At 47.4% G+C, this 57,671-nt stretch carries 59 protein-coding genes, 4 tRNA genes and 2 pseudogenes (1 of these 65 running past the window's edge); 25 read left to right on the top strand and 40 right to left on the bottom strand.

What is annotated here, in order from left to right; all coding sequences use genetic code 11:
* Positions 1–516: the 5' end (the start) of a FliC/FljB family flagellin gene (locus tag DDT52_RS02555; protein WP_136154977.1), read on the bottom strand. It extends 753 nt beyond the left edge of the window; only the first 516 of its 1,269 coding nucleotides appear in the window; it begins with the start codon at positions 514–516; the stop codon falls past the left edge of the window.
* Between the two features lie 464 nt (positions 517–980).
* Here DDT52_RS02555 and fliD point away from each other — a divergent pair, with 464 nt between their 5' ends.
* From fliD to fliT, 3 genes are all read left to right on the top strand, one after another.
* Positions 981–2,387: a flagellar filament capping protein FliD gene (fliD, locus tag DDT52_RS02550; RefSeq protein WP_136154976.1), complete on the top strand. Its 1,407-nt coding sequence runs from the start codon at positions 981–983 to the stop codon at positions 2,385–2,387.
* A 13-nt stretch (positions 2,388–2,400) separates the two neighbouring features.
* A complete protein-coding gene (gene fliS, locus DDT52_RS02545) occupies positions 2,401–2,811 on the top strand; it encodes a flagellar export chaperone FliS (protein WP_136154975.1) in 411 nt (136 codons plus the stop codon).
* A 103-nt stretch (positions 2,812–2,914) separates the two neighbouring features.
* Positions 2,915–3,286 (top strand): flagellar protein FliT, encoded by a 372-nt coding sequence (gene fliT / locus DDT52_RS02540; RefSeq protein ID WP_109053262.1) that lies wholly within the window; start codon positions 2,915–2,917, stop codon positions 3,284–3,286.
* Between the two features lie 239 nt (positions 3,287–3,525).
* Here the strand turns inward: fliT and fliE are convergent, their stop codons facing one another.
* Positions 3,526–3,843: a flagellar hook-basal body complex protein FliE gene (fliE, locus tag DDT52_RS02535; protein ID WP_136154974.1), complete on the bottom strand. Its 318-nt coding sequence runs from the start codon at positions 3,841–3,843 to the stop codon at positions 3,526–3,528.
* A 241-nt stretch (positions 3,844–4,084) separates the two neighbouring features.
* Here fliE and fliF point away from each other — a divergent pair, with 241 nt between their 5' ends.
* The 13 genes from fliF (at position 4,085) to fliR (ending at position 15,027) form a co-directional block, all read left to right on the top strand.
* Positions 4,085–5,782, top strand: a complete 1,698-nt coding sequence (gene fliF, locus DDT52_RS02530) for a flagellar basal-body MS-ring/collar protein FliF (protein ID WP_136154973.1) — start codon at positions 4,085–4,087, stop codon at positions 5,780–5,782.
* Entirely contained in the window at positions 5,779–6,771 is a 993-nt protein-coding gene (gene fliG, locus DDT52_RS02525; protein WP_136154972.1) for a flagellar motor switch protein FliG, read from the top strand. Before fliF ends, fliG begins: the two co-directional genes overlap by 4 nt.
* Positions 6,764–7,471, top strand: a complete 708-nt coding sequence (fliH, locus tag DDT52_RS02520; protein WP_136154971.1) for a flagellar assembly protein FliH — start codon at positions 6,764–6,766, stop codon at positions 7,469–7,471. The genes fliG and fliH overlap by 8 nt, the downstream gene beginning before the upstream one ends.
* On the top strand, positions 7,471–8,850 hold the full coding sequence (fliI, locus tag DDT52_RS02515; RefSeq protein WP_136155263.1) for a flagellar protein export ATPase FliI: 1,380 nt from the start codon (positions 7,471–7,473) through the stop codon (positions 8,848–8,850). Before fliH ends, fliI begins: the two co-directional genes overlap by 1 nt.
* Positions 8,847–9,284: a flagellar export protein FliJ gene (gene fliJ, locus DDT52_RS02510; protein ID WP_136154970.1), complete on the top strand. Its 438-nt coding sequence runs from the start codon at positions 8,847–8,849 to the stop codon at positions 9,282–9,284. Before fliI ends, fliJ begins: the two co-directional genes overlap by 4 nt.
* 4 nt (positions 9,285–9,288) lie before the next feature.
* Positions 9,289–10,701, top strand: a complete 1,413-nt coding sequence (locus DDT52_RS02505) for a flagellar hook-length control protein FliK (protein ID WP_136154969.1) — start codon at positions 9,289–9,291, stop codon at positions 10,699–10,701.
* 154 nt (positions 10,702–10,855) lie between these two features.
* The gene (gene fliL, locus DDT52_RS02500; protein ID WP_136154968.1) at positions 10,856–11,335 is read left to right on the top strand and encodes a flagellar basal body-associated protein FliL; all 480 of its coding nucleotides are present in this window, start codon (positions 10,856–10,858) and stop codon (positions 11,333–11,335) included.
* Between the two features lie 5 nt (positions 11,336–11,340).
* Positions 11,341–12,351 carry a flagellar motor switch protein FliM gene (gene fliM / locus DDT52_RS02495; RefSeq protein ID WP_136154967.1) on the top strand — a complete coding sequence of 337 codons (1,011 nt, stop codon included), beginning with the start codon at positions 11,341–11,343 and terminating at the stop codon, positions 12,349–12,351.
* Entirely contained in the window at positions 12,344–12,760 is a 417-nt protein-coding gene (gene fliN, locus DDT52_RS02490; protein ID WP_136154966.1) for a flagellar motor switch protein FliN, read from the top strand. Before fliM ends, fliN begins: the two co-directional genes overlap by 8 nt.
* The gene (fliO, locus tag DDT52_RS02485; RefSeq protein ID WP_247595464.1) at positions 12,760–13,170 is read left to right on the top strand and encodes a flagellar biosynthetic protein FliO; all 411 of its coding nucleotides are present in this window, start codon (positions 12,760–12,762) and stop codon (positions 13,168–13,170) included. Before fliN ends, fliO begins: the two co-directional genes overlap by 1 nt.
* Before the next feature lie 50 nt (positions 13,171–13,220).
* Positions 13,221–13,946 carry a flagellar type III secretion system pore protein FliP gene (fliP, locus tag DDT52_RS02480; RefSeq protein WP_247595482.1) on the top strand — a complete coding sequence of 242 codons (726 nt, stop codon included), beginning with the start codon at positions 13,221–13,223 and terminating at the stop codon, positions 13,944–13,946.
* Between the two features lie 26 nt (positions 13,947–13,972).
* Positions 13,973–14,242: a flagellar biosynthesis protein FliQ gene (gene fliQ / locus DDT52_RS02475; RefSeq protein ID WP_136154964.1), complete on the top strand. Its 270-nt coding sequence runs from the start codon at positions 13,973–13,975 to the stop codon at positions 14,240–14,242.
* Between the two features lie 2 nt (positions 14,243–14,244).
* Positions 14,245–15,027: a flagellar biosynthetic protein FliR gene (gene fliR, locus DDT52_RS02470; protein ID WP_136154963.1), complete on the top strand. Its 783-nt coding sequence runs from the start codon at positions 14,245–14,247 to the stop codon at positions 15,025–15,027.
* 94 nt (positions 15,028–15,121) lie between these two features.
* On the opposite strand, the gene flgL is transcribed toward fliR, so the two are convergent.
* The 11 genes from flgL to flgB form a co-directional block, all read right to left on the bottom strand.
* Positions 15,122–16,087, bottom strand: a complete 966-nt coding sequence (gene flgL / locus DDT52_RS02465) for a flagellar hook-associated protein FlgL (RefSeq protein ID WP_136154962.1) — start codon at positions 16,085–16,087, stop codon at positions 15,122–15,124.
* Between the two features lie 44 nt (positions 16,088–16,131).
* A complete protein-coding gene (flgK, locus tag DDT52_RS02460) occupies positions 16,132–17,778 on the bottom strand; it encodes a flagellar hook-associated protein FlgK (protein WP_136154961.1) in 1,647 nt (548 codons plus the stop codon).
* A 113-nt stretch (positions 17,779–17,891) separates the two neighbouring features.
* Entirely contained in the window at positions 17,892–18,860 is a 969-nt protein-coding gene (gene flgJ / locus DDT52_RS02455) for a flagellar assembly peptidoglycan hydrolase FlgJ (protein ID WP_136154960.1), read from the bottom strand.
* Positions 18,860–19,969 (bottom strand): flagellar basal body P-ring protein FlgI, encoded by a 1,110-nt coding sequence (locus tag DDT52_RS02450; protein WP_425591531.1) that lies wholly within the window; start codon positions 19,967–19,969, stop codon positions 18,860–18,862. Before DDT52_RS02450 ends, flgJ begins: the two co-directional genes overlap by 1 nt.
* 10 nt (positions 19,970–19,979) lie before the next feature.
* Positions 19,980–20,630 (bottom strand): flagellar basal body L-ring protein FlgH, encoded by a 651-nt coding sequence (locus DDT52_RS02445; RefSeq protein ID WP_425591530.1) that lies wholly within the window; start codon positions 20,628–20,630, stop codon positions 19,980–19,982.
* Between the two features lie 105 nt (positions 20,631–20,735).
* On the bottom strand, positions 20,736–21,518 hold the full coding sequence (gene flgG, locus DDT52_RS02440; protein WP_136154958.1) for a flagellar basal-body rod protein FlgG: 783 nt from the start codon (positions 21,516–21,518) through the stop codon (positions 20,736–20,738).
* Positions 21,519–21,537: 19 nt separating this feature from the next.
* Complete coding sequence (locus tag DDT52_RS02435; protein ID WP_136154957.1) at positions 21,538–22,293, bottom strand: flagellar basal body rod protein FlgF; 756 nt, start codon at positions 22,291–22,293, stop codon at positions 21,538–21,540.
* A gap of 21 nt (positions 22,294–22,314) precedes the next feature.
* The gene (gene flgE, locus DDT52_RS02430) at positions 22,315–23,550 is read right to left on the bottom strand and encodes a flagellar hook protein FlgE (protein ID WP_136154956.1); all 1,236 of its coding nucleotides are present in this window, start codon (positions 23,548–23,550) and stop codon (positions 22,315–22,317) included.
* 75 nt (positions 23,551–23,625) lie between these two features.
* A complete protein-coding gene (gene flgD / locus DDT52_RS02425) occupies positions 23,626–24,300 on the bottom strand; it encodes a flagellar hook assembly protein FlgD (protein ID WP_136154955.1) in 675 nt (224 codons plus the stop codon).
* Between the two features lie 11 nt (positions 24,301–24,311).
* On the bottom strand, positions 24,312–24,716 hold the full coding sequence (flgC, locus tag DDT52_RS02420; RefSeq protein WP_109053284.1) for a flagellar basal body rod protein FlgC: 405 nt from the start codon (positions 24,714–24,716) through the stop codon (positions 24,312–24,314).
* Positions 24,717–24,722: 6 nt separating this feature from the next.
* Positions 24,723–25,136: a flagellar basal body rod protein FlgB gene (gene flgB, locus DDT52_RS02415; protein ID WP_136154954.1), complete on the bottom strand. Its 414-nt coding sequence runs from the start codon at positions 25,134–25,136 to the stop codon at positions 24,723–24,725.
* A gap of 216 nt (positions 25,137–25,352) precedes the next feature.
* Between flgB and flgA the strand changes: the two genes are divergently transcribed.
* The 3 genes from flgA to DDT52_RS02400 all read left to right on the top strand — a co-directional run bounded on the left by flgA (position 25,353) and on the right by DDT52_RS02400 (position 26,876).
* The gene (gene flgA, locus DDT52_RS02410; RefSeq protein ID WP_136154953.1) at positions 25,353–26,036 is read left to right on the top strand and encodes a flagellar basal body P-ring formation chaperone FlgA; all 684 of its coding nucleotides are present in this window, start codon (positions 25,353–25,355) and stop codon (positions 26,034–26,036) included.
* An 82-nt stretch (positions 26,037–26,118) separates the two neighbouring features.
* Positions 26,119–26,424: a flagellar biosynthesis anti-sigma factor FlgM gene (gene flgM / locus DDT52_RS02405; RefSeq protein WP_136154952.1), complete on the top strand. Its 306-nt coding sequence runs from the start codon at positions 26,119–26,121 to the stop codon at positions 26,422–26,424.
* Positions 26,421–26,876: a flagella synthesis protein FlgN gene (locus DDT52_RS02400; protein WP_136154951.1), complete on the top strand. Its 456-nt coding sequence runs from the start codon at positions 26,421–26,423 to the stop codon at positions 26,874–26,876. Before flgM ends, DDT52_RS02400 begins: the two co-directional genes overlap by 4 nt.
* Before the next feature lie 43 nt (positions 26,877–26,919).
* On the opposite strand, the gene DDT52_RS02395 is transcribed toward DDT52_RS02400, so the two are convergent.
* From DDT52_RS02395 to flhD, 14 genes are all read right to left on the bottom strand, one after another.
* Entirely contained in the window at positions 26,920–27,333 is a 414-nt protein-coding gene (locus DDT52_RS02395) for a flagellar protein FlhE (protein ID WP_136154950.1), read from the bottom strand.
* The gene (gene flhA / locus DDT52_RS02390; RefSeq protein ID WP_136154949.1) at positions 27,330–29,420 is read right to left on the bottom strand and encodes a flagellar biosynthesis protein FlhA; all 2,091 of its coding nucleotides are present in this window, start codon (positions 29,418–29,420) and stop codon (positions 27,330–27,332) included. The genes DDT52_RS02395 and flhA overlap by 4 nt, the downstream gene beginning before the upstream one ends.
* Positions 29,413–30,564 (bottom strand): flagellar biosynthesis protein FlhB, encoded by a 1,152-nt coding sequence (flhB, locus tag DDT52_RS02385; protein WP_136154948.1) that lies wholly within the window; start codon positions 30,562–30,564, stop codon positions 29,413–29,415. Before flhB ends, flhA begins: the two co-directional genes overlap by 8 nt.
* 250 nt (positions 30,565–30,814) lie before the next feature.
* The gene (gene cheZ / locus DDT52_RS02380; protein ID WP_136154947.1) at positions 30,815–31,465 is read right to left on the bottom strand and encodes a protein phosphatase CheZ; all 651 of its coding nucleotides are present in this window, start codon (positions 31,463–31,465) and stop codon (positions 30,815–30,817) included.
* A 9-nt stretch (positions 31,466–31,474) separates the two neighbouring features.
* Complete coding sequence (cheY, locus tag DDT52_RS02375; RefSeq protein WP_109053293.1) at positions 31,475–31,864, bottom strand: chemotaxis response regulator CheY; 390 nt, start codon at positions 31,862–31,864, stop codon at positions 31,475–31,477.
* Between the two features lie 38 nt (positions 31,865–31,902).
* Complete coding sequence (locus tag DDT52_RS02370) at positions 31,903–32,958, bottom strand: protein-glutamate methylesterase/protein-glutamine glutaminase (RefSeq protein ID WP_136154946.1); 1,056 nt, start codon at positions 32,956–32,958, stop codon at positions 31,903–31,905.
* Positions 32,958–33,830: a protein-glutamate O-methyltransferase CheR gene (gene cheR, locus DDT52_RS02365; protein WP_109053295.1), complete on the bottom strand. Its 873-nt coding sequence runs from the start codon at positions 33,828–33,830 to the stop codon at positions 32,958–32,960. The genes DDT52_RS02370 and cheR overlap by 1 nt, the downstream gene beginning before the upstream one ends.
* A gap of 507 nt (positions 33,831–34,337) precedes the next feature.
* Positions 34,338–36,026, bottom strand: coding sequence for a methyl-accepting chemotaxis protein (locus DDT52_RS02360; RefSeq protein ID WP_136154945.1), 1,689 nt, complete (start codon positions 36,024–36,026; stop codon positions 34,338–34,340).
* 137 nt (positions 36,027–36,163) lie between these two features.
* The gene (cheW, locus tag DDT52_RS02355) at positions 36,164–36,661 is read right to left on the bottom strand and encodes a chemotaxis protein CheW (RefSeq protein WP_109053297.1); all 498 of its coding nucleotides are present in this window, start codon (positions 36,659–36,661) and stop codon (positions 36,164–36,166) included.
* 40 nt (positions 36,662–36,701) lie between these two features.
* The gene (gene cheA, locus DDT52_RS02350) at positions 36,702–38,723 is read right to left on the bottom strand and encodes a chemotaxis protein CheA (RefSeq protein ID WP_210732669.1); all 2,022 of its coding nucleotides are present in this window, start codon (positions 38,721–38,723) and stop codon (positions 36,702–36,704) included.
* Positions 38,724–38,762: 39 nt separating this feature from the next.
* Positions 38,763–39,815: a flagellar motor protein MotB gene (gene motB / locus DDT52_RS02345; RefSeq protein WP_136154944.1), complete on the bottom strand. Its 1,053-nt coding sequence runs from the start codon at positions 39,813–39,815 to the stop codon at positions 38,763–38,765.
* Positions 39,812–40,699, bottom strand: a complete 888-nt coding sequence (gene motA / locus DDT52_RS02340; protein ID WP_136154943.1) for a flagellar motor stator protein MotA — start codon at positions 40,697–40,699, stop codon at positions 39,812–39,814. Before motA ends, motB begins: the two co-directional genes overlap by 4 nt.
* Before the next feature lie 135 nt (positions 40,700–40,834).
* Positions 40,835–41,413, bottom strand: coding sequence for a flagellar transcriptional regulator FlhC (gene flhC, locus DDT52_RS02335; RefSeq protein WP_109053301.1), 579 nt, complete (start codon positions 41,411–41,413; stop codon positions 40,835–40,837).
* A gap of 2 nt (positions 41,414–41,415) precedes the next feature.
* Positions 41,416–41,766, bottom strand: coding sequence for a flagellar transcriptional regulator FlhD (gene flhD, locus DDT52_RS02330; protein WP_109053302.1), 351 nt, complete (start codon positions 41,764–41,766; stop codon positions 41,416–41,418).
* A 643-nt stretch (positions 41,767–42,409) separates the two neighbouring features.
* Between flhD and DDT52_RS02325 the strand changes: the two genes are divergently transcribed.
* Positions 42,410–43,561: an iron-containing alcohol dehydrogenase gene (locus DDT52_RS02325; RefSeq protein ID WP_136154942.1), complete on the top strand. Its 1,152-nt coding sequence runs from the start codon at positions 42,410–42,412 to the stop codon at positions 43,559–43,561.
* A 671-nt stretch (positions 43,562–44,232) separates the two neighbouring features.
* Entirely contained in the window at positions 44,233–45,960 is a 1,728-nt protein-coding gene (locus tag DDT52_RS02320; protein ID WP_136154941.1) for a methyl-accepting chemotaxis protein, read from the top strand.
* A gap of 70 nt (positions 45,961–46,030) precedes the next feature.
* On the opposite strand, the gene dsrB is transcribed toward DDT52_RS02320, so the two are convergent.
* Positions 46,031–46,231 (bottom strand): protein DsrB, encoded by a 201-nt coding sequence (gene dsrB / locus DDT52_RS02315; RefSeq protein WP_136154940.1) that lies wholly within the window; start codon positions 46,229–46,231, stop codon positions 46,031–46,033.
* 248 nt (positions 46,232–46,479) lie between these two features.
* On the opposite strand from dsrB, the gene DDT52_RS02310 reads away from it, so the two are divergent.
* Positions 46,480–47,880 carry a diguanylate cyclase gene (locus DDT52_RS02310; protein WP_247595463.1) on the top strand — a complete coding sequence of 467 codons (1,401 nt, stop codon included), beginning with the start codon at positions 46,480–46,482 and terminating at the stop codon, positions 47,878–47,880.
* 203 nt (positions 47,881–48,083) lie between these two features.
* Positions 48,084–48,302 carry a KTSC domain-containing protein gene (locus tag DDT52_RS02305; RefSeq protein WP_109053307.1) on the top strand — a complete coding sequence of 73 codons (219 nt, stop codon included), beginning with the start codon at positions 48,084–48,086 and terminating at the stop codon, positions 48,300–48,302.
* Between the two features lie 219 nt (positions 48,303–48,521).
* On the opposite strand, the gene DDT52_RS21105 is transcribed toward DDT52_RS02305, so the two are convergent.
* The 8 genes and pseudogenes from DDT52_RS21105 to uvrY form a co-directional block, all read right to left on the bottom strand.
* Positions 48,522–48,683, bottom strand: a complete 162-nt coding sequence (locus DDT52_RS21105) for a MerR family DNA-binding protein (protein WP_281728898.1) — start codon at positions 48,681–48,683, stop codon at positions 48,522–48,524.
* Positions 48,681–48,812 (bottom strand): annotated as a pseudogene (locus tag DDT52_RS21100) (transposase); the annotation flags it as partial. The pseudogene DDT52_RS21100 and the gene DDT52_RS21105, both read right to left, overlap by 3 nt.
* A 181-nt stretch (positions 48,813–48,993) precedes the next feature.
* A tRNA-Leu gene (locus DDT52_RS02295) sits at positions 48,994–49,080 on the bottom strand.
* Between the two features lie 8 nt (positions 49,081–49,088).
* Positions 49,089–49,162 (bottom strand) — tRNA-Cys (locus DDT52_RS02290).
* A gap of 35 nt (positions 49,163–49,197) precedes the next feature.
* Positions 49,198–49,273, bottom strand: a tRNA-Gly gene (locus DDT52_RS02285).
* A gap of 144 nt (positions 49,274–49,417) precedes the next feature.
* Entirely contained in the window at positions 49,418–49,966 is a 549-nt protein-coding gene (gene pgsA, locus DDT52_RS02280) for a CDP-diacylglycerol--glycerol-3-phosphate 3-phosphatidyltransferase (protein ID WP_136154937.1), read from the bottom strand.
* A gap of 58 nt (positions 49,967–50,024) precedes the next feature.
* A complete protein-coding gene (gene uvrC / locus DDT52_RS02275; RefSeq protein ID WP_136154936.1) occupies positions 50,025–51,857 on the bottom strand; it encodes an excinuclease ABC subunit UvrC in 1,833 nt (610 codons plus the stop codon).
* Complete coding sequence (gene uvrY / locus DDT52_RS02270; RefSeq protein ID WP_109053441.1) at positions 51,850–52,506, bottom strand: UvrY/SirA/GacA family response regulator transcription factor; 657 nt, start codon at positions 52,504–52,506, stop codon at positions 51,850–51,852. Before uvrY ends, uvrC begins: the two co-directional genes overlap by 8 nt.
* 665 nt (positions 52,507–53,171) lie before the next feature.
* Here uvrY and DDT52_RS02265 point away from each other — a divergent pair.
* On the top strand, positions 53,172–53,396 hold the full coding sequence (locus tag DDT52_RS02265; protein ID WP_109053343.1) for a DUF2594 family protein: 225 nt from the start codon (positions 53,172–53,174) through the stop codon (positions 53,394–53,396).
* Positions 53,397–53,518: 122 nt separating this feature from the next.
* Here DDT52_RS02265 and DDT52_RS02260 read toward each other — a convergent pair whose 3' ends face one another.
* Entirely contained in the window at positions 53,519–53,809 is a 291-nt protein-coding gene (locus DDT52_RS02260; protein ID WP_136154935.1) for a hypothetical protein, read from the bottom strand.
* Positions 53,810–54,453: 644 nt separating this feature from the next.
* Positions 54,454–54,529: transfer RNA gene (locus tag DDT52_RS02255), tRNA-Lys, on the bottom strand.
* Positions 54,530–54,863: 334 nt separating this feature from the next.
* Between DDT52_RS02255 and cycA the strand changes: the two genes are divergently transcribed.
* Positions 54,864–56,270: a D-serine/D-alanine/glycine transporter gene (gene cycA, locus DDT52_RS02250; protein ID WP_136154934.1), complete on the top strand. Its 1,407-nt coding sequence runs from the start codon at positions 54,864–54,866 to the stop codon at positions 56,268–56,270.
* Between the two features lie 174 nt (positions 56,271–56,444).
* Here the strand turns inward: cycA and DDT52_RS02245 are convergent, their stop codons facing one another.
* Both DDT52_RS02245 and DDT52_RS02240 read right to left on the bottom strand, forming a co-directional pair.
* Positions 56,445–56,711 carry a sigma-S stabilization anti-adapter protein IraP gene (locus tag DDT52_RS02245; protein WP_136154933.1) on the bottom strand — a complete coding sequence of 89 codons (267 nt, stop codon included), beginning with the start codon at positions 56,709–56,711 and terminating at the stop codon, positions 56,445–56,447.
* A 275-nt stretch (positions 56,712–56,986) separates the two neighbouring features.
* Positions 56,987–57,253 (bottom strand): annotated as a pseudogene (locus DDT52_RS02240) (LysR family transcriptional regulator); the annotation flags it as partial.
* Positions 57,254–57,671: the final 418 nt, after the last annotated feature.

Below are 57,671 nucleotides of genomic sequence, written 5' to 3'. Positions count from 1 at the left end.
GCTCAGACCCAGCGTATCTCTGTTAATTTTGGACAGGCTAATTGAGATAGTCTGACCATCCTGCGCACCGACCTGGATGGAAACGGAAGTCTTGCTGCCGTCCAGTACTTTAACGCCGTTAAAGTCGGTTTGGGTGGAAATACGGTCGATTTCATCCAGACGCTGGTTGATTTCGTCCTGGATGGACGTCAAGTCAGAAGAAGAGTTGGTGCCGTTCTGCGCCTGTACGGTCAGGGTACGGATGGCCTGCAGGTTATCGTTGATTTCGTTCAACGCGCCTTCAGTGGTCTGCGCCAGAGAGATACCGTCGCTGGCGTTGCTGGAAGCCTGAGTCAGACCGTTGATCGCGGAAGTGAAACGGTTGGAGATGGCCTGACCGGCGGCGTTATCGGCCGCGCTGTTGATTTTCAGACCGGAAGACAGACGTTCGATCGCCGTACTCAGTGCAGACTGAGACTTGTTCAGGTTATTCTGCGCAATCAGCGAAATGCTGTTGGTGTTGATTACTTGTGCCATATAAGGAGTTCCTTTTAACGCATCCAGTGGATGTTTTAGCAATAAAGGTTCAGGCTTAACTGCCTACGGCGTCTACCACCGTCCTCTCTGATATCGGCGTACCCTTTCTAACCTTTAGCATTTAATTTAAAAATTTTTTTACGCCGAGCCTATTCCATCACTTTCGTACTCTTATACTCCGTCATCCCGATCTGCACAGGAATGACGGTATATGGTAGAGATGACAACGCTATTCAAGATAGTGAATTGCGCCACAGATGCGGTATTAACCTGGCGCGGATAGGTGCTTTCTCATACCATTCACTTCACGTTTGCGATGTACATATCAATTAATAGCAAGATAAAGCCGTAATCAGTTTGCTTATTAACGGCAACGATATTTTTTCTTTCAGGTAAATTTTTATTCTATGCTGCCGATAACCAGAAAACTGGATTTAAACATCACTCATCAGGAGTAAGGATTTATGGCAACCACCATCACATCCGCTACATCTACTGTCGGCGCGCTGACTTCAACGTTAGGACTAGGTACGGGTTCCAGTCTGGATCTGTCTACGGTACTGGAGTCATTACAAACCGTGGAAGAGCAAAAGTTGACGGTCATCACCAATAAACAGACCGCCTATCAGGATAAATCCGATGCGTATGATGCGCTGCAAACCGCACTGGAAACCTATTCCACCGCCACGGCAAAGCTGACCGACAGCGATCTGTTTAATGCTAAAAAAACCTCCACCAATACCGCGTTTACCACCGAAGTCAGCTCTTCCGCCGCCACCGGCAGCTATAGCGTTAACGTAACGCAGTTGGCTACCGCGCAAACGCTGGTCACAGAAACTCAAGACAGCAAAACCACCCAACTGGGCACCAGCGGGCTAAGCGATCGCACATTGAGCATTACCGTCGGCAGCGGCAGCGCGGTGAGCATCAGCCTGACCGATGAGCAAACCACATTGTCCGGTATCGCCAGCGCGATTAACGCATCCAACGCCGGCGTGACCGCCAGTATTGTGCAATCCGGCGACAACAGCTACCAGTTGACCATCACCTCGAACGAAACCGGTGAAACCAACACCATCGCCATCAGCAGCAACGACAGCGCACTGGAAAGCATTCTTGGCGACACCAGCTCCACTCGCTTTGAATCCGTTGCTGCACAAAACGCCAAGCTGACTGTCAACGGCGTGGATATTGAGCGCAGCAGCAATACCGTTACCGACGTGCCGGCGGAAGGCGTGACGCTGACGCTGACTTCCGTATCCACATCAGCGGAAACGCTGACTATCAGCAAAAGTATTACCGACGCCACCAGCGCGATTAAAGCCTGGGCGACAGCCTACAATACCTTGCAGACCGCCTTTACCACTCTTTCCGATCCTGAGCAGGACACCGGTGTGCTTTCGTCGGATTCGGTACTTCGTTCGGTGAAAAATCAGCTTAAATCGTTATTAAGCACCGCACAGAGCAGCGATACTTATAAGGTGGTCAATGAGCTGGGCATTACGCTGAAAAGTGACGGTACTCTTTCCGTTAACGATACTGACCTGATCAATGCGCTGACAGAGAATGCGTCTGCGGTGAGTGACTTCTTCGTCGGCGACGGCAAAACCACCGGGCTCGCAACCCAGATGGTGGCTAAGGTGAGTACCTTTACCGATACCAAGGGAACGATCGCACTGGCTAAAGAAGACGTGACTGATATGCTCAGCAGCCTGAGTAAACAGTACACCAAGGTGCAGACCAGTATAGAAGCCACCATGGCCCGTTACAAAACCCAGTTTGTTAAGCTGGATGTACTGATGTCGGAAATGAGTACGCTCAGTACCTATCTGACCAACCAGTTTGAAGCGCTGACATCCAGCAACAGTTAATTTCGGAGTTCACATGTCGACAATGTACGGTTCTCAGGCTTATGCCAAAGTCGGGTTGGAAAGCAGCGTAATGAGCGCCAGCCCGCATAAACTGATTACGCTGCTGTTTGATGGCGCGCTGAGTGCGTTGATGCGCGCTGATATTTTTATCCAGCAAGGCGATACCGTTGCCAAAGGCAATGCCATTACCAAAGCAATCAGAATTATCAACAGCGGGCTACAGGCTTCTCTGGATATGCAAAAAGGCGGGGAAGTCAGCCAGAATCTGGCCCAATTATACGATTATATGGTCAGAAAGCTGTTGCACGTTAATTTATATAATGACCGTGAGACGCTAGCTCAGATTACCGAGTTACTACGCGGCATCGCCGACTCATGGAAACAAATTGGCGAGGATGCGCCGGATCAGGCAAAGGCAGGCTAATATCTGGCCGGGTTTAGTCATCCCTTGCCGCGGCCAAAATTGATCCATCAGTCATCTTATTCGTTCCTGTAACTTTTATTGCGTTTTGCACAAGGAAAATGTAATGCACGTCAGTCAATCCATGCTGAGCGGCTATCAACGTATACTAAATCTTAGCACCGACATGCTTCAACTGGCGCAGCAGGCTGACTGGGAGAAGTTGATCGAACTAGAACAGCAGTACGTTAGTACAATCAATGAACTGCCCATCGACACCAAAGAACAGCCCTATTCTTTGACGTTATCAGAACAACAGCAGATTCAGGATTGCCTGCAACAAATACTGCATAATGAGAGTGAAATCAGTCGGTTACTTAAAGCACGAATGGAAGAGTTAAAAACGTTGATTGGAACTTCATCACGGCAAAAATCCGTGAATCAGGCTTATCATAAATTTGCCGATGATGAGTCCATGTTGCCGGGGGATGTTAGCTAAGAGAACCAATACGTTAATGGTAAAAGGATCCTCGGTTAATCATCCAATCCATGGGGCTTGCCCCCAGGTTGTGTTCAAAAACACCCCACGTGTTTTTGTGTGCAAGAACAGCGGAGTTGGCAGCTAAGATGGTTCGCGTAAAAACGACAGCGTCAGACTAATCGTAAGATTAGCGACACCTGAAACATTGATTGCTATATTTTGGCAACACGGTGTAGTCGGATAATACAGATGCTGTATTACACCGTCATATTCATGATTTCCTGATAAGCCGAAACCAGTTTATTTCTTACCTGAATGCCCATTTGTAACGAAAGAGAAGATTTTTGCAAATCAACCATCACATCGTTGAGCGCTATCCCCGGTTTGCCCAGTTCAAAATCCTGCGCCTGAGTGCGAGCCGTCTGTTGCTGTGTGCTGATTTTATCAAGGGCAGATTTCAGCTCGGCGGCAAATCCGCCACTGCTTACATTGGATGATACGCCGCCCCCCGCCTGTGCCTGTACTGCTGTTGCCTGCAACTGCTGCAGAACGGACTCTATACCCTGAATTGACATGTTATTACCACGACAGAATAAATGATGATGGAACCATATCAGATTCCCGCTTCTTCTAACGCGCTAAATAGCTATAAAAAACACAGCTAATTCAGCCATCGAATGTGTACCTCCAAGGAAATAATGTCATTCCTCCCTATTGGAGGCAGCCATTGTTGATGCGAGTAACGTCATTGCTCATCAGGGAGTCTGTTTTGTTGTTACTAATAATTATCAAGATGTTTACCATCAGGAATATTGCATGAGCACCGTGAAAAGCAACCCACTCTCAAAAGGTAGTGATGGATTGACAGCGCTGCTCAGCCGTTTACGGGCTAACCCTAAAATACCGTTATTGATAGCATCCGCTGCGGCTATCGCCATTATTACCGCGCTGGCCTTATGGGCAAAAAGTCCAGACTATCGGGTATTGTACAGCAATCTGAACGATCGCGATGGTGGCGCCATTGTGCAGCAACTGACGCAGATGAATATCCCTTATCAATTTGCTGACGGCGGCGGCGCGTTATTAATCCCCGCCGACAAAGTGCATGAAACTCGTCTGCGTCTGGCACAAGCAGGGTTACCCAAAGGGGGAGCGGTTGGATTTGAACTGCTCGATCAGGAAAAATTCGGCATCAGCCAATTCAGTGAACAGATTAACTACCAGCGTGCGCTGGAAGGCGAACTATCCCGAACGATTGAAACACTGGGGCCGGTACAAAACGCCAGAGTCCATCTGGCCATGCCAAAGCCATCGCTGTTCGTGCGTGAACAAAAGGCGCCTTCAGCATCCGTCACATTGAATCTGCATCCGGGACGGGCGCTGGACGAAGGGCAAATCAATGCCATCGCCTATATGGTATCCGGTAGTGTTGCCGGCCTGCCGCCTGATAATGTCACCGTGGTGGACCAGAATGGCCGTTTGCTGACGCAGTCCGATGGAACCGGTCGCGACCTGAACGCTGCCCAGTTGAAATACACCAATGAAGTGGAAGGTCGTTATCAGCGCCGTATTGAAGCCATTCTGTCCCCGATGGTCGGAGCAGGGAATGTTCACGCGCAGGTAACCGCTCAGCTTGATTTTGCCAGTCGTGAACAAACTGACGAGCAGTATCAACCTAATCAGACGCCGGAAAAGGCTGCAATCCGCTCACAGCAACTCAGTCAGAGTGAACAACGCGGCGGACCGAACTCAGGAGGCGTGCCTGGAGCGCTGTCCAACCAACCGGCCCCTGCCCCCGTCGCGCCGATTACTGCGCCCGCCGCCAATGCAAACAACAATGCCGGCAATCAGGCCGGGCAAAATAACGCAGCAACCGCACAAACCGGCGCCAACATCTTGCCTGGCAGTACCCGCCGAGACGAAACCACCAACTATGAAGTGGATCGTACTATCCGGCATACGAAACAGAGTGCGGGAACCGTACAGCGCCTGTCGGTAGCTGTCGTCGTCAATTATCTGCCCGCGGGCGAAGATGGCCAGCCAGTAGCCTTAACCGAAGCTCAGTTGAGACAAATCGAGGATCTGACTCGTGAAGCCATGGGGTACAGCAGTGAACGCGGCGACTCCATTAATGTGGTCAATACCCCCTTCACTCAGTCAACCGAAGGCGGCAGCGAACTTCCGTTCTGGCAGCAGCAGGCGTTCTTCGATCTGCTGATTAACGCCGGCCGCTGGCTACTGGTATTGATTGTCGCCTGGATATTATGGCGCAAACTGGTTCGTCCTCAATTGCAGAAAAGAACCGTATCAGCAGAGATGGCGGCGGCAGCGACCGCGGCAGGAATTAACGATGACGTGGTTGTTAAACTGGGCAGAGATGAACTGGAACAACAGAAGAAATCGCAACAACGTGTTAGTGCTGAATTGCAAAGTCAGCGCATCCGTGAGCTGGCCGAAAACGACCCTCGCGTTGTCGCTTTGGTAATCCGTCAATGGATGGGTAGTGAACTATGAGTCTGACCGGAACAGAAAAAAGCGCCATCTTATTGATGACGATTGGCGAAGATCGCGCTGCGGAAGTGTTTACTCACCTCTCTACGCGTGAAGTTCAGCATCTCAGCGCATCCATGGCAAGTATGCGTCAGGTTTCTCATCAACAGTTGACAGAAGTGCTGAAAGAGTTTGAAGCGGATGCCGAACAATATGCCGCGCTGAGCGTAAATGCGGGCGATTACCTGCGCTCCGTGCTGGTCAAAGCCTTAGGTGAAGAACGCGCCTCCAGCTTACTGGAAGACATTCTGGAAAGCCGTGAAACCACATCGGGTATGGAAACCCTTAACTTTATGGAGCCGCAAAGCGCTGCCGATCTTATCCGTGATGAACACCCGCAGATTATCGCCACCATTCTGGTGCATCTGAAACGCGCTCAGGCAGCCGATATTCTGGCTTTGTTTGATGAGCGTCTGCGCAACGATGTCATGTTGCGTATTGCCACCTTTGGCGGGGTACAGCCTGCCGCATTGGCCGAACTGACCGAAGTGCTTAACGGTTTGCTTGACGGACAAAATCTCAAACGCAGCAAGATGGGGGGTATTCGCACCGCCGCGGAGATTATCAACCTGATGAAAGCGCAGCAAGAAGAAGCGGTTATTGAAGCAGTGCGAGAATTCGACAACGAGCTGGCACAGAAAATTATCGATGAAATGTTCCTGTTCGAGAACCTGGTCGATGTGGACGATCGCAGTATTCAGCGTTTGCTGCAAGAAGTGGAGTCCGAATCGTTGCTGTTGGCTCTGAAAGGTGCCGAAGAACCACTGCGCGAAAAATTCCTGCGCAATATGTCTCAGCGTGCCGCCGAAATTTTACGCGACGATCTGGCCACTCGTGGACCGGTGCGTATGTCGCAGGTGGAAACCGAACAGAAAGCCATCCTGCTTATCGTTCGTCGCCTGGCCGACAGTGGCGAGATAATTATTGGCGGCGGTGAGGATACCTATGTCTGACGCCCTGAACGATCAGCCATGGCAACGCTGGACACTGGACGACTTCGCCGTGTCGCCAGCCTCGCTGGCGCCAGAACCGCCATCCAGCGAATCGGACGAGCAAACTGATGCCGCAGATATTGTCGCCCAACCGGTTGATGAGTTACAACTATTGCGCGAACGAGTCCAGCAGGAAGCGCATCAGGCAGGGTTTAAGCAAGGACAAAAACAAGGGTACGATGCTGGTTATCAAGCCGGGTTAGAAGCCGGCCGGCAGCAGGGGGTGATCGATGCCCAACAGCAGCAGCAACCGCTGACCGATCAGTTGCAACAGATGGTTACGGAGTTTCAGCAAACGCTGGATGCACTGGACAGCGTTATCGCGGCCCGGCTGATGCAGTTGGCATTGACGGCAGCCAAACAAATTCTAGGACAACCGCCGGTCTGTGACGGCACCGCCCTGCTCAATCAGATTCAGCAATTAATTCAACAGGAACCGATGCTTAGCGGTAAGCCTCAGTTACGCGTTAATCCGGCCGATCTCGAACGTGTCGAGCAGGTTCTTGGCCCAACACTGAGTCTGCATGGCTGGCGACTGCTGGCGGATAGCCAGCTTCACCCCGGCGGATGTAAAGTCAGTGCTGAAGAGGGCGATCTCGATGCCAGTCTGGCGACCAGATGGCATGAACTATGCCGTCTGGCGGCTCCGGGAGAATTATGATGACGCTGCGCCTCTCTCGCTGGCTCTCTTCACTGGATGTGTTTGAAAAACGCATAGCCAGTACCCCGACGATACGCCGCTATGGCCGGTTAACGCGTGCGACAGGGTTAGTTCTCGAAGCAACAGGTCTGCATCTGCCATTAGGTACAACCTGTTTGATTGAGAGACAAAATGGTCATAAGACTGAAGAAGTTGAAAGCGAAGTGGTTGGCTTTAATGGTCAGAAACTGTTCTTGATGCCACTGGAAGAAGTCGAAGGTATTACCCCAGGCGCACGTGTTTATGCCCGGCAAACGCCAGAAGGCAGCCCGCAGGGGAAACAACTTCCGTTAGGACCAGAACTCCTCGGGAGAGTGCTGGACGGCGGCGCTAAACCCCTGGACGGTTTCCCCGCCCCGGAAACAGGCTATCGCGCCCCGTTGCTCACCGCCCCCTTCAACCCATTACAGCGCACACCGATTGAACATGTGCTGGACGTGGGCGTACGCGCCATCAACGCGCTGCTGACCGTTGGCCGCGGCCAGCGCATGGGACTATTTGCCGGATCCGGCGTGGGTAAAAGCGTACTGTTGGGGATGATGGCTCGTTACACTCAGGCCGATGTGATCGTCGTTGGTCTGATCGGTGAACGTGGACGGGAAGTTAAAGATTTTATTGAAAATATCCTCGGCGCTGAAGGACTGGCTCGTTCGGTGGTCATTGCCGCTCCGGCGGATGTTTCTCCTTTGCTGAGGATGCAAGGCGCAGCCTATGCAACACGCATTGCTGAAGATTTCCGCGATCGGGGGCAGCATGTATTGCTGATTATGGACTCCCTAACCCGCTATGCCATGGCCCAGCGTGAAATTGCTTTGGCAATTGGAGAACCTCCGGCAACCAAAGGCTATCCCCCTTCCGTTTTTGCCAAGCTCCCCGCGCTGGTCGAGCGTGCAGGTAATGGTATACATGGCGGCGGTTCCATCACGGCATTTTATACCGTGCTGACCGAAGGGGACGATCAGCAGGATCCCATAGCCGATTCAGCGCGCGCGATTCTCGACGGACATATTGTTCTATCGCGCCATTTGGCCGAATCCGGACATTATCCAGCCATTGACATTGAAGCATCGATCAGTCGTGCCATGACAGCCCTGATCGATGAACCCCACTACGCAATGGTTCGTCAGTTTAAACAATTGTTATCCAGCTATCAGCGTAATCGCGATCTCATTAGCGTGGGGGCTTATGCCAGCGGCAGCGATCCCATGCTGGACCGGGCAATTCAACTGTACCCGCAAATGGAAGCCTTTCTGCAACAAGGTATGTTTGAGCGTTGCGATTATGAAACGGCCCGGCAGCATCTGGCCATACTTTTCCAGACAGATAAGGGCGCGCAATGAAAAGTGAATCGCCAATGGAAACATTACGAGATCTGGCACAAAAAGATGCGGATGAAGCAGCTGTTTTACTGGGAAAAGTTCGTCAGTCGCATCTTCAGGCGCAAAAACAGCTCGACATGTTGCTACAATATGAGGACGATTATAGGCAACAGTTGCAGAATAATCTGGGAAAAGGCATTAACTCTGGCAACTGGCATAATTATCAACAATTTATACAAACGCTTGAAAAAGCGATTGAACAACATCGACAACAGCTGGCATTGTGGAATCAGCGCTTACAGCAGGCAATCCAGGCCTGGCAAGCTAAACAGCAGCGTCTGAATGCTTTTGTCACATTGCATGAACGAGCCACACAGAAACTTTTGCGACAGGAAAACCGTCTCGAACAAAAACTAATGGATGAGTTTGCACAACGTACTTCGTTGAGGAAATAATGCTATGAATCTGTCTACTGTCACAATGATTACTACAAATGACAATCAGCGTATCGAAAAAAGCGTTGTGAATGGTGGTATTCCCGATCTTCCTGCACAAGAGCAAAATTTCGATCAGGTTCTTGCCTCTACGCTGACCAATAGTCAGAAAACGGCATTGAAAGAAGAAAGAACCCCGGATAAAAACCAGTCGGACAACGCAACGCCGCAGAATCTGGATACGGCTCAGGCCATCGACGACGCCGATCAGGCATTACAGGAGGTCGCGTCGGAAAATATATCCTTCCATAAAACGAAAAAATCATCATCGGATGAGACGTCTGATGTTAACAATGCAAACGGCGTGATTTCTTTTGTCGCTGCCGATCTGCCGACTGAACAACAGATAATTTTACCCCCTGACGTAAACCCAACCGTATCAGCGGACGTCCAGAATCTATCAGCAGCGGATGAAGCGACCCAACTGTTAGTCTCGATGATTCAAGCCAGTCAGTCTACTGGGAATACGCCAGTGTCTGCTGCCAGTGGTACAGTCGCCAATGAAACCACCGTGAAAAATGAGTTGGCTACGTCGTCACCAATACTGACAGCGCTGACGCAGGCAACAACCGCATCGACCGCGTCAACAGATGAGAGCGATCTGCTATCAGATGATAATACGCAAAATACGCTATCATCGGCTGCCACGACATCCCAGTCTAAATCTTCGTTCTCAAGCCGCAGTCTGTCTGAACAGAATGAAACCGTCGCTGATTTAAAAACTCGTGCACAGAGCATTCACCAAGAGACTTCACTCCGGGACGAATCCGGCGCTTCGTCATTCACACCAGCTAATCAGCGCGATGGGTTATCTGCCAGCGCTCAGTCATTATCAGCGATAAACGTTGCCGTACAACAGCCCGTATCCGTTAGTGCGCAGACACCGGTAATTCAAACCAGCGCATCAATTGCCCCAATGGTAACCGCACAAATCAACGCTCAATTGGGCAGTGGCGAATGGCAGCAGGCTATCAGCCAGCAGGTGATTATGTTCACGCGTAACGGTCAGCAAAATGCAGAACTCCGTCTTCACCCGCAGGAACTGGGAGCGCTGCAAATCAGTCTTAAGCTGGATGACAATCAGGCCCATCTGCATCTGGTCTCGGCAAACAGCCAGGTGAGAGCGGCGATGGAAGCGGCGCTTCCTCATTTGCGAACCTCGATGGCGGAAAATGGTATAAATTTGGGGCAAGCCAGTGTGGGTAGCGATACCTCACCCGGGTGGCAGCAACAGACACAGCAGCAATCCCAGAATAGCCATACCGCTGAGCAAAATATACTGAATGATGCCAATGGGACACAGTCAGGTTCGATCGCCCCAGCTTCGGTAATAGCCAGCGCGGGGCCTCTTTCTGGCAGAGTGGATATTTTTGCCTGATCTGTGTGAGTAAACGCACAAGTTAACGTGATTTTCTTCGTCTATTCATCCTATTGATAGCTGGAATTGACGGGATAATCAATGATATTACGCATTAATTCAGGGCAATATATTCTGCACTGGATATCAATAGTAACAGGAATCATCTTTAGCTATGTCTGAAAATGCACTCCCGTCAGGACGCAAGCGCACTGTCTGGCTTATAGTTGTGCTTACTATTATATTCGCTGGCGGCACAGCAGCAGGCGTGAGTTGGTGGTTTCTGCATCAGCAAAAATCAGCCGCTGCCGTGCAGGAAGCGCCACCTCCACCAGAACCGGTTTTCATGCCGTTGGATACCTTTACCGTTAATCTGGTCAACCCCGACAACGATCCTGACCGGGTGTTGTATGTCGGCTTTACTTTGCGCTTGCCGGATGAAGAGACGCGCAAACAGTTAAATAATTATTTGCCAGAGGTGCGCAGCAGGCTACTGTTGCTGCTTTCCCGCCAGAGTGCGATCGAGTTGGCTCAACAGCAGGGGAAACAGAAACTGGTGGAGGACATTAAACAGGTTCTGAGTACACCACTGGTTCCTGGTCAACCGAACCTGATCGTTACTGATGTCCTGTTCACTGCTTTTATACTGCGATAAATATTATGGGCGATAGCATTCTTTCTCAGGCAGAAATTGACGCACTACTGAATGGTGACAGCGACGGAAGTGAAACACCCGACGTAGCGGTTGGCGCCGACGGTGAGGTCAAACCCTACGATCCCAATACACAACGCCGCGTCGTTCGGGAACGTTTACAGGCGTTGGAAATTATTAACGAACGTTTTGCCCGCCAGTTTCGCATGGGGTTGTTTAATCTGTTAAGGCGGAGCCCAGATATTACCGTTGGTGCGATAAAAATACTCCCGTATCATGAATTTGCCCGCAATTTGCCGGTACCGACCAATCTGAATTTAATTCATTTAAAACCGCTTCGCGGCACGGCATTGTTTGTATTTTCGCCAAGCCTGGTATTTATTGCGGTCGATAACCTGTTTGGCGGTGACGGGCGTTTTCCAACCAAAGTTGAAGGACGTGAATTTACCCATACAGAACAGCGGGTCGTAAAGCGTATGTTGCGTCTGGCGCTGGAGGCTTATGGTGATGCATGGAATGCAATCTACAAACTCGATATCGAATACGTCCGCTCCGAGATGCAGGTGAAATTCACCAATATCACCACCTCACCTAACGATATTGTAGTGACAACGCCTTTTCATGTTGAAATTGGTTCTCTGACTGGGGAATTTAACATCTGCATTCCTTTCGCGATGATTGAACCTCTACGCGAACTGCTGGTTAATCCCCCACTGGAAAACTCACAGCAGGAAGATAAAAGCTGGCGTGAGACGCTGACCAAACAGGTACAGCATTCAGAGCTGGAGTTGATAGCCAATTTTGTTGATATTCCTTTACGCCTGTCGCGCATACTTAAATTGCAGCCCGGCGATGTATTGCCAATTGATAAACCAGAAAGATTAATTGCCCATGTGGATGGTGTTCCTGTTCTGACTGGTCAGTACGGAACCCTGAACGGGCAATATGCTTTGCGTATTGAACATTTAATTAACCCCATATTGAATTCTCTGAATGATGAGGAACAGCCCCATGAGTGACAACAAGAACCCGTCCGAAGGAAAAGAATCAGTGGACGATCTGTGGGCTGATGCATTTAACGAGCAACAGGCGGCAGAGAAAAGCGAATCCAGTAGTACCGATGGTGTTTTCAATGCTCTGGATGCACAAGAAGGTATCGGTTCGTTGCATGACATCGATCTTATCCTGGATATCCCAGTTAAATTAACGGTTGAACTGGGCCGCACCAAGATGACCATTAAGGAGCTGCTGCATTTATCACAGGGTTCTGTTGTAGCCCTGGATGGGCTGGCCGGCGAGCCTCTGGACATTCTCATTAACGGGTATTTAATTGCTCAGGGAGAAGTCGTCGTCGTGGCTGATAAATATGGTGTCCGCATCACGGATATTATTACTCCAACTGAACGTATGCGTCGCCTGAGCCGTTAATGTTAACCTCGCTTTCATCATCTTCTCAGACCACGCTGTCGAGTGTAACGACTGAACCTCCCTTGACTGGCGGTATGCTGCTGACACAAGTCAGCAGCGTGCTTGGCGGGATCCTGCTGTTTATTCTTTTGATTGCCTGGTTCATGCGTAAACTTGGCTTTGCCCCGCAAGCAAAATCAAACAAATTACTCAAGGTGATTTCTGCATGCCAGGTTGGTCAGCGGGAAAGAGTTGTCATTGTTGAAGTTGATGATAGTTGGCTAGTACTAGGAGTAACCACTCAAAACGTTACTCTGCTGCACACGCTGCCTGCTCAGCCACATGATATGCCCGAATCCGGACAGACAAAGCCAACGGAGTTTTCCCGTTTGTTGCAAAAAGTATTAAAACGTCCGGGAAAGCCGGAATGAATAGGCTCCAACGCGTATCATCCTGTTTATTAAAAACGTCCCGCTTGTTGATGTATCCGATCGTGGGTAGCCTACTGCTTCTGACCCCCTCTGTTTTTGCGCAGTTACCAGGGTTAGTCAGTCAGCCACTGCCAAATGGCGGACAGAGCTGGACGTTACCCGTTCAGACACTGGTTCTACTGACATCGCTGACATTTATTCCGGCAGCGCTGCTGATGATGACCAGTTTCACCCGAATTATTATTGTACTCAGCCTATTACGTAATGCGATGGGTACCCCCTCAGCCCCTCCTAATCAGATATTACTGGGGCTTAGCCTTTTCCTGACATTTTTTATTATGTCACCGGTACTGACTAAGGTTTACCAGGATGCCTACCTTCCTTTCAGTCAGGATGAAATCAGTATGGAAGTGGCTCTTGAACGTGGCTCCCAACCTTTGCGCGAATTTATGCTACGCCAAACGCGCGAAGCCGATTTGGCCCTTTTTACGCGGCTGGCCAATATCCCGGCTCCGGAAGGTCCGGAAGCCGTTCCTATGCGGGTATTATTACCCTCTTTTGTAACCAGTGAATTGAAAACCGCTTTTCAGATCGGCTTTACCGTATTTATTCCTTTTCTTATTATTGATTTAGTAGTTGCCAGTGTTCTGATGGCACTGGGGATGATGATGGTGCCACCGGCTACGGTATCGCTTCCGTTTAAACTGATGCTATTTGTTCTTATTGACGGTTGGCAGCTCCTCTTAGGTTCCCTGGCACAGAGTTTTTATAGTTGATGTAAAAAACAGTTTGGGGAAAAACCATGACACCTGAATCAGTAATGGCTCTCGGTTACGAAGCAATGAAAATCGCGTTGTTACTGGCTGCGCCACTTTTGCTTGCGGCGCTGTTTAGCGGATTAGTGGTTAGTCTGCTACAGGCTGCAACGCAAATTAATGAAATGACACTCTCTTTTATTCCCAAAATATTGTCCGTATTTGTCACCATTCTCATCGCCGGCCCCTGGATGCTTAGCGTGATCCTTGACTATATGAGAACACTTTTCAGTAACCTGCCAACCCTTATCGGTTAGCCATGATTGAATTTGACAGCCAGTCTTATAGTGAATGGATGGTGCAATATTTCTGGCCTTTTGTCAGGCTGCTGGCACTAGTGGCAACAGCGCCCATACTTAGCGAGCGGGAAATTAACTTTCGGGTAAAAATTGGTCTGTCTCTGCTGATAACTTTTCTAATCGCCCCGCATATCGAGCTGAATTCAACACCCATTTTTTCCGCGGCAGGAATCTGGTTACTCCTTCAGCAATTGATCATTGGCATTACCTTAGGTCTAACCATGCAGCTGGCTTTTGCTGTTTTTCGGATCGCCGGTGAAGTCATTGGTCTGCAAATGGGATTATCTTTCGCTACTTTTTTCGATCCGTCAGGCGGCCCGAATATGCCTGTGTTAGCCAGATTTCTGAATCTACTGGCGATGTTGTTGTTTCTTACCTTTGATGGGCATCTGTGGCTTATTTCCTTACTATCCGATAGTTTTCATACTCTGCCCATTAGCGGCGGGCTGTTAGATACCAATGTTTTTCTGTCAATAGCCAGAGCCGGGAGCATAATCTTTATTAATGGGTTAATGCTGGCCCTGCCCATCATAACGTTATTACTGATGATTAGCCTGGCGCTCGGTATACTAAACCGAGTGTCTCCACAGCTATCCGTCTTTGTTATTGGTTTTCCCGTCACGCTGACTATAGGGATATTTACCATCGGGTTATTGATTCCCTTGATTGCCCCTTTCGCCGAACATATATTTGGTGAAGTCTTCGATTTATTGGCAAATATATTGTCAGACTTGTCGTCTTGATGGTCATTAGCGTAAAAAAAATGTGTGTCATCTTAACGATGGCACACATAAAAAATGTGTCCGGTTTTCAACACATTTAAATCACGTAGATGTTCTATCCATTAATCTGGAACAGTGATAAATCTTTCATGCCAGAGAAGGCTTGCAGCGCAGCCTGTAAGGTGGCCTGTTGCAAAATATAGTCGGAATAGGTTGAGATCAGATCAGCGCCAACTAATGAAGACATCCGGTCCGAATATAAAATATCCCGCGAACTACCAATGGTACTCAGCGTAGTCAATTCGTTAATTTTACTCCCCACCTCGGCCTGCACGGTGAGTATATTATCCAACGAATTACTGAGCCCGCGATTAGCTTTGTCTATCAGCGCGGTATAGGCCTCGGTATCGGCATCCGTGCTTTCATTCAAAGGCATATTCAGGGCTTCCAACGCATAATCAATGGTATTAAATATATTGCTTTCGCTGGTTGAACCATCAGGCTCAGTGGTAAAACCTGCTGCCAGCGTCATAAATACGCTATTGCCCGTATTCCCTGTAGTCAGCGTGCGGCTTGAATCCACTTTCAGGCTTATCGCCGTATCGCCGCCGACATAGCTGACTTTACCATCGTCATCGACGGAAAAAGGCGCGCTATCCGTTGCATAACCGGCAAAAATGTAATTACCATTACTGTCCGTCGTGTTGGCCAAAGACACCAGTTGATCTTTTAATCCCTGTAATTCCGTCGCCATTGACTGGCGATCCGCATCACTGTAGGTGGTATTACCCGCTTTCACCACCAGGGTCTGAATGCTTTGTATCACGTCAACAGCCTGTTCCAGCACCGTGCTTTCCAGATTTAAACTATTTGTTGCACTCGAACGAGCCGCAGTATATTGACTGCTGGCAGCCTGGGCCTGCGCTAAAATAACTGCCTGGGAAGCGGCTATCGGATCGTCCGATGGTGCATTAACACGCTTCTCCGATGCCATCTGTAGAGCCGTATTCTGGAATTTACTATTTACCTCATTGATATTTTTAATCAACGTTTGGTAACTGTTTATGGTGCTAAGACGCATAGGATCGTCCTCTTGCTAAATTTATGCCATACATGGGCGGATAATCAGTTCACTGCCGACAGTAATGAATCAAAAATAGTGTTTGCTGTAGACAGTACCTTCGCATTGGCAAGGTAATACTGTTGATAACGTGTCAAATCAATGTATTCTTCATTCAGTTCAACGCCTGAAATAGACTGCTGCTTCGTGGTAAGCTGATCAACAATATTGGATTGAACCGTACTATTGGTTTTCGCGCTTTGGGCCTTGACGCCAATATCACTGACTAAAGACGCGTAGGCATCATTAAAGGTGGCATTGCCGGCAATCAGGTTTTGATTTTGCAAATCCAATAACTTCAATGCGTTGCTATTATCGCTTTCACCACCGCCGCTACCCGCAGCAATCAGAGCGACATCCGTTATGCGGACAGATAAACTGTTAATAACATCGCTCACAGTATTGACGAGGAAACTGTCATTTGCCGACGCATCGCCATCCACAGTAACGATTAGCCCATCAAAACTTAATGTTGTATTGCCGTCATCGTCGATATCGACAGTAGCCGTTACACTGGCATTATCGGACACACGAGTCACCTTCCACGCAGAGCCATCATAGCTCAATGAATAATCACTGGCCTTCACCTCGCTGGTATCTGTATAGGCTGCAGACAAGATGGCAGTGCCGTCGTTCTTCGTGTTGCTTATTACACCAGGTGAAGAAAAACTGAAGAAATCGGTTCCTGCCTCACCGTTTAAATCCACCCCAGCACTGTGCTGAGCATTAAAACTATCCGCCAGAGTCAGCGCAATCAGCCCTAGTTGATTACGTGCACTGTCCAATACGTCACTACGAAATGATAATAATCCACTAATACTGCCGCCAGTCAGCGTATCTTCATTTATCTCAATCGGATCGCCAATACCGTTATCATAGGCAATCGTAATTCGGGATGAATCAGCACTGGAACTCACCGCAACTAACTGATAAGCCGTATTACCCTGAACCAGAGTTTGACCATTTGAAAGACTGACATTAATGACATTACTGTCCTGAGTGCTGACCGTTACGCCAACCAGTTTATTCAAGTTATCAATTAATAGATCGCGTTGATCCAGCAGGTCATTTGCCGAAGTCCCGCTGCTGCCCAGACGGGTTATTTGCTGGTTGATATTGGCAATTTGGGTGGCGTAGTTGTTAACCAAATCAATATTTGTCGACAGTTGCTGGTTAATCGCGCTATCCATATCGCGAAGGTAGGTATCCGCGCTGACATACTGGTTTACCAGACTTTGCGCGCTGCTGATTATTGTCTGACGAGCTGAAGTATCACTGGCATTTTCCGTCAACGACTGTAAACCGGCGAAGAAAGAAGACATCATAGTAGAAAGGCTGCTTTCACTATCGGAAAGCAGGTTATCCACCTGAGAAATTTGCTCATAATAGGCATTAATCGACTCGTAGCTGGCCGTCGCTGAACGCAGCTGTGCAACAACCAGAGCGTCGTATGCACGATCAACCGTCAAAATCGACACACCAGTACCTGCTGAGCCATAGCTGGTCATCGTCCCCGCGCTTTCCGCCAGTTTGACGCTCTGCCGGTTATAGCCATCGGTATTAGCATTGGCGATATTATTTGATGTGGTGCTCAACGCAAGATTTGCCGCCTTCAGGCCTGAAGATGCAATATTAATCAAAGAACTGGCCATTATATTTCCTTCTTCTGCCATCGGGGAGACCCGATAACGTTTCGTCTACTCTATTTATCGGCGTCCAGGAATGAAACTTGAGGGGAAGCTCAGGTAAAGATTGTGATAAAAAATTAAAATAAAGTGTTTAAATCGTGCGTATAAACCCGCGCCGCTTTCTGGGCAGAACTACGAATTTGTTCAATAATTTGAACCAGTTTCTCGCCATATTTCGGATCTGTCGCATAGCCTGCTTTCTGTAAAGCATAGGCCGCCTGTTCCGCACTATTTGCATCCAACACGTCTTTGTAGCGAGCGTTTTTTGTCAGTAGAGTGATATAGTCATTCAATGCGTGCAGATAGGAATCGTATACTCTGAAATCTTGCATTAGCTTATAAGGTTGACCATTCTTATATTCGGTGGTCATGACAGACGTAACTTCGCCGTCCCAGTTACCGCCGGCTTTTACACCAAAAATATTGTGGCTGGTTTTGCCATCATTGGTCATGATTTCTCGTTTTCCCCATCCTGACTCCAACATCGCCTGAGCCATAATGAGTTGATGCGGTATACCACTCTGCAAGCTGGCTATCATGGCCGGGACAGACAGACGATCAGCAAAAGACCCATTGGTCGCCGAATAACCGGCGACCGCATTTTGCTTCGCAGCAGTTTCCGACTGTGTACGGCGTAGGAATTCACCAATAAGGACCGGCGGCATGGCGGCACTCGCCAGTCGTTCCTGCCCCAGCGGCATGGGGGTTTTGCCAACCTGTTCGTCTGGCTCCGTCGCTGCGTGCTGGCTCAATTGTTTGACCATCATATCTGCCAGCCCCAAGCCTTTTGCCGACAAATTTTGAGCTATTTGCTGATCATACAAACTGGTATACATACGCGTTTGATCACTGCTCAGGAGACCATCCTGAGGTAGCGTATTACGCATACTCTTCAACATCATATTGACGAATAGTCCCTCAACCTGCTGAGCCACTTTGTGCAATGATCCCGGCGTATTCTGTACCGCCTCACGGCGCAATCCATTCAAGGATTGCACATCGTAGGCCGCAGAGGCCTGATCCATCAGGTTGCCAGACGGTAACATCAGATAATCTCCACTTCCGCTTTCAAACAGCCCGCACTGTGCATTGCCTGTAGAATCGACATCAAATCCATTGGCGTTGCTCCCAGGGCGTTCATTGCCCGCACCACATTATTTAAATTCGCGCTGGCATTAACACGTTGCAGGGATCCCCCTTCCTGCCGAACAGATATTTCCGTCTGCTGCGTTACAACCGTCTGCCCCCCCGCCAAAGGCGTATTAGGTTGGCTAACAGCCTGTTGATTATCGACGACAACAGACAGGTTACCCTGAGCCACAGCGCAGGAATCCAGCATAACATTCCGGTTCATGACAACAGATCCGGTACGGGAATTGATAATAACTTTGGCATCAATTTCCCCCACGTCTACATGGATATCCTGTATTTGTGCCAGGAATCGAACCTGCTGGGCATTATTTTGCGGCAATACGACTTCTACCGTACGACCATCCAGCGCCTGAGCGCTACCAACGCTATTCTGACGGTTAATGGCGTCACTGATACGTTGCGCGAGACTAAAATTTTCCTGCTTCAGTTGCAGGCTAATCCGGTTCGAATTACCAAATGTGTTGGGAAGCTCTCTTTCGATAATCGCACCGTTATTTATTCTGGCACCGGAAAGCTGGTTAACCTTAACCTGGCTTCCACCTGATGAAGCCCCGGCCCCTCCTACCAGCAAGTTACCCTGGGCCAGAGCATAAACCTGGTTGTCTACTCCCTTCAGTGGCGTCATCAACAGCGTTCCGCCTCGCAGGCTTTTAGCCGATCCCAGAGAAGAAACGACTACGTCAATTTTTTGTCCTGCGCGGGCAAAAGGCGGGTAGTTAGCGGTTACCATGACTGCGGCAACATTCTTCAGCTGCATATTTGTTCCACTGGGAACGGTAATACCTAGCTGAGAGAGCATATTGATCAGACTTTGCGTGGTAAAAGGGGTTTGGGTTGTCTGATCGCCCGTTCCATCCAGACCGACCACCAGACCATAACCAATAAGCGGATTATCTCGCACGCCTTGAATGTCAACCAAATCTCGCAACCGCTCTGCCGTTGCAGATGAAATCAACGTCAGAGTAAAAAGTGCGCACATCACCAGTTGACGATACATTGACATAATTAACCTCTTAGAACGGTGCAATGTTAAGGAAGAATCGTTGCAGCCATCCCATGTTCTGCGCTTCGTTAATATAGCCTTTACCAACATATTCAATTCGGGCATCGGCTACCTGGGTTGATACAACAGAATTACTTCCGGTGATTGTCCTTGGATTTACTATGCCGGAAAACCGAATATATTCAGCACCCTGGTTAATAGCTATCTGCTTTTCTCCTATCACTTTCAGATTACCGTTGGTCAGAACATCACTGACTGTCACGGTGATCGTTCCTGAGAACGTATTCTGCGCACTGGCCCCGCCGGCCCCTTCAAAATCACTCGTGCCCGATGCTGTCAGGTCGGCTTTGCCATTGCCAAGCAGCCCGTTTAATGAACGCGGTACCGTCGTCAACCCAACGGATGAGGAACCATCGCGGCTGGCATTCGCCGATGAGCTTTTACTTGCGCTGACATTTTCCTGCAAGGTAATGGTCAGGATATCCCCAACGTTCCGGGGCCGACGATCTTCAAATAATGGCTGATAACCATAGTTCATGGGCTGCACGGACTGGAAAATAGAACCATTGGTCGCATACAACTGAGCTGGCGCAGGCAATGCGCTGGTTTCGCCATCCACCAGAGACTTATGCGGGATGTATGCACACCCGGTCAAAATCATCGTCGCCAGTAACGGCCAGCTTAGTCGCCTTTGCCATAATAAAGGCTTTGAAGTCCAACAACACAACATGCTTAACCTTATGTTCTCTTTATGTCAGTGATTAATTCAGAGCTGTGTTAAGCGTTGCAACATAGCATCGGAGGTCGACACGGCTTTACTGTTAATTTCATACGCACGCTGAACCTGAATCATATCAACCAATTCCTCAGCGACATTGACGTTTGAGGTTTCAACGTAGCCTTGATACAGAAGCCCTGCGCCATTTTGTCCTGGCGTGGATTCGGTTGGCGCACCGGAACTTTCCGTTTCCTGATACAGATTCTCGCCCAGACTTTGCAGCCCGGTAGGGTTAATAAATGTACTGAGCGTTAGCTGCCCAACCTGGCTGGCCGCCGTTTGTCCCTGTAGCGTTACGCTGACAATACCATCACGAGCCACCGTCATGGTTAAAGCGGTGTCCGGTATGGTAATTGCGGGCTGTACCGCATAGCCGCTGGATGTTACTAATTGACCGTTGGCGTCAAGTTGAAAAGAACCATCGCGCGAGTAAGCCGTGGTGCCGTCCGGTAACTGAATCTGAAAAAAACCCTGGCCGTTAATAGCAACGTCCTTGCTATTTTCGGTTTGCTCCAGGTTGCCCTGACTGTGTAAACGTTCAGTCGTCACAGGACGCACGCCTGTACCCAATTGTAAACCGGAAGGTAACGTGGTTTGTTCCGATGACTGAGCCCCCGGCTGACGAACGGTCTGATAGAGCAGATCCTCAAATACCGCCCGCTGCCTTTTAAACCCATTAGTGCTCACGTTCGCCAGGTTGTTAGAAATAACATCCATATTGGTTTGCTGAGCATCAAGCCCGGTTTTGGCAATCCAGAGAGAGCGGATCATAGTATTTCCTTAATAAAAATTAGCTGACGGATAGCAACTGGTTAGCGCGTTCGGCATTTTGATCAACGCTGCTGATAATCTTCATTTGCATTTCAAAACGACGGGAATTACCAATCATGTCAACCAGGGAATCAACCGTATTCACATTGCTTCCTTCCAGTACCCCAGGCATGACCCTGACCGCGTCATCGTTCGGCAATTCGTTACCTACTTGCTGGCGAGCCGCATCAGTCAGATGGAAAAGACCATCGTCGCCACGGACCAACTGCCCCGGCTCTGAGGCCACTAACTTAAGTGCGCCCACCTGAGCAATCGTGTTAGGGTTATCACCATCACCCAGCGCGGAAACCGTACCATCCGCCGCGATAGTAATACTCGCCTGGGTGGGCACAGCCAGAAGGCCACCGTCACCAACAACGGGATAGCCCTGAATCCGCAATTGTCCTTCGGCATCAAGCTGGATGGCGCCATTGCGTGTATAAGCTTCTTCACCATTTGGCAACTGCACGGCCAGCCAGCCCTGATCTTGCAGAGCGACATCCAGAGCGCGCGCCGTATAATTCAACGGTCCCTGAGACATATCTGCCGTCGGCGTTGATGCCACTACCAGCGTCCGCGTTTGCAACGACGGCCCTTCTACCGGAACCGCGCGCATGGCGCTTAGCTGCGCCCGAAAGCCTGGCGTGGATGAATTAGCCAGATTATTGGCAATAACAGAATGCTGCTCCAGCGTTTGACTGGCAGCGCCCATAGCCGTGTAAATCGCGTGATCCATAAAGCCATCCTGTACGTTTTATTAGCGCAGGTTCACCAAGGTGTTCAGAATGGCGTCCTGTGTTTTAATCGTCTGTGCGTTCGACTGATAGTTACGCTGAGCGACGATCATATTGACCAGTTCTGAGCTCAGGTCGACGTTTGACGACTCCAGCGCACCGCTGGTGAGTGTCCCGAATACCCCGAGTCCCGCCGTGCCCACAATCGCCGCACCAGAAGATGAGGTTGATGACCAGACATTATTCCCTTCGGATTTCAGACCCTGCGGGTTGGCAAAGCTAGCCATGACGATCTGGCCCAGTAGCTGAGTTTTCCCGTTTGAATAAGTGCCAGTGATAGTGCCATCGTTATTAATGGTATAAGAAGAGAGGCTGCCAGCCGTATAACCATCCTGATCAGAACTGCTGATGCTGCTGTTGCTGGCGCTTTGCTGAGTGGTGCCGGTGAATGCCAGAGTAAAGGTGTTGTCAGCAGAACCGTTGATGCCGTTGGTTGATACACTTAGAGAGGTAGAGCCAGTTGATACCCCTGTTTCATCCAGAACATCCTCTAACGCGCCGCTGCTATTAAATTTTAACGTACCAAGAAGCTCGGAGGTTGCACTCGCATCACTGCTGTCAATACCGTGAACTTCCCAGTTATTATCCAGCGTTTTAACAAAATACAGGTTAATGTTATGGGTATTACCCAAGCTGTCATAGGTGGTCAACGTACGCGAATAGCTATAGGTGCTGGAATCCGTTGCATCAAACGGTGTGGTGGTAACTATATCGGCGCTGGAGTTCAAGTTCAGCACCATGGAGGCGCTGCCGGTGGCCTGAGCAGCAATATCGCTGGAAGAAATATTAAGAACCGTAGGTTCGGCACCCGTGTTAATGGTCGGCGGCGTCCCCGTTGTTGCATAGCCTGTCAGATAATAACCACTGCTGTTGATAAGATTGCGCTCGTTATCCAGTGAAAGTTCTCCGTTTCGCGAATAGTAAACCGAGCCATTTTCGTCAACCATCCGAAAAAAGCCGTTTCCCGCGATAGCCACGTCCAAACCACGATCGGTAGACTCAACCGTACCATCACTAAAGTCCTGACTGACCGATGCGATTTTGACCCCCAGACCGACCTGAGAGGAAGCAAAAATATCGGCAAAAGATACCGATGCCGATTTAAAACCCGTTGTTTCCGAGTTAGCGATGTTGTTACCGATCACATCCAGGTTGCTGGACGCTGCATTTAAGCCACTAATTGCCTGTGAAAAACCCATAGCCGGGTACCTCTTGAATAAAGTAAGTTACGCAAAGCGCTATAGATATCTGCACCCAACGTAGAGAGTTAGAAATTAAATAATCTGCTTAACATCGCTAAGCGTTGCGGTTCCCGACAGGCCCAAATTGAGCGTGGCTGTGTCTGAACTCGTATTAACACCGTAAACCAGTGCATATTTAAGCGGCGTGGCCACCACGCTGCTTCCGGATGACGATGTAGCAGTCACCGTATAGGTATAGCTACCTTCAGCAACAGCGGCGCCGGTGTCATCCGTACCATCCCAGCTGTATGTCTGAACACCCGCACTTTGCTCGCCTAAATTAACAGTACGTACTGTGCTGCCACTCGAATTTTTAATGGTCACCGTAACATTGCTGGCTGCACTATCCAGTTCGATGCCAAAAGGCGTGACCGAACTACTTTCCCCAACCACAATGCTATTACCCGAGACAAGCACGCCATGGCCAATCAGCGTCGAGGCCTGTAATGCCTGGCTCGTATCCAGTTGCCCGGAAATAGACCCCAGCGTGGTATTCAGTTTCTCAATACCGCTGAGCGTACTGATTTGCGCTAACTGGCTGGTTAGTTCGGTATTATCCATCGGATCGGTAGGATCCTGATTTTTCAATTGCGCCACCAGCAACGTCAGAAACTCACTTTGAAGATCCTTGCTACTGGATGCTGATGACGATGTTGTGGTAATCGTACTGGAATCCGTTGATTCATTAACTGAAATAGCAATGCTCATATTCCCTCCGGTTACTGCCCTAATGTCAGCGTTTTTTGCATGAGTGTTTTTGCCGTGTTCAAGACTTCCACGTTAGCCTGATAGCTTCTTGAGGCTGAAATGGAGTTAACCATTTCGGCAGTAACATCAACATTTGGCATACGAACATAACCCCGTTCATCAGCAAGTGGATTACCAGGTTGATAGACCAGTTTGTCGGGTGACGGATCTTCAACAACACTCTCTACCTGTACGCCACCGATGTCCTGACCAGCAGGCGCAGCCACTTTAAACACCACCTGCTTGGCGCGGTATGGCGTACCATCGGGGCTGGTGATACTGTCAGCATTGGCCAGGTTACTGGCGCTCACGTTCATACGCTGGGACTGCGCCGTCAGTGCCGAACCTGAAATTTCAAAAATATTAATTAATGACATAAGGCGTTATTTATCCTGTAGAACTGCCGTCATACCTTTAATCTGCCCGCCCAAAACGGTCAGGTCGGTTTGATAACGCAGGCTATTATCCGCAAAATTAGTTCGTTCCCGGTCCATATCGACCGTATTACCATCCAATGCAGGCTGATCGGGAACCCGATACAACAGGTCCAATGATGGTAAAGACGACGTCTGTGCGGGTATATGTCGGGATGATGTTATTGAGAGAGAAAGCCCTGACCCAGACGCCCTGCCTTGTTCAATGGCTTTGGTTAATTCCGTGGAAAAATCAATATCGCGCGCCTGATAACCCGGCGTATCCGCATTGGCGATGTTGGCAGCCAGGATCTCCTGCCGTTGCGCACGCAAGTTCAGAGCTTCCTGTTGAAAGCGCAAGGCTGCATCAAGTTTGTCCAGCATCTTTCTAATTTCTCCCCAGGAATATATATCAGCAGACACTATCCAGTGCAGATAGCATAAACGGGATAGAGATAGCCCTATCGTCAGAATAAGCGGGAAATGAATAGCTAATTTTTCGATTGGCCTGATGAATGAGAAGGTACACTAGCAGCAATAAAATATATTCCCGGCGACAATGTGCAGCAGATTAAAACGTTAGATCAATGATGAGGGCAGATGATGGAGGGCAATCGACTGGTTTATGTTAACGGCGCTTTAGCTCTACTGGCTAGCATGTCGGCCTTTTCCAGTGAGCCATCATCAACGGCGTTATCCTCACAAATAGAAACATTTATCCGCCAGCAGATTACTATTCCTGTGGAACATATTGATGTAAGGATAAAAACGCCTGAGTCCAGTCTCTCAGACTGCCCGGCTCCACAGTTTGCCCTTCCGTCACGAAATAAAATCTGGGGTAATCTGAGTATTAAAGTCACCTGTGGCGCTGACAAGTATTTCGTGCAGACCAGCGTACAGGTGACGGGAAACTATCTTGTCACCTCGCGTCCGATTGCCCCTAAACATAAAATCAGTGCGGATGATATTGCATGGCAGCGAGGAAGACTCGATACCTTCACCACTATGCCGGTAACCTCTATCGACCAGGTTCTGGGTTCCGTTAGCCAACGGATGATTGGCGCCGGACAGCCACTTCAAGCAAGAATGTTCCGTCAGCCATGGGCGGTCAAATCCGGGCAAACGGTGCAGGTCATCGCCAGCGGAGCTGGTTTTAGTATCAGCAGTGAAGGTAAAGTAATGAATAATGCCGTGTTGAATGATAAAGTCAGAGTCAGGATGAATTCTGGTCAGATAGTAAATGGTTCAGTGGACGCTGACGGTACCGTTAAGGTTGCGTTATAAATAATTAAAGATTCTGCTCAGTTAGCCGATAGTTAGTCATAACGTTCGTTGCCTGTTTGCCAAAATGACCTGAGAGGACATCATGAGTATCGATAGTACACGCCCGATATCAGGGGTAAAATCTGTTCAGAGTCAGGATACAGAGTTACCCCTGCATGCCAAAGGCAAGACCAGTAATACCTCGGCACAAAGTACCGTTACCACAGAAACACAGGTAAATATCAGTAATGCTCAGACGCAACTCACTCAAGCAAACGAGCATGATATTGATATAGAAAAAGTTGAAAGCCTGAAACAGGCGATCCGTAATGGTGAGCTGAAAATTGATGCGGGCAAAATAGCGGATGCACTGATTGAAGAGGCGCAATCAGGAATAGACGGATTATGAGCAAGCCGGCAATGGACATGTTTGATATTTTGAATCATATGCAAGATTCTCTGCGCCAGTTGGATGATATCCTGACGCAAGAACAGCAAGAGTTAAGCGCAGGTCGGGTTAATGCCGCTTTTTTGCATCGTTTAACTGAAAATAAAAATGAGCAGCTATCTACTCTCAGTCATTTTGACAAGTTGCGAATTCAGATGGAGCAAACTCTCTCCATTAACGCTCCTTACGATCAGGACGCCAAACTAAACGAGGCCTGGCTGGCTATTCAGAGTCAGACCCGCCATCTGAGCCAAAATAATCACCAAAATGGTCTTCTTCTTGAGCAGCACTTGAAACATACGCAAGAGGCTCTCAATTTTCTGGAAAAGAAAAACCAGCCCACAAACCTCTATGGACCGGATGGTCAATCTCACCGTCAGGGAAATAAGCTGGGCCGAAAATTTGGCGTTTGAGACTATATGATAAATGAGTCAAACAGATTAAGCTCCCTCACCTTCAATGCTGTTCTCGATAATTCACCAATACCTGGTAGGTAAGCACACGTACCGGTGGTTTAGTCGCACCTTTCCCCGGCAGCATATATAAAAAATAAAGCGGATTATTGGCATCAATCCCTTGTAAAGCCTGAGTACTTCCACTGCCCCCATCCAAAGGAACACAAAGACCTGGTGTACATAAGGCGACTCTCAGTCCTGGTGGAGGAAACGCCTGCAATTTATAATTCCAATGAATAGACGTCATGATCCGCCCAGGGGGAATAACGCCATGAGGACGCATAACTGGAGATGACGTGGATATTCCTCGCTGACTTATCACTACATTTGAACCGCCACCATCCCAGCTTCCATCAGCGGCCATACCGGTCTGTACAAACAACATCAACATAAGTACATATAGCTTCTTCGTCATTTTGCGGCACCACCAATCACCGACGTCATGTGTATCTGGCGATTGTCATTAATTTCCTGATTCGACAAAACGGCCAGTTGCGGCACATTACGACGTAAAAAGCGCGCTAACAACGGGCGCAGGGCATGATTAACCAATAAAACAGGCGGAGCATTGAGTGCTTCCTGTTGCTGCACCGCCTGCTTTGCCTGTTCCAATACCCGGTCAGCCAAACCGGGTTCCAGTCCACCACCATTTTGCAACGCTTGTAACAATATTTTTTCCAGACCAAAATCCAGGCCTATCACCTGTATTTCATCCTGCCCCGGGAACCATTGCTGGGTAATCGCTCGCCCTAAGGCAACACGAACAACCACCGTCAACTCATTTGGATCTTTTTGTATCACCGCATGTTCTGATATGGTTTCGATAATTGTTCGCATGTCTTTAATCGACACCCGTTCAGCCAGCAAATTCTGTAATACCTTATGCAATACAGTAAGCGTGACGACACCAGGAATGAAATCCTCTGTCAGCTTTGGCATCTCTTTGCTAACCCGCTCCATCAACAGCATGGCTTCCTGTCGGCCAAACAAGTCACTGGCATGTACTGTAATCAAGTGATTAAGATGTGTGGCCACCACGGTGCTTGCCTCAACCACGGTGAATCCCTGAGCCTGAGCCTGCTCTTTCAATGCACTTTCGATCCACACGGCGGGCAGACCAAAAGCCGGATCCTGGGTCACATCCCCGGGTAGTTTTCCAATTGCATTACCTGGATTAATTGCCATCCACCGACCTGGATGCGATTCTCCGTGTCCGATTTCAACACCGTTCATCAGAATACGATATGCTGCCGGCTGTAACTCCAAATTATCTCGGATATGTATAACGGGTGGTAAGTATCCCATTTCCTGGGCGAATTTCTTTCGAATACTTCGGATCCTGCCCAACAGTTCACCGTTTTGCTGAGAATCAACCATGGGAATCAACCGATATCCTACTTCCATCCCCAAAGGGTCTTCCAACTGAACATCTGCCCAACTGGCCTCAACGATCGGCTGGTTTTCTTTAACCATAGGCTCTGCGGTGCCGCCAGAAGACGTGTCCGCAGCGACTTCTCCTCTCATCCACCAGGCCAGCGCCAACAGTGCGGTGGTAAACAGCAGAAACACAAAATTGGGCATACCCGGTACCAGACCAATCAAGCCCAGCACCGCAGCACTCAAGATCATCACTCGGGGGTTATTAAACAGTTGGGTAACCATCTGCTGGCCAACATCTTGATCGGTACTGACCCGCGTCACGATGACACCAGCCGCCGTCGAGATCACCAGAGCAGGGATCTGCGCGACCAAACCGTCACCAATGGTCAACAGCGTATAGCTCTCAGCCGCCTGGGACAGTGGCATATCATGCTGGAGCATCCCGACCATCAATCCGCCAACAATATTGATGACCATAATTACCAGTCCGGCAATAGCATCACCGCGCACAAATTTACTGGCGCCGTCCATTGAGCCGTAAAAATCCGCCTCTTGGGTAACCTCTGACCGGCGTTTTTTCGCTTCAGCCTCACCGATTAGCCCGGCATTCAGATCGGCGTCAATCGCCATCTGTTTACCCGGCATCCCGTCCAGTACAAATCGCGCCCCCACTTCTGCAATACGACCTGCACCTTTGGTAATAACCATAAAGTTGATCAGAACCAGGATGATGAATACCACAATACCAATGGCAAAATTACCGCCTACCAGAAAGTGCCCAAATGACTCGACCACTTTACCGGCAGCAGCCGTCCCGGTGTGCCCTTCCAGCAAAATGATACGCGTAGAGGCCACGTTCAGCGATAGACGCAACAAAGTGGAAAATAGCAGGATGGTTGGAAACGCGGCAAATTCCAACGTACGCTGGGTAAACATCGCCACCAGCAATACCATAATCGATAGGGCAATATTGAAGGTAAACAACAGATCCAGAATAAAGGGTGGAAGTGGCAATACCATCATCGACAAAATGAGCAGGATTAATATAGGTCCCGCCAAGATTTGCCACTGTGTACTTTTAAAATTACTGGGTAAACGCAGCATGCGGGCCAGATTAGCCATCAGTATCGTTCTCTCTTGCAAAGTCCAGGGCGTCTGGCACAGGTAAATGTTCAGGTTTTCGCGGTATTAAGCCACCCTCTCGCCGCCAGCGACGAAGCTGGTAGACCCATGCCAGCACCTCAGCAACCGCAGCATATAAGTCGGCGGGAATATGCTTGCCCACTTCGGAATATCGATAGAGCGCCCGCGCCAATGGCGGAGCCTCAAGCACAGGAACCCGGTGTTCCGCCGCGATTTCACGGATACGCAAAGCAATTTCGCCCGCGCCTTTTGCCAAAACTTTGGGCGCATTCATTTTCTTTTCATCGTATTTCAGCGCCACTGCATAATGCGTCGGGTTGGTGACAATGACATCAGCTTTAGGCACATCGGACATCATGCGACGCTGAGCCATAGCCCGCTGTTGCTGACGAATTCGCCCTTTTACATGCGGATCACCCTCATGTTCTTTGTGTTCATCACGTATTTCCTGCTTTGTCATACGTAATTTTTTGATATGACTCCAGATTTGCCAGAACACATCAAATGTCACCATGGGGATGAGCCCCATCAGGATAAACAAACCGCACACGCTAATCAGATTAAGCGCATCCCCCAGGGCCGTCACCGGCGGTTCGCTAATCAGATGCAACAATTTCGGCCAGTTATGCCAGAGAAACCAACCGGTTATCCCCCCCACCATGGATGATTTCAATATCCCTTTGAACAATTCAGCCAGCGCCTGACTGGAAAAAATCCGCTTCAGCCCTGTTAGCGGGTTCAGTTTCGTCAAATCAAACTTAAACGACTTGGTACTGAACAAAAGCCCGCCAAGCAGCGTGGGAGCCGTCAACGCGACCAACACAGCTCCGCACATAATCGGCAACAATGCAATCACCGCATGTTTGAGCAATCGGCCAATCTGTCGCAGCATCTGCTTATCATCATTGATGATAGAGTGATTAAAATACAAACCATCTGCAATCATCGCCGCCAGCTTCCTGGCCATCGCCTCTCCGCCCATCCATAATATTGTCAACCCTATGACCAACATCAGAATAGAAGTTAATTCACGAGAACGGGGGATCTGGCCTTCTTCACGCGCCTTCTCCTCTTTATGGGGAGTGGGGGATTCTGTTTTTTCCAGATCGCTATCTTCAGCCACTGCGGCGTTCCTGTCGTTACTGCTTGTTGGGATAGGGATTTGCTGCCTAGCATGACAAATATGGAAAAACTTTATGGCAGGAACAACGGGAAAAACTTACGTTTCTTTGACGGATAGTCGATCAGCAAGCAGAAGAAAAAAACGGTTTAGCTATCTACAGCCTGATACAACAGCCATAAATAGCTAAAGAATTACCATTTGATGAATCGCCAACGACATCGTCATCATCGCGATACATAATATAGCGTTGTCAGAATCCAAGGCTATCTAGCAGGTCATCCACTTGATCCTGACTGGACACAACACCTGCCGCAGTTTTATCAACCTGAGGGCCATTTAACAATCCCTCGTTGGCACGTTTAGGCGCATCAGGTTTTTCAGGCATATTTTCCAACAGTACCATCAGCAACTGTTTTTCAATTTCCTGAATAACATCCATCATGCGCTTGATGACCTGACCAGTAAGATCCTGGAAATCCTGGGCCATCATGATTTCCAGCAGTTGCGCGTTGGTAAACGAAGTATGCTGTGGCACATTTTCGAGGTAACTGCGAGTATCCGTCACCAGTTCACGGGCGTCCGCCAGTTCAATCGGGTTTTCAAACCATTGGTCCCAGCGTACTTTCAACGATTTAGCGTCAGCTTCCAACATATTCTGACGAGGTTGCGCAGCTTCAACACAACTTAGCGCTCTTTCTGCAGCCTGAGCGGTCATTTGCACGACATAGTCAAGGCGATCGCGAGCATCAGGAATAGCTTCTGCGGCCTCTGCAATCGCATTATCCAGCCCTAGCTCGCGCAGGCTGTCACGCAACATGCGGGTTAACTGACCAATACGAGAAATAATCTCAGTTGCCGAAGCTGTGTCGCTGACAGACGGCATCGGGTGCGAATGTGGCATAAGATCCCCTTACATACCCAGTTTTTCGAAAATCTTACTCAGCTTCTCTTCCAGGGTAGCAGCAGTAAATGGTTTAACTACGTAGCCACTAGCACCAGCCTGTGCTGCAGCAATAATGTTTTCTTTCTTTGCTTCAGCGGTTACCATCAATACAGGGAGCTTTGAGAGCGAGCCGTCTGCACGGATAGTCTGCAGCAATTCCAAACCATCCATATTGGGCATATTCCAGTCAGAAATGACGAAATCGAAAGCGCCAGCGCGAAGTTTATTCAGCGCATCAGCTCCATCTTCTGCCTCTTCTACATTATTAAAGCCCAGCTCCTTCAGTAGGTTACGAACAATTCGACGCATTGTCGAAAAATCATCCACTACTAAAAACCTGAGTTCTTTGTCGGCCATACCTACTCCTAAAATATTAATTGCTCACCGAGAGCTGCTTATATACGTAATGCCTGTCCGGCAGAAATTTGTGTCAGCATTCGCTGACTAACCTGGTGCAAATCCACCACTTCGTCGACGCCTCCCATCGCGATAGCCTCGCGTGGCATACCAAACACCACACAACTCGCTTCGTTTTGCGCTATGGTATAAGCGCCGGCCTGATGGAGTTCCAACATACCGGCTGCTCCGTCATTTCCCATACCTGTAAGGATAACGCCTACCGCATTACGTCCGGCAAATTGCGCCACCGAACGAAATAACACATCAACCGATGGGCGGTGGCGGTTAACTGGCGGACCATCATTCAAACGCACTTGATAGTTTGCACCACTGCGAGCCAACTCAAGATGACGTGCGCCGGGAGCAATATAGGCATGACCCGGTAATACACGCTCCCCATCTTCAGCTTCTTTCACTGTAATCTGACACAATTTATTCAGTCGCTCAGCAAAAGATTTGGTAAATCCTGGCGGCATATGCTGAGTAATCAGTAAAGCCGGGCTTGTCAGTGGCAAAGGTTGCAGAACATGACGTATCGCCTCCGTTCCGCCCGTCGAGGCACCAATTGCAATCAATTTTTCACTACTCAGCAACGGCGTATGCTGGATGATTTTTGTTGGTTCTTCCGTCATCGAACTACGCTGAGGCAAACGGGCTTTTGCAGCCATACGTATCTTTTCAGCAATCAGTTCACTGTAAGCCAGCATGCCTTCACGAATACCTAATTGCGGTTTGGTAACGAAATCGATGGCGCCCAACTCCAAAGCCCGCAGTGTAATTTCAGAGCCTTTCCCCGTCAGAGAAGACACCATCACCACCGGCATTGGACGTAAACGCATTAATTTTTCTAAAAAATCCAACCCGTCCATACGTGGCATTTCGACATCCAACGTCAAGACCTGAGGATTAAATTTTTTAATCAAATCGCGGGCAACTAACGGATCTGGCGCCGTTGCAACCACTTCCATATCTGGATGGCTATTAATTATTTCAGTCATGATCTGGCGCATAAGGGCAGAATCATCGACACATAGTACTTTAATCTTACTCATTATCTTTCCTTCGCCAGCCCATAAACCGTTTGCCCACGCAAATAAAACTCCCGACTGATCTGGCTGAAATTCTCTGAATGCCCGGCAAATAACAACCCGCCCGGTTTAAGCATCGGAACAAATCGGCGTAAAATGCGCTCTTGCGTCTCTTTATCGAAATAAATCATCACATTACGACAAAAAATTGCATCAAACGGTCCTGGTATCGACCATTCCGGCGCCAGCAGATTTAATTGCTGAAAATGTACCATTGACGCCAGTTCTGGGCGAACGCGGACAAGCCCACTATGCGGGCCTGTACCACGTAAAAAAAACCGCTGTAATTGCTGGGGAGAAAGAGAGCGCAGTTCTTCCTGACGGTATATGCCCGCGGTCGCTTTCTCCAATACCTGAGTATCAATATCGCTCGCCCAAACCTGACACCCACTGACTCTATTCCCAAGGACTTCCGCAAGCGTCATCGCCAGAGAATAAGGCTCTTCCCCTGTCGATGCCGCAGTACTCCAGATGGTATAACCATTAGGACGTTTACGGGCATGTTCGGCCAAAATGGGAAAATGATGGGCTTCCCGAAAAAAAGCGGTCAGGTTGGTGGTTAACGCATTGATAAATGCCTGCCACTCAGCACTGTTTGGATCGGATTCAAGTAATGCCAGATATTGACCAAAATCGTTTATTCCGAGCAAACGCAAACGCCTGACCAAGCGATTGTAAACCATTTCTCTTTTATGATCGGCCAGTACAATACCGGCTCGTTGATATATCAATTGGCTGATCCGTCGGAAATGAGCATCCGACAGAGGCAACCGATCAACCATCTGCGTCAGGATAGAGGCAGATTCAGGGCGATTTTGCGATGGTGTACTTTTCATATCAAACCGCTCGAATATCGATTTTTGCTATGTTTTTTTCCAATCTGAACTTTCCCTTACAGCTGTTGCAGGTTTTCTTTAATTGTCATTTGTCAGACCCCCTTCTCTTGCTGGTTCAAGATTAAGCATCCAACATTGTATTGGTAAACATTTCTCTTAATTTATCAAAATGCTGAATTTAAAAAACAGAAAATATCCGTTTACCAAAACCGCATTGCCGGGTGAGGCACTCAAAGTGAGTGACAACATGTTCAGACAGCCCTCAACACTGAACGCCGGACTGCCAGACTGCCAGACTGCCTCAGTGAGGGTTGTATAAATTTCACCCATAATATCTGTAATCTGTGCTGCAAACAGAAATCTCATTTGTCGTTCTATCTGCAGATTCAACACATACCAAAGACATTTTGGTACTGCCCATCAGAATAAATCTCCGTTTCTGATGAGCAGTATGACCACGCGTTCTTTTAATCCAAAGCGTTACGTACTTGCCCTGGCGCCATCTAATTAGAATGTTTCCCAATTTTCAGTAGAGGAACTTTCTTTCGATTTTTTCGCCGGTGCAGAGGACGCTAACAGGACAGGTTTCTGCGTATTCGCTGTCGATGCCGCGGTGCCTCTATTATATGTACCAGAATCATCAGAGAGACGGAATACAGCCACTGCCTGATTCAGGATACGTACCTGCTCTTCCAGAGCTACTGCTGCTGATGCGGACTCTTCAACCAACGCCGAGTTCTGTTGGGTCACCCGATCCATTTCAGTTATAGCCTGGCCAACCTGATCAATTCCCTTACTTTGCTCATCGGAAGCTGACGCAATCTCTCCCATGATGTCGGTAACGCGGGTTACAGCACTAACGATTTCGCCCATCGTCTCCCCAGCGCTTTCAACCAGTACAGATCCTTCATCGACCCGGCTGACAGAATCTTCAATTAAACTTTTAATTTCTTTTGCAGCCTGAGCACTACGTTGTGCCAAATTACGAACTTCGCCAGCAACAACCGCAAAACCACGACCTTGCTCCCCTGCTCTCGCCGCTTCAACCGCAGCGTTCAGCGCCAGGATATTGGTCTGAAAAGCAATGCCATCAATCACACTAGTGATATCGGCAATTTTTTGTGAACTTCCAGCAATATTGTGCATGGTTTTCACAACATTATCGACAACCTTACCGCCCCGCTGTGCTGTTTCAGAGGCACTTAACGCTAACTGACTGGCCTGACGAGCATTTTCCGCATTCTGTTTCACCGTGGCGGTCAGCTGTTCCATACTGGCAGCGGTTTCTTCCAATGCTGCAGCCTGTTGCTCAGTACGGGAAGAAAGATCATTATTTCCGGCACTGATTTCCGTTGCTCCAGTATAGATAGCGTCCGACCCTTGCCGAACAGCGCTTACCGTAGTGATAAATTCAGTTTGCATATGCCGAATACTATCCGCCAGGATGCCCATTTCATTATTGCTGCGAAAATGGATCGTTTTAGTAAGGTCACCCTTAGCAATATGACGAATGTGATTCACAATATTATTTAGCGGGCTAATTAATATTTGTTGAATGCCAAACCAGGCAGCCAGGACCAGTGCAAAAACAATAACGATTATCGTTCCCAGAACCCACAGCGCCGAGTCATAGGCGGCATCATTTTTAGCGACTTCAGTCCTATACAGATTATCGCTATCCGCTTTATAAGCGTAATACGCCTTTTCAAAGTTATCCTGAAAACCCTGAGTAGGTTGATCGATAAATTTCTTTAGTTCTCCGGCACTTAAGAACGCTATCAATTCCGTTAACGCTGCATTCAAGGCGGCGTAATTTTCTTTTACCGCATTAGCCACATTGGCATCCTGCTGGCTGTGAAGTGGTATTCCTTCGTATTTGGCAAAATATTCATTTGCAACCGCAAGCTGCTTTGTCGCTGAAGACAAGAGCTCCATGCCAGAGACCCCGGTGCCTGCGCCACTTGAATCCAATGCGAAACGACTACCAGCCCGGTTAAGGGTATTACGTGTTTGTAACAAATATGACCACGTAGAATCCAATTCAGATTTCTTCTGGTTAATAATCTGAATTGAGCTAAAAACATCTTTGTCATTCTTTAACGCATTAAAAAATAAACCACCTGAAATAAGTTGGAGAGAACCAAATAACACCAATACAAGCATCAAACCTGTAACAACTTTTATACGATTAAACATATCGAGCCTTTTGTGCAGACTAACCACCGAAAATATCGGCATTAATTTTGAATATCTTTATGAATTGAAGAACAATGCAGATACTAGAGATAGGCGTTGAGCCACATCAGTGGCCCAACGAAACCTGCAAACAACAATCAGACTTTCATGACACTATCGACTAATGCCATTTCTTCACTGCTGAGCAGTTTCTCAATATCAACCAGAATCAACATTCTTTCACCCAGAGAGCCTAATCCTGTCAGGTACTCGGTTGACAAGGTAACCGCAAACTCAGGTGCCGGACGAATCTGGTCGGCAGTCAGTGAAAGAACGTCGGATACGCCATCCACAACGATACCAACAACACGCTGTCCAAGATTCAGTACGATGACAACCGTATTGTCATCGTAATCAACTTCCTGTTGAGCAAATTTAATGCGCAAATCAACGATGGGGACAATTACACCGCGCAGGTTCGTTACGCCTTTGATAAAAGTAGGTGTATTAGCAATACGAGTTACCTGGTCATAGCCACGGATTTCCTGTACTTTTAAAATATCGACACCGTATTCTTCGTCACCCAGTGTAAAAATTAAGAACTCCTGTCCTACAGTTTCACCGGCTAGTTTCGTGACGTTTGCAAGTCCAGTCATGTTTTTCACCCTTTAATCAATCAACGATCTGTTTTTGTTGTTAAGCAGCAGTTTCAACCACACGCTTTTCTCGATTAAGCGCCTGCAACGCTGAAACATCCACAATCAGCGCAACACTACCGTCACCCAAAATGGTAGCGGCTGAAACACCTGGCACCTTGCGATAATTACTTTCTAAATTTTTGACAACAACCTGATGCTGTCCAATCAATTGATCCACCAATAGGGCGTAACGGCGGCCAGCACTTTGTAAAATAACAACAATACCTTGAGTTGCATCGGTTTTAGCGCCGTCCACATCAAAAATGTGATACAACTCAACCAATGGTAAATACTCACCGCGCACCTGCAATACACGCTCGCCGCCAGCCAATGGATACAAGTCTTCTGCCTGAGGCTGTAATGATTCCATGACAGCATTGAGTGGCAGAATAAACACTTCGTTATTCACCTTGACAGACATACCGTCGAGGATAGCCAACGTCAGTGGTAACAGAATCCGAATGGTTGTTCCTTTACCAGCCTGGAAATGAATCTCAACGTGCCCCCCCATTTCCTGGATATTACGTTTCACCACATCCATACCAACGCCACGACCGGAAACATCCGTTACTTTTTCTGCCGTTGAGAAGCCTGGCGCAAAAATCAACATGCCAACTTCTTCGTCAGATATGTTATCACTCACTGCAAGTCCTTGAGAGAGCGCCTTGGCTAAAATCTTTTCGCGATTAAGGCCTGCACCGTCATCCACAACTTCGATACAGATATTCCCTCCTTGATGTTCAGCTGACAGTATCAAATTACCTACCGCTGATTTCCCTGCTGCAATTCGTTTTTCAGGTGATTCGATACCGTGATCCAGACTGTTACGAACAAGGTGAGTAAGGGGATCAATAATACGCTCGATAAGACTCTTATCCAGCTCAGTTGAACTTCCTGACAGCGTCAATTCCACCTGCTTGTCTAACTTGGCGGCAAGATCTCGAACCAGACGCGGGAACCGGCTGAACACATATTCCATTGGCATCATACGAATAGACATAACCGACTCTTGCAGGTCACGGGCATTACGTTCCAACTGTCCCATGCTATTCAGCAAGTCGCCATGCGCAACAGGATCAAGTTCACTTGAACGTTGCGCCAACATAGACTGGGTAATAACCAGTTCGCCAACCAGGTTGATTAACTGATCAACCTTTTCTACCGCTACGCGAATACTGGTATCACCCGCTTTAGTTCTATTCTTGGTAACCTCTGGATGAGCTTTAGGCGCAGCGGTGGGAACAGCGGTCAGCGCTGCTGCGGGCGCAACGACCTCCTCCGCCACGGGGACTTCAGGCTTAGGTGAGACGTCAGCAGCGAGGGCGGCAGGTTTATCTGCAGGAACGGGATGAAAATTGATCTGCTCTGGTTCAAGCACAAAGCACAGCACCGCGCTGATATCATCCTCGCTTTCAGAGGTTACCAAGGTAACTTCTATGCTGGTATCTGTCTGATGGGGATCTTTCACCGTTCCCAGATTACCGAGCTCTTCCAGCATCTGAGGAATTTCCTGAGGCTTCAGTCCGGTAAGTTCAATTCGCAACTCACCTTTTTCTGCGGTCGCCGCCGGTGTGCTGGACAACGCTGCGTCCTGCTCATGTGCTGTTGCAGACTGGCCTTGAGCCGCATTGCTTTCAGCCTGGGACTCTAATGCCAGTTGGCGCAGAGCCTGACAGATGTACTCAAAGCTCTCGGCATTGGGTTCCTGCGCGGTTTTATAAGCGTCCAACTGATCCTGCATAATGTCTTTTGTTTCCAGAAACAGGTTAATGATATCAGTGCTGAGGCGCATTTCACCGCGCCGGGCACCATCTAGTAGGTTTTCTAAAAGATGCGTGGTTTCCTGTAATACGGTAAAGCCAAACGTCCCTGCGCCCCCTTTTATTGAGTGAGCAGCCCGGAAGATAGCATTCATTTGTTCCGTATCTGGTGCCTGGGGGTCCAACAGCAATAGGTGCTGTTCCATATCCGCCAGTAATTCATCTGCTTCATCAAAGAATGTTTGATAGAAAGCGCTCATATCCATGCTCACGTGGTCACCTCTACTGTGAATCGCGGCTTATTGAGAAGGCGTCGCCTGACTGTCCGGCGCAGCAGGCAACGCGGTAGTCGGCTGTTGACGCTCTGGAGCAGGAACTCCGTTAACGGGTTGCGGAGAAGTTTCACCACTTCCATCCATATTATTACTACTATTGTCGGCAGGCTGAGTGGTAGGTTTAGGATTTTCCAACTCCATATTTTGTAAATTGTCAGCTTTGTCTACATTTATGGCATCGCTTTCAGCGTTTTCATGTTCAATATCCCGCTGCGCCTGCCTGTTCAGCACTAACAGACTGATACGGCGATTAATGGCATCATTACCGCCGCTCGCCTGCTTCAGACCCATCGTCGCAGCCATACCGACAACCCGAAGCACTTTACCTTCAGACAGACCGCCAGTAATTAACTCTCTGCGCGAAGCGTTAGCACGATCGGCTGATAATTCCCAGTTGCTGTAACCACGCTCACCGCTTGCATATTGAACATCATCGGTATGGCCTGAAATACTCAGCTTATTGGGAATATCATTCAAAATAGGTGCGATAGCACGCAAGATATCTCTCATGTAAGGTTCTACCTGCGCACTCCCGGTTTTAAACATCGGGCGATTCTGGCTATCAATAATCTGTATACGCAACCCTTCATCAACCATTTCAATCAACAGATGTGGGCGCAGAGCACGTAATCTCGGATCAGCTTCAATAAGCTGGTCTAATCTTTCCCGCAGCCTGTTCAAACGGATCTCGTCTAATCTTCCCTCTAGCGTATCCATCTTAATTGTCTTTCTAACTTCACCTTCCTGCTGGGTTGGATCATTTCCCCCGCCGGGAATCGGGCTTGAGCTTTCACTCACTTTAGACCCCGAAGTCAGCGCGACTTTTAATGGCGTACGAAAGTATTCGGCAATCTGCGCTAATTGCATCGGTGAAGAGATGGAAATCAGCCACATTACCAAAAACAAGGCCATCATGGCGGTCATAAAGTCAGCATAGGCGATCTTCCAGGAGCCGCCGTGGTGGGCTCCATGCCCGGACTTACGCTTTTTGCGAATAATCGGATGCTGATGTTTCATGCGTCACTGTCCGACGCCTGTTGAGCCGGTGATTTCACTCGGCGAATATGCTCTTCCAGTTCGATAAAGGAAGGACGTTCCGTGGAATATAAAGTTTTACGACCAAACTCGACCGCAATTTGCGGCGCATAACCGTTCAGGCTGGAAAGCAGCGTGACTTTCACACATTGCAAAACTTTTATTTTTTCTGCGTTTTTCTGACGCAACAACGTCGCCAGGGGTGAAACAAACCCGTATGCCAATAAGATCCCAAGGAATGTCCCAACCATTGCATGGGCAATCATCATCCCCAATTCCGCAGCTGGTCGATCGACATACGCCAGTGAGTGTACAACCCCCATAACCGCAGCAACGATACCGAAAGCGGGAAGCGCATCACCAACCATGGCGAGACTATTGGCCGGCACGTCACTTTCATGCTCCACGGTTTCAATCTCTTCATCCATCAGCGTTTCGATTTCGAATGCATTCATATTACCACTCACCATCAGGCGCAGGTAATCCGTAATGAATTCAATGATATTATTGTCGGCCAGAATGCGCGGATAGCCTGAGAAAATCTCACTCTCACGGGGATTATCGATATCAAACTCCAAAGAGAGCATCCCCTGTTGACGGGACTTGGCCATCAAACGAAAAAGCAACGCCATCAGATCCATGTACAGCGCTTTATTGTATTTGGAGCCCTTTATCAGAACCGGCAAGGCTCTCATCGTTGCTTTTATCGCTTTACCATTATTACCAACAATAAAGGCCCCCAAGGCTGCTCCCGCGATAATCAACACTTCCGCAGGTTGATAAAGCGCACCCAAGGCCCCACCGACCATGAGATAACCGCCAAGTATCGAGCCCACTGTCACAAGATAACCCAATATAACCAGCACAAGAATTCCTTATAATAAAAAAGGTGGGCGGAAGGTGAGTAAAAGCGCAGTGTACGTAGCCAGGAATTACTTGAGGAAAAATCTATCACTGCCCTTAATAACAAACAGTGATAGATTCACAAATCGCTACCAGGCTCAGACTGCGTGTTTTACCTGTTCATCCAGCAGTTGAGGTATTATATCGGCAAGATTTTGCGAAAGTTTACGCCTTTTTACTGCTCTGGAGGGGGGTTGGCACAAGCTACAAACAAAACTGTTTTTAGGCTGATGCGCATGGGTGATAAACATACCGCTGCAGCAACTACACGCGGAAAGCTGCAACATGCCACTGTCGACAAATCGGACCAATGTCCATGCGCGAGTCAACGCCAACAACGGGGAGTCACTTTGTGGTGAACATTGTTCCAAATAAAGACGATAAGATTTGATTACCGCTTCAACTCCGTTACATTGCCCACTTTTCATTAAGAAGCTGTATGCATTATAGAACATTGATGAATGAATATTCTGTTCCCAGGTCATAAACCAATCCGTTGAAAATGGCAACATTCCCTTTGGCGGCGGACTACCTCTAAGTTCTTTATACAGTTTAATCAAACGTCCGCGGCTTAACTGTGTTTCACTTTCCAACATCTGCAAGCGAGCACCGAGCGAAATAAGCTCCATCGCTAACTGAATGTCTTTCGCTTCCTGAATAATACTTTTCTCCGCCATTACTATGCCCTTTTCTTAGGCAAGTTTTCTTCTTTCGAAGTTAACTGTTGTAATAAGTGACTCGACAGCAAAATTCCCGTATGAATCTGTTGTAAATCGTCCACACGCGACTCTTGAGTCAAGAGCTTGATTGTATTGTGATCATTAAAACGGAAATGACATATCAGTTGATTAGTTTCTGCTAATTTAACCATCTGCGGCAAAGTCAGCTGCATCAGCATATCGGCCATGGCTTCATCAATGCCCAACCGAAACATCGCTGACGCTTTTTCATCATTAATTAAACGTTGTGCCAGTAACAAATAAGACAGATTAATGTCATAAATGTGTTTGAGTAATTCAGAGGTACCCATATTTCCCATCCCGACAGGCTATGTTTAAAACATAAGTTAGGTGATAGACCATATCGCCCAGTTCAAAAATCACTCTCCATTGATGGCATAAAAAACTATCAGTGCCAGATACCAGGTTACTATATTTACATTTCTTATTAGGACAGTAATGCTGCTTGCTGCTGCCAACTTTATCCATTTCTTCCGAATCCATTCATCCTTTACCCAACGGGATCCGACAGAGAAATCGTTCCCAACCAGAGCATAGGATTAATCCTAAAACAGAGCAACTGTACCGCCTAATCCGTAGCACATACAACGCGAGCGGATCATGATTTTAGTGATTATGTGATGTAGATCACATTTTTGGAAGCTTTGCGTGTAATTTTCTATCTGGTAAGAGCTCTTTAATGTGCATTTTTGGTTCAGGAAGTTGCATAAAACGTTACAAAAACCGTTGAAAATAATATGTTATAAAAACAATTTGATTGCTATCTAAATGATAGGTAAATATATTTTCAATCCATCCTGGATATCCACATGATATACAGGCATATATTCTTTACTTAAAATTTATGTGACTAACCAAAACAGTTCTTATCTCACACTCTGAAGCAGTATCCAGCGATTTTTTAACAATCAGGGACAACATGGAGATACATTCATGAACGACTTTGAGTACTACAATCCGACACGAATCCTTTTCGGACGCCAGAAAGTGTCGAGCATCACCCAATACATCCCAATCCATGCAAAAGTTCTGATTACCTATGGCGGTGGCAGCGCGGAAAAATACGGTACGCTGAATGAAGTTCGAGCCGCGCTTGGAGAACGCGACTACATTGAGTTTGGCGGGATTGAACCCAATCCCCATGTTGACACGCTGATGAAAGCCGTAGCGCTCGTTAAAGAAAACAACATTGACTTCCTGCTTGCCGTCGGTGGCGGTTCTGTTGTAGATGGAACAAAATTTATCGCCGCCGCCGTTTACCAGGACGATATTTGGGATATCTGGGTCAAAAAACGGCCCTTGAGCAAAGCGTTGCCTTTAGGGTGTGTTATGACGCTGCCGGCAACGGGCTCGGAGATGAATGCCACCGCGGTTGTTTCTAACACGACTCTTGGGGTAAAAACAGGTTATAACCATCCATTATTGTTCCCCAGATTCGCTGTTCTCGATCCTCAAAAATCGTACACACTGCCTGAACGGCAAGTCGCCAATGGCATTGTTGATGCATTTGTTCATGTGATTGAACAATACCTGACCTACCCCGTTTATGGGAAAGTGCAAGACAGGTTTGCTGAAGGGCTTTTATTGACGCTGATAGAAGAAGGACCAAAAGCCTTGAGTGAACCAGAGAATTATGATGTTCGAGCAACAATAACCTGGAGTGCAACTCTGGCTTTAAATGGATTAATTGGCGCTGGTGTTCCTCAGGACTGGGCCACACATCGTATTGGACATCAATTAACCGCATTATATGGTCTGGATCACGCACAGACATTGGCAGTCTTGCTACCCGCATTACTTCATGTCCAGCGGACGAAAAAACAGCAAAAATTACTACAGTATGCAGAGCGGGTCTGGCAATTAACCGATGGCGATACTGAACAGCGAATTCAGCAGGCAATCAATAAAACGCGGGAGTTTTTTGAATCCATGGGGTTAAGAACGCGTATGCGGGATTATGATCTACCTGAAAATGCAGTTGAAGAAATCATAACCAGTCTGGACACCTTCAACATTCTTCCTCAGGGCGAGCATAAAGACATTGATGAATCGGTTGCCAGAGAGATTTTGAGATTAAGTTATTAGTATAACGTTACACGTAACAGTCTCTGAATAAAACTCAGAGACTGTTATTATGACGTTTGTTCACCCTAAATGTCGCAAAAGAAAAAACAGAGGCGACAATAACAACAAAAACCCGCCAACGGGGTGAAATTAACCCTTCGGATAACATAATTTATATTTAAAACCATTACGTTAGCAAGCCCTATTAACTATCTGAATGATTCATAAAAATTCAACTTGTTATTTTCATATCCCCCAGAAATATCCGCTATCTGCGAGATGAAATAATTCATCACCAATTTTAATCGCAAGATGAACATTCCCAACGCAGACAATATGATGCTGCAATTAAAAAACTTTTTATTGGTAATAACAATAAGCCGTTTTCCTGGAATCATTCCCCGTGGAGAAAATAAAAACACAAACAAAATGCCAGCGAAATTTCATTTTTTATCATCAAACAGTCATCTGTTTGTATAATTTAACAGCAATTTTATTTTGTTTTTTTTGAAACACCCAAAGCGTGATCGGGATCTCGCTGAATCGCATTAAGGTTTACCAGGATGTGCCGATTATATTTTACATTGCTGTTTTGGGCATACTCGCCCTCCGTGCAAATTTTGATCCCATAACGCCAATATCCTCTGTCGGCGGTATGGTAAATCGTTATTACTTCTCCTGAAAATGAGCGAATGGATATGAAAATAACTTCAAGGTCTGAGCAGCAGGGTAAAACAGGCTTGTTGAGTAACTTACGGCTGGTTCCTTTATTCGTCATTATTCTAGGCGGGATTATGCTGCTGTTTGCCTTATCCATAGGGACATCCAGCTATTTTTTACAGCGCAGCAATCAGTCACTGTCCGATGTGACACAAGAGATTGATATCAGAATGGGGATATCAAACAGTTCCAACCATCTCCAAACAGCTCGCTTATTATTGATTCAGGCTGCTGCTGCCGCACGTATTGGTGATTCTGACGTTTTTAATGATAACCTGAAGCAGGCGTTGCAACGTGTAGAGCAATCCAAACAGGCTTTTCTCGTTTATGAACAACGCCCGGTCAAAAGCGCCCAGGACTCAGCGCTAGATGCAGACTTACGTAAAGCTTACGATGAATATGTCAATCACGGCATCATGCCAATGCTGACCTCCGCAAAAGAAGGCCTGTTTGAAGAAGTTATTACGCTGGAATCGGAAGAAACCCGCGTACTGGACCTGGCCTACAACAAGCCTTTGCTCGAGGCGGTAGCTTATCGGACACAGCGCGCAAAAGACCTGAATGATACGGCTCACGCCAACGCCATATTAGGGTACACATTGACGGGCGTCAGTTTTGCTATTGCGCTTGTTTTGACCTTCCTGACTTTCATGCTCCTCAGACGAGCACTCATTAAACCGATAAATAATTTAGTCAGCCGGATTCAACGGATCGCCCAAGGTGACCTCACTCAGGTTCCCGATAACTATGGCAGAAATGAAATTGGCACATTGGGCCATAATGTTCAGCAAATGCAGTCTTCGCTGGTCACCACCGTAACAACCGTCAGGGAAAGCGCTGACTCCATCTATCAAGGCTCGACGGAAATTACCTCTGGCAATACCGACTTGTCTTCACGTACAGAACAACAAGCCGCGGCGCTGGAACAAACAGCGGCGAGCATGGAGCAACTGACAGCAACCGTGAAACAAAACTCGGAGAACGCTCACCACGCCAGCCAGCTTGCCGCGAATGCATCAGGCAAAGCGAAACAAGGTGGCGAAATTGTTGCCAATGTCGTCAACACCATGAGTAACATTTCAGGTAGCTCCAAAAAGATATCTGAAATCACCAGCGTGATTAACAGCATTGCGTTTCAGACCAACATTCTGGCTTTGAACGCTGCCGTAGAAGCAGCCAGAGCGGGTGAACAAGGAAGAGGTTTCGCCGTCGTTGCCGGTGAAGTGCGCAATCTGGCACAACGCAGCGCCCAGGCAGCGAAAGAGATAGAAACGCTTATCTCCGAGTCCGTCAATTTGGTCAATAGCGGCTCAGTATTAGTTGATAATGCAGGTCAGACCATGCGGGAAATTGTGAATGCCGTTACCAATGTCACCGACATCATGGGTGAAATTGCCTCAGCGTCCGATGAGCAAAGTCGGGGTATCTCTCAGGTTGGTCAAGCGATCGCTGAAATGGACAGCGTGACACAACAGAATGCGGCGTTAGTACAAGAGGCCAGCGCCGCCGCCGCGTCATTGGAAGAACAAGCGGCCGTGTTGACCCGGGCAGTAGCAACATTCAAGTTATCCAACCACCAGTCGCAGCTGTATGCTTCGGCGCCAAAGGAGCAGGCAGCGTTAACCTCCAGATCAAATGCCTCCCTGGCACTACCGGGCCAGAGCGCCAGACAACATAGCGATAACTGGGAAACGTTTTAATCCGGCAAGATAACTTCCTCACCGCTACAGGTATTGGCCACGCATTGGTGAAGCCAATACCTGTGAGCGGTTATTTTTCAGCAGGATTGATAGGTTCGACAAATGTCCCGTCTTTACTCTCAACTTCATTAAAAAACCAAATACCCGCAGGATAATCCTTAAGCGATACTAAATACATTGTCCCTTCCTGAAACACTTCAATCTCCAGAACCACGCCTTCTCGCCTGGCGTCACCGTCTGTTTTTACCGTCACTAAATCATTGACTTTCATTGGTTTTTCTCAAAAAAAATTCACAAAAGAACAAAACCCACCATCATCCATGAAAATCGTCATCGTTTCTTACGAAGAAAACAGTTAGCCTTGCTAACCTTAACGATAAGATATTGGCAAACTCCCCCAACTAAAAGTGCCCAATTACGTTAAACTAATCGTTTTTTACTTTAATACAAGTGCGTAACGCGTACCGTACCCGCAGAAGAGATTGAACGTTGAACGAGCTCCTGGATTCCAATAAACGAATGGCGAACAATGAAGTAATCTACAATCAGGTGATAACGTCAGAGTGGAAAGAGCTGTTGGCGATAACATCGCCCGAGGCTTTTAATCTGCTACAAAGACTGGCCGACGAAAAGTCTGCCGACCTCGCGGAAGAGTTCTATTCTTACATGCTGCAAGACAAAGAAGCGGCTTTCTTTCTCTCACGCCAACAAGTTCATGATCGACTCTATGGTTCGATGTGTAAATGGGTCGCCAGTATCCTGTCTAACACGGGAGAAGATCTGCCTGCGCTTATTGAACATCAGAAAAAAATTGGACAAATCCATGCACGGATTGGCATTCCTGTCGAGCTGGTGGAGCGAGGAGCCCGACGTTTAAAATGGACGCTTTACGAAGACATATTACCAGAAACGGGCAATGATCCATTATGCTTTGAAGCCATGCGTTTTGCTTCAATATCGATAGATATTGCCATCGAAATTATGAGCAGAACCTATTCTCAGTCACACGATCGAGCAGCTAAAAACGAAGAGTCCTACAGACTGTTCTCTATCCTGGAGAACGCGGGAATGGAGAGAGAACGTCAAAATGCGGCATTGTTAAATTGGGAGAATGCATTCATTTTCAGCGTAGCCACCGGAGCTCCGTTGGCCAGTATTCCTGAACTCAGCGGATCGGAGTTTGGTTTATGGTTCAATCATAAAGGAAAATCCAGCTTCAATAATGCTCAGGGGATCAAAGTCATCAGTGACTTAATTGTTGAAACAGACAACTATATTAATCATTACAGCAAAGTAAGTCCGTTATCGCCAAGCAACTATTCACCTTTACTTAAATCGGTGAGAAGTAAAATTTATAAAATCAATATGTTGCTAGGATCGTTATTTGATGATGTCCAGAAGCTGGAAAGTGGCAAAGACACGTTGACCCTGTTACTGAATCGCCGTTTTCTACCGACAATTCTGCGACATGAAACCGCTCTGGCTATGCACTCCAATTCGGCTCTTACCGTGACAATGATCGATATTGATCATTTTAAGTCAATCAACGACACCTATGGTCATGCGACAGGCGATATCGTATTGAAAAGCATCGCAGAAATTCTGTACGAAAATACCAGAAACAGTGATTATATTTTCCGCTATGGTGGTGAAGAGTTCATGGTAGTGTTAATCGAAACGCCAAAATTCGCGGCTTACGCTCTGATCGAGAGGCTCAGAGAAAAAATTCAGGATCACCAAATCCATCTTCAAAATGGTAAAACCATAACAACCACGATCAGCGCAGGTATCGCGGTCTATAGTGGACATCCTGATTATGAGTGCCTGATCAAGTCTGCCGATGACGCGCTATATAAAGCCAAAGCCAATGGTCGAAACCGCGTTGAATATGCATCAGAAGATGACTTGCGGAAAAACTGAAACTCCAGTCAGGCGGCCGCTCGTGCGGCCCTGCTCAGAATTGTTCAAATTCACACCAGAAACACCTGCCGTTATTAATTTTACTAACCTACAAGCCAAAACTCTGATAAACATTCAACTGATAAGCATGATCATCAACAACACAGCATGCTTAAAATCCTTTATAGTCTATTTCGGTATTTTAACTCAAAGGAGGGATAACATTGCAGCGGCAACCCGTATCATCATCAAGGATTCGTTCGATTGGCTATGATCCCAAGAAACGCATTCTTGAAATAGAATTTCATAATAAAGAGATCTATCAATATATTAACGTTTCTGAGCGCACTTATGGGAAATTTATTTCTGAAGCAGTAGTATCGAAAGGGCGTTTCTTCGATGGGGTAATAAAAAACAAATTCTTATGTCGAAAAATCAGCTAACTATTAATCGACAATGATACCCATTCATCAACAAACGATTGCCCTGTAATCGCTCATATCACTGCCGGGTAGCTGGCAGAAATACTCTTTCGGATTTGGATTTCAGCGTACCCCGGCAAGAAATCCAGATTCTCCATTTGCGCGACGGCGACACATCTAAATTTTATCGTTCTCAAATATCAGGACCTGCAAACGCAGTAGCTCGGGTAGAGAACCAATCTATGCATAAATTGAAGTCAAAGGCTGGATCGTTTTGTCAATTTCTCTGGCCTTCGCTGCCAGTCTGCCCCGGTCAGGTATCGGTTTCCCTTCCAGATCAAACATGCCGGCTATTTCCATCAGTGAAAATCCCGCCTGTTTCCCCAGCTCAATAAGGGCCAGTGTCTGTAATACGCTGCCTATCGCCCTGCGTTTTTCTCCGTAGAACACCTGTCTTCGGTATTTCGGCGCAAATACTATGTGATATTTACAGTTCCATCGGGTGTGCGCTAAGCTCTTTTCGTCCCCCATTGGGACCCCCTTTCAATTTTTGTTTAACTTTTGCAGTTGCCAGACCGCAAGGTGTTTTAACAAATCAAAAGGGGTTTTTATAACCGGCTTATAGCTGAAAGCTTTACGGAACCCCCAGCCTAGCTGGGGGTTTTCTATACACAAAAAAATAGACGTCGGTTGACGTCTATTGATTTCAGGATGGTGCCCGGGGCGGGACTTGAACCCGCACAGCGCGTACGCCGAGGGATTTTAAATCCCTTGTGTCTACCGATTCCACCACCCGGGCTTAGATATTGGAGGCGCGTCCCGGAGTCGAACCGAGGTAGGCGGATTTGCAATCCGCTGCATGGCCACTCTGCCAACGCGCCTTACCTTTAAACCTGTTCAGCTATCGCTGATATATTGGAGCGGGAAACGAGACTCGAACTCGCGACCCCGACCTTGGCAAGGTCGTGCTCTACCAACTGAGCTATTCCCGCCTTACACAGAACACGCTGATTTTTTTGCTAACTTTCAAAAAATCAGCGCCGCTGTTGATGCGGTGCATTCTACTGACATGACGCAACGAGTCAATAAAATTATCAATGAAACCCGTTCGTTTGCTGGTTTTTAAGGCGCTTCGATCAAGGTTCAAGCAAATCATGTCGGGCAGCGTTCAAATATTGAAACATTGACCAAAAAGTCAGTACCGCAGCGATATATAAAGCAATCACACCAACCCCTTCGATCAGGCGTTCTGGTCGCCATAACAAGGCAACCAATGCCATCATTTGTGCCGTGGTTTTTACTTTTCCGATCCATGAAACCGCTACGCTACTGCGTTTGCCTATCTCAGCCATCCATTCACGCAATGCAGAGATAATGATCTCTCGTGCAATCATTGTTGCCGCAGGTAGTGTAATCCACCAGGAATGGTAATGCTCAGCGACCAGAACCAGTGCAACCGCCACCATCACTTTGTCCGCGACCGGATCGAGAAATGCGCCAAATCGCGTAGTTTGTTTCCAGCGTCGCGCCAGAAATCCATCAAACCAATCGGTAACGGCGGCAAACACAAAAATCAGTGCGCACACGAGCGGTGCCCAGACGAATGGAAGATAAAACGCCAGCACAAAAAATGGGATTAGAGCAACACGAAACAGGGTAAGCAACGTCGGTATATTAAATTGCATAGCGCTTAGGTAACTATTTGGCTGGAGTGGATATTACGAGTATGTTGCTACATTGTCCCTAGTGTTTCAATGCATGGAAGATCTTTTCTGCCAATGCATGTGAAATACCCGGCACATTTGCAATTTCCTCAACGCTGGCGTTCATCAAAGGCTGCAGCCCTCCCATGTATTTCAGCAGAGTCTGCCGACGTTTGGGCCCAACACCTTCAATGAGCTCTAATGTACTGGTGTTCTTAACTTTTGCTCTTTTCTTGCGATGCCCACCAATCGCATGATCGTGAGAATCATCGCGAATATGCTGAATGACGTGCAAAGCCGGCGAATCTGGAGGCAACACTACGCCCTCCCCTGTCGCCTCAAAAAACAGTGTTTCAAGGCCCGCTTTACGATCGCTGCCTTTTGCCACACCGAGTAACAGGGGTTTATTCTTATCCCATGCCACCTGTAGTGAGTCAAATACCGCCTGCGCCTGCCCCAGTTGTCCCTTACCACCGTCAATAACAATCACATCAGGAATCTTGCTGTCATCCAATGCCTTGCCATATCGACGTTTGAGTACCTGAGCCATCGCGGCATAATCATCACCGGGCGTAATACCACTAATATTATAGCGCCGATACTCCGATCGCAGCGGACCATTTTCGTCAAACACGACACAGGATGCCACAGTCTGTTCACCCATAGTATGACTGATATCAAAACACTCCATGCGTTTAATTTCAGGCAATTGTAAAACATTGGCTAACGCGGTCAGTCGCTGGTGAATAGTCGATTGCTGCGATAATTTCGTCACCAGAGCCGTCGCAGCATTGGTACGGGCAAGTTTCAGATACCGCGCACGATCGCCACGTGGTTTGCTTTGGATTTGCACTTTTCGACCAGCGACTTCAGTTAACGATTCGGTTAGCAGATCTTTATCCGGCAATGTGAAATCAAGCAGAATTTCCGAAGGTAAGGTTCGGGCCACACTCCCCTGCAGGTAAAACTGTCCAACAAATGTTTGTACGACTTCACCCAATTCAGTCCCGCCGGGTACTCTTGGAAAATAGCTACGACTACCCAGCACTTTCCCCTGACGAATAAACAGTACGTGCACACACGCGATCCCGGCGTCAAAGGCCACGCCGATAACGTCGAGATCTTCACCATCACCCGAGACAAACTGTTTTTCCGTCACGCGTCGAACGGCCTGAATTTGATCGCGGATACGCGCCGCTTCTTCAAACTTCAATTCGCGACTGGCCGTTTCCATTTTTGATATCAGTTGGTTAAGGACTTGCTGATCTTTCCCAGACAAAAACAGACGGACATAATCAACCTGTTGCTGATAGTCCTCCTCGCTGACCAATCCCGCCACACACGGACCAAGACACCGACCAATTTGATACTGTAGGCAAGGACGAGAGCGATTACGGTATACGCTGTTTTCACATTGGCGAACGGGAAACAGCTTTTGCAGCAGCAGCAACGTTTCACGCACGGCATTTCCATTTGGAAATGGCCCGAAGTACTCACCTTTGGCGTGTTTGGCTCCACGGTGCACGGCCAACCTGGGATGCCGGTCGGCACTGAGAAAAATCATGGGGTATGACTTATCATCACGCAGTAATACGTTGTAGCGCGGCTGATAAAGCTTGATATAGTTATGTTCCAGCAGCAAGGCTTCCGTTTCAGTATGCGTGATCGTCACATCGATCTGCCTGATACTTCTTACCAATGCTTCCGTTTTGCGACTGGCAACATTGCTGCGAAAATAGCTGGAAAGTCGTTTCTTTAAATCTTTCGCCTTACCGACATAGATCACCGTATTTGCGGCATCATACATACGGTAGACCCCAGGCTGGCTGGTTACCGTCTTTAGAAATGCCGAAGCATCGAAGCTGTCACTCACTACTTAACAATGTCTCCGCATTAAAAAGCCCGTGGCGAATTGCCAGGTGCGTCAACTCGACATCACCATTGATATTCAGCTTGCTGAACATCCGATAACGATAGCTGTTCACCGTTTTAGGGCTCAGATTTAACTGGTCTGAAATCTCAGTGACTTTCTGCCCTTTGGTGATCATCAGCATAATCTGCAACTCACGCTCAGACAGGCACTCCAAAGGTGTCTCCGTCTGCGGCTCCAACTGACTTAGTGCCATTTGCTGGGCGATATCCGAAGCAATATAACGTTTACCGGCATGCACGGCACGAATGGCACAGATAACTTCCTGCGGGGCTGCGGCCTTGCTCACGTATCCTGCGGCCCCTGCTTGCATTACTTTAGCAGGTAAAGGATTCTCTGTATAAATAGTTAGCATAATTACTTTTATATCAGGAGAAAATCGCAAAATTTTACGTGTCGCCTCAAGACCACCGATTCCCGGCATACTCATGTCCATTAAGACAACATCAACAGTGTTGCTACGGCACCACTTAACGGCATCTTCACCGCATGACGCTTCACCAACAACCTTAAGACCTTTGATATCGTCAAGAATGCGCCGTATCCCTGCCCGCACCAGTTCATGGTCATCAACAAGAAAAACGCTAATCAAAGAATAATTCTCCAAAAAAGAGAGTAACACTTACATAAAGAGTTGCTTGCAGGTGATACTACGTTGGTTTCGAAAAATAATGAATACTGTTTATATGAATATGTATTTTTAAATATGCCATGAAGTAATAAATAATCAATACCACGGCATAATGATAACAATATACTGTTATGCTCAGCGTGTATATTGATCACATTCTTAACATTCAGATTATAACTTTAAGCCCTCTGGACCTAAGCCGTTCATGACACTGGACATTAACAAAAAACCAATGCCAATCAATGGCATGTAATTGGCATTCAATTCCGCATGTCAATAAAAAGACACTATTGTAATCATCTTTCACATCAATATCTTATACTAAAAATGCGTGTATAACATGAATATCACAACTTAAAAAAACATGCAGATTGAAAGTTTTATGTATTTTTACAAAAACATTTGAATATCAATTTATCCTATAAAAGCCAGCAATTAGATACGACAAAAATTAAGTTAAACACATAAACAACGGCCATTACATAGTGATTACTGATTAATAATCGCTGCCACGAATATGCATTATGCTATACTCGCCGCCATCTGATTACGCTGGTAGCAAAGTCATTAGACATGTAACTGGCTGACTAAGAACATTTTATGCTGTTTATTGTTAAGGAGAAACCATGGGCAATGTAGACTTTTCCACTGCGGCTTCGGTAGAAGCGTTATCACACGAAGTCACCTGTCTGAAAGCAACAGTAACACTATTGCTGAAGGCTATCGGTCAGGCAGATGCCGGAAAAGTGATTATCAACATGGAAAGGTATATTGCTCAGTTAGAAGACCCTGAGCAGGCTGCCGTGTTCGGTAACACGATCAAACAAATCAAACACGCTTATCGTCAATAGGCCACGGTTCAAATCCGCTGACACCAGATTTGATGTCAGCGGCATCTTCTCTGTATGACGCATGATGTGGCGATTTCTACGCACATCATCTTCCATCTTCAAAAAAATGACGGTGCGCTGCGTTACATCTGTTTTTCTAAACTTCTCAGTTTGAGTAAGAGTTCTTCTTCCGTCTTTTTGTATTGCGTCAACTCAGTTACCCGCACCTTGTCCATAAACTGCTTTTTGGCGATAGCCTTTCTTTCATCCACCAAACGTCTCAGTTCGATAAAACATTCGTTGATTCTGTACTCCTTGGCTTTCTCGGAGCAGATGATTTCATGAATTGCCTGACTCAGTTCAGACAGTGAGATGACGGATTTTGGATCCTGATGACTCTTTTCCACAACAGCCAACAATTTTGCAAATCCCATATAACCTCCAAACTCACAGCAGCAATTCGCTTAAAATCAGTCAAGTAATATCAGCAACCGCGATGCCTTGGTGAAGATCAACCTTCGGCGAATACCGATTATCAGCCCACATTGAGTATAGCACTTCACTATCAATGTAAAGTGTTGCAAGAAAACCGAGTATCAAATATCTCCGTCACCTCTCAAGTTACAGGTACATTAACCGTCCTAAACGACTCGGCTTCCCTCTGGGCTTCACCTTTTCCGGATCGGGGCAGGCAGGCGTTCAAAGCGGTTCCAGACGAATTTTTCACTCAGGATTTTGGGGTAAACTTCGGAGGGATTCATTCAGTTGCCGCATTTCGAATGTCTATTAAGTATAGAATATGACTTTATTTAATAGTCTTATTCCCCGATTAAATGATACAGGATGGATAAAGGAAACTCGACCGTCAGACATTCAATCTAATAATATTACTTAATTCAAATAAAAATCAGAAAATGCTAATTAATATTTATGATTTGATATTTATTTAATAATGGCTTTTAAAGAAAAGATAAAGCATTAGATATTGAACTTTAACAATTTAAATAAAGAAAAAGTAACAATAATATCGAAGAACTTTGAAGAAATGGAACAAAAACGCAGCAATACACTAAGTTGTTGGTGGGTCGTCGGGGGCTCGAACCCCGGACCAATTGATTAAGAGTCAACTGCTCTACCGACTGAGCTAACGACCCAACGGCGTGGATTATTCTCCTCTTGGCGGCAACTGTCAAATAGTTCACAATGATTTTTTCTTATTTTCTCATCATCACGAATTACATTGTGAGCGATGCCCAACTTTGCTAACCTACGCGCCGAATACATCCGCTCCCTTCATATTCAATACGCCGTTTATTCAGGGCAAAAAACATACAGAATTATACCATGCAATTATTCACTCTATTTGTGTTGGTCACTCACTATAATGAGTGAGACATTTACGCTATCTTATCCACGGCAACATGAGTCAACGAGAGCCACTCAAGAGCTCACAACAACATCACAGATAAAAACAGGAAATAGTATTAAATGGTAGACCAATCAAAAGAGGTTACAAACCTCGCTGCCACGACCGAAGATGAAGGACTAAGGCGTAACCTGACTAACCGACACATCCAGTTAATTGCCATCGGCGGAGCCATTGGCACCGGATTATTCATGGGGTCGGGAAAAACCATCAGTCTTGCTGGTCCCTCAATCATCTTCGTTTATATGATCATTGGCTTTATGCTGTTTTTTGTCATGCGGGCCATGGGTGAACTGCTGCTGTCCGATCTGAACTATAAATCATTCAGTGATTTTGCTGCGGATTTGCTTGGCCCCTGGGCCGGTTTTTTTACCGGCTGGACATACTGGTTCTGCTGGGTTGTCACCGGCATTGCAGATGTCGTTGCAATCAGCGCCTATGCCCAATTCTGGTTCCCGGATCTCTCACAGTGGATATCCTCACTGCTTTGTGTGCTGCTGCTGCTCACATTAAACCTGGCAACCGTGAAATTATTTGGTGAGATGGAGTTTTGGTTTGCCATGATAAAAATCGTGGCTATCGTTGCGTTGATTATTATCGGCGTAGTGTTGGTTATGATGAACTTCCCTTCACCATCGGGCTCTGTCGCATCGTTTAGCAATCTGTGGAATGATGGAGGGATGTTTCCTAAAGGCCTTAGCGGATTTTTCGCTGGTTTTCAGATAGCCGTCTTTGCCTTCGTCGGTATCGAGCTGGTGGGCACCACCGCCGCAGAAACAAAAAATCCACGCGTGGTATTACCCAGGGCGATTAATGCGATTCCAATCCGTATCATCATGTTTTATGTGTTTGCATTGGTGATGATCATGTCGGTCACGCCCTGGAGTGCTATCGCCCCCGATCGTAGCCCATTCGTTGAAATGTTTGTCCTGGTTGGCTTACCTGCCGCCGCCAGCGTGATCAATTTTGTGGTACTAACCTCCGCGGCTTCCTCGGCCAACAGTGGCGTATTTTCCACCAGCCGGATGCTTTTTGGATTAGCAAAACAAGGGGATGCACCGAAACGCTTTGGTATGTTGTCTAAACGCGCCGTGCCTTCTGCCGGCTTGATGTTCTCATGCATCTGCCTGCTGTCCGGGGTCGTATTGATTTACCTGATCCCGAATGTGATGACCGTCTTTACATTGGTAACAACAGTCTCAGCCATTTTATTTATGTTCATCTGGAGCATCATCCTCAGTGCTTATCTGGCATACCGCAAAAAACGCCCACATTTGCACACCAGTTCACAGTATAAAATGCCATGGGGTATTTTCATGTGCTGGGTTTGTCTGGCGTTTTTTGCTTTCGTCATCGTATTGCTTACCTTGCAACCCGACACTCTGCAAGCGCTACTTGTCACACCGCTCTGGTTTATTATTCTGGCAATAACCTATCAGGTCATTCGCAAGAAAAAACAAGCATTATAAGATAAGTGGAAATAGGTATCATTCCGAAGAGGCGCTGACGAATAATCAGCGTCTTTATTTTTGAAATGCGCTTTTCATCGAAAATGCTTTCTCAATCGATGAGAACATTACTAATAAATATTATACAAACAATATGGCTACGAACCACACAATCATCCTGGTAATATAAGAAAATCAATCTCGCAAAGACAATGTAGTAATTGAATTAATATTACGAATCAATAATTCGTCAGCTAAACATCCATACTCCGCAGCACGTTGCGTTTCTTTTGCCAACTCGCTTTCTATTTTCCTTGCCAGTTCATTCAGCTTTTCATCATCTAGCGTTGAAATAATTGCAGATACCAATATTTCCAATGACTTAACTTTGGCACTAAGTTCTTTTTCTCCAATCTCTTTTTCTGCCAATTTGATTAAAAGATGAGAAAGAATATTATTCATTTGAACTCCTCGGTCAAAGAAACCATCGTCATACACACCACAATGCCCCAACGTAAGGTTGGCATATAGAGGGTAGAGAAAACATAACGATGATTAATGTAACACCGGAACTAGTCGCACCGCCAGTACATATCACAACTTTGAGGTTGTCATACTCATACTGGGCGGATAAAAATTAAATCGGAGATAAATGAATATACTGATTAAGCGTCTCAAAAAACATTTTATATAGCCAGCCATTGCCTAAATGACTGGCTATCTAAAGTCTATACGTTCACAGACTGCCTCACCCCATTGACTGCATTTTTCGCCTGCTCGCATTGAGACAAAATGGTTTGTGCATGCGAATAAAGAATTTTCCCCGCTTCTGTGGGTGTAACTCCACGTCGGCTACGTACCAGCAACTGCTTTTCAAGCTCACTCTCCAGCGTAGCGACCTGCTGGCTCAGCGCTGGTTGCGCAATGTGCAACAACTCAGCAGCCTGTGTCAGGCTACCGATATCAACGATCTTCACAAAGTATTTGAGCCGTCTAAGATTCATTTCTGCCTCCTGAGTAGTTACTCCAAAGAGGTAGCAAAAAACGCGCCATATTCTGTGCTTATTGCAATGAAAATACAGTACACACTTGATAAGCCACAGGTAAAATAAGGAAAACAAATGGTTCGCGGATCAAATCAGACTGTCGAGCGATGAATGACCCAGCTTTTCCCTCCCCCACTTATGCACCATGCTAAGGCAATCATTGCTATTTCAAGGTGCAAACAAACCATCCTGAACGGCCAATGTTCCGCTTCGGCACTGATAACTTGCGCTGCAATTTCAATATGTTGATTATTACTTCAGCAATCAGTCGCCACAACGCATAACTCTCTTTGACAAGGTGAGGTGCTCCCGCTATCATTCCCCGCAGTTAACCGATTCCTCTGTAGTTCAGTCGGTAGAACGGCGGACTGTTAAT

The sequence above is a fragment of the Brenneria roseae subsp. roseae genome (assembly GCF_003115845.1).
Lineage (GTDB): Bacteria > Pseudomonadota > Gammaproteobacteria > Enterobacterales > Enterobacteriaceae > Brenneria > Brenneria roseae.
Note: the sequence above shows the minus strand (reverse complement) of the source record. Positions and strands in the feature narration are given on the sequence as shown.

Excerpts from the sequence above, each read along its gene's own strand:
- fliD (WP_136154976.1), top strand. The coding sequence starts at position 981 with ATGGCAACCACCATCACATCCGCTACATCTACTGTCGGCGCGCTGACT.
- fliS (WP_136154975.1), top strand. The coding sequence starts at position 2,401 with ATGTCGACAATGTACGGTTCTCAGGCTTATGCCAAAGTCGGGTTGGAA.
- fliT (WP_109053262.1), top strand. The coding sequence starts at position 2,915 with ATGCACGTCAGTCAATCCATGCTGAGCGGCTATCAACGTATACTAAAT.
- fliE (WP_136154974.1), bottom strand. The coding sequence starts at position 3,843 with ATGTCAATTCAGGGTATAGAGTCCGTTCTGCAGCAGTTGCAGGCAACA.
- fliF (WP_136154973.1), top strand. The coding sequence starts at position 4,085 with ATGAGCACCGTGAAAAGCAACCCACTCTCAAAAGGTAGTGATGGATTG.
- fliG (WP_136154972.1), top strand. The coding sequence starts at position 5,779 with ATGAGTCTGACCGGAACAGAAAAAAGCGCCATCTTATTGATGACGATT.
- fliH (WP_136154971.1), top strand. The coding sequence starts at position 6,764 with ATGTCTGACGCCCTGAACGATCAGCCATGGCAACGCTGGACACTGGAC.
- fliI (WP_136155263.1), top strand. The coding sequence starts at position 7,471 with ATGACGCTGCGCCTCTCTCGCTGGCTCTCTTCACTGGATGTGTTTGAA.
- fliJ (WP_136154970.1), top strand. The coding sequence starts at position 8,847 with ATGAAAAGTGAATCGCCAATGGAAACATTACGAGATCTGGCACAAAAA.
- DDT52_RS02505 (WP_136154969.1), top strand. The coding sequence starts at position 9,289 with ATGAATCTGTCTACTGTCACAATGATTACTACAAATGACAATCAGCGT.
- fliL (WP_136154968.1), top strand. The coding sequence starts at position 10,856 with ATGTCTGAAAATGCACTCCCGTCAGGACGCAAGCGCACTGTCTGGCTT.
- fliM (WP_136154967.1), top strand. The coding sequence starts at position 11,341 with ATGGGCGATAGCATTCTTTCTCAGGCAGAAATTGACGCACTACTGAAT.
- fliN (WP_136154966.1), top strand. The coding sequence starts at position 12,344 with ATGAGTGACAACAAGAACCCGTCCGAAGGAAAAGAATCAGTGGACGAT.
- fliO (WP_247595464.1), top strand. The coding sequence starts at position 12,760 with ATGTTAACCTCGCTTTCATCATCTTCTCAGACCACGCTGTCGAGTGTA.
- fliP (WP_247595482.1), top strand. The coding sequence starts at position 13,221 with ATGTATCCGATCGTGGGTAGCCTACTGCTTCTGACCCCCTCTGTTTTT.
- fliQ (WP_136154964.1), top strand. The coding sequence starts at position 13,973 with ATGACACCTGAATCAGTAATGGCTCTCGGTTACGAAGCAATGAAAATC.
- fliR (WP_136154963.1), top strand. The coding sequence starts at position 14,245 with ATGATTGAATTTGACAGCCAGTCTTATAGTGAATGGATGGTGCAATAT.
- flgL (WP_136154962.1), bottom strand. The coding sequence starts at position 16,087 with ATGCGTCTTAGCACCATAAACAGTTACCAAACGTTGATTAAAAATATC.
- flgK (WP_136154961.1), bottom strand. The coding sequence starts at position 17,778 with ATGGCCAGTTCTTTGATTAATATTGCATCTTCAGGCCTGAAGGCGGCA.
- flgJ (WP_136154960.1), bottom strand. The coding sequence starts at position 18,860 with ATGTTACCGTCTGGCAACCTGATGGATCAGGCCTCTGCGGCCTACGAT.
- DDT52_RS02450 (WP_425591531.1), bottom strand. The coding sequence starts at position 19,969 with ATGTCAATGTATCGTCAACTGGTGATGTGCGCACTTTTTACTCTGACG.
- DDT52_RS02445 (WP_425591530.1), bottom strand. The coding sequence starts at position 20,630 with ATGATTTTGACCGGGTGTGCATACATCCCGCATAAGTCTCTGGTGGAT.
- flgG (WP_136154958.1), bottom strand. The coding sequence starts at position 21,518 with ATGATCCGCTCTCTCTGGATTGCCAAAACCGGGCTTGATGCTCAGCAA.
- DDT52_RS02435 (WP_136154957.1), bottom strand. The coding sequence starts at position 22,293 with ATGGATCACGCGATTTACACGGCTATGGGCGCTGCCAGTCAAACGCTG.
- flgE (WP_136154956.1), bottom strand. The coding sequence starts at position 23,550 with ATGGGTTTTTCACAGGCAATTAGTGGCTTAAATGCAGCGTCCAGCAAC.
- flgD (WP_136154955.1), bottom strand. The coding sequence starts at position 24,300 with ATGAGCATTGCTATTTCAGTTAATGAATCAACGGATTCCAGTACGATT.
- flgC (WP_109053284.1), bottom strand. The coding sequence starts at position 24,716 with ATGTCATTAATTAATATTTTTGAAATTTCAGGTTCGGCACTGACGGCG.
- flgB (WP_136154954.1), bottom strand. The coding sequence starts at position 25,136 with ATGCTGGACAAACTTGATGCAGCCTTGCGCTTTCAACAGGAAGCTCTG.
- flgA (WP_136154953.1), top strand. The coding sequence starts at position 25,353 with ATGATGGAGGGCAATCGACTGGTTTATGTTAACGGCGCTTTAGCTCTA.
- flgM (WP_136154952.1), top strand. The coding sequence starts at position 26,119 with ATGAGTATCGATAGTACACGCCCGATATCAGGGGTAAAATCTGTTCAG.
- DDT52_RS02400 (WP_136154951.1), top strand. The coding sequence starts at position 26,421 with ATGAGCAAGCCGGCAATGGACATGTTTGATATTTTGAATCATATGCAA.
- DDT52_RS02395 (WP_136154950.1), bottom strand. The coding sequence starts at position 27,333 with ATGACGAAGAAGCTATATGTACTTATGTTGATGTTGTTTGTACAGACC.
- flhA (WP_136154949.1), bottom strand. The coding sequence starts at position 29,420 with ATGGCTAATCTGGCCCGCATGCTGCGTTTACCCAGTAATTTTAAAAGT.
- cheZ (WP_136154947.1), bottom strand. The coding sequence starts at position 31,465 with ATGCCACATTCGCACCCGATGCCGTCTGTCAGCGACACAGCTTCGGCA.
- cheY (WP_109053293.1), bottom strand. The coding sequence starts at position 31,864 with ATGGCCGACAAAGAACTCAGGTTTTTAGTAGTGGATGATTTTTCGACA.
- DDT52_RS02370 (WP_136154946.1), bottom strand. The coding sequence starts at position 32,958 with ATGAGTAAGATTAAAGTACTATGTGTCGATGATTCTGCCCTTATGCGC.
- cheR (WP_109053295.1), bottom strand. The coding sequence starts at position 33,830 with ATGAAAAGTACACCATCGCAAAATCGCCCTGAATCTGCCTCTATCCTG.
- DDT52_RS02360 (WP_136154945.1), bottom strand. The coding sequence starts at position 36,026 with ATGTTTAATCGTATAAAAGTTGTTACAGGTTTGATGCTTGTATTGGTG.
- cheW (WP_109053297.1), bottom strand. The coding sequence starts at position 36,661 with ATGACTGGACTTGCAAACGTCACGAAACTAGCCGGTGAAACTGTAGGA.
- cheA (WP_210732669.1), bottom strand. The coding sequence starts at position 38,723 with ATGAGCGCTTTCTATCAAACATTCTTTGATGAAGCAGATGAATTACTG.
- motB (WP_136154944.1), bottom strand. The coding sequence starts at position 39,815 with ATGAAACATCAGCATCCGATTATTCGCAAAAAGCGTAAGTCCGGGCAT.
- flhC (WP_109053301.1), bottom strand. The coding sequence starts at position 41,413 with ATGGCGGAGAAAAGTATTATTCAGGAAGCGAAAGACATTCAGTTAGCG.
- flhD (WP_109053302.1), bottom strand. The coding sequence starts at position 41,766 with ATGGGTACCTCTGAATTACTCAAACACATTTATGACATTAATCTGTCT.
- DDT52_RS02325 (WP_136154942.1), top strand. The coding sequence starts at position 42,410 with ATGAACGACTTTGAGTACTACAATCCGACACGAATCCTTTTCGGACGC.
- DDT52_RS02320 (WP_136154941.1), top strand. The coding sequence starts at position 44,233 with ATGGATATGAAAATAACTTCAAGGTCTGAGCAGCAGGGTAAAACAGGC.
- dsrB (WP_136154940.1), bottom strand. The coding sequence starts at position 46,231 with ATGAAAGTCAATGATTTAGTGACGGTAAAAACAGACGGTGACGCCAGG.
- DDT52_RS02310 (WP_247595463.1), top strand. The coding sequence starts at position 46,480 with ATGGCGAACAATGAAGTAATCTACAATCAGGTGATAACGTCAGAGTGG.
- pgsA (WP_136154937.1), bottom strand. The coding sequence starts at position 49,966 with ATGCAATTTAATATACCGACGTTGCTTACCCTGTTTCGTGTTGCTCTA.
- DDT52_RS02265 (WP_109053343.1), top strand. The coding sequence starts at position 53,172 with ATGGGCAATGTAGACTTTTCCACTGCGGCTTCGGTAGAAGCGTTATCA.
- DDT52_RS02260 (WP_136154935.1), bottom strand. The coding sequence starts at position 53,809 with ATGGGATTTGCAAAATTGTTGGCTGTTGTGGAAAAGAGTCATCAGGAT.
- cycA (WP_136154934.1), top strand. The coding sequence starts at position 54,864 with ATGGTAGACCAATCAAAAGAGGTTACAAACCTCGCTGCCACGACCGAA.
- DDT52_RS02245 (WP_136154933.1), bottom strand. The coding sequence starts at position 56,711 with ATGAATAATATTCTTTCTCATCTTTTAATCAAATTGGCAGAAAAAGAG.